The sequence below is a fragment of the Alkalicoccobacillus porphyridii genome (assembly GCF_007293315.1).
Lineage (GTDB): Bacteria > Bacillota > Bacilli > Bacillales > Bacillaceae_D > Alkalicoccobacillus > Alkalicoccobacillus porphyridii.
This window is the reverse complement of the sequence record NZ_VLXZ01000007.1, coordinates 173015-227892: the sequence shown is the minus strand read 5'-3', so window position 1 is coordinate 227892 and position 54878 is coordinate 173015. Positions and strand designations below refer to the sequence as shown.

Here is a 54878-nt window from a genome sequence, read left to right as displayed (position 1 = left end):
AGGATACTAAGAAAGAAACCCCGCATACCAAGGAGAACGAGTGACTTACCAAGAGCTGGAGCAGGATACCAAGAAAGAAGCCCCGCATACCAAGGAGAACGAGTGACTTACCAAGAGCTGGAGCAGGATACTAAGAAAGAAACCCCGCATACCAAGGAGAACGAGTGACTTACCAAGAGCTGGAGCAGGATACCAAGAAAGGAGCCCCGCATACCAAGAAAGGAGCCCCGCATACCAAGGAGAACGAGCACTTAACCAAGCCCAGAGCAGGATACCAAGAAAGAAGCCCCGCATACCAAGGAGAACGAGCTCATTACCAAGCCCCGACGCACGATACCAAGAAAGAAACCCTGCTCATCAAGAAGAACGAGCTCATTACCAAGAGCCAGAGCACGATACCAAGAAAGAAACCCCGCACACCAAGAAGAGCGAGCTCATTACCAAGAGCCAGGGCACGATACCAAGAAAGAAGCCCCGCACACCAAGAAGAACGAGCTCATTACCAAGCCCCCGCGCACGATACCAAGAAAGAAGCCCTGCATACCAAGAAGAACGAGCTCATTACCAAGAGCCAGAGCACGATAGCAAGAAAGAAGCCCTGCATACCAAGAAGAACGAGCTCACTACCAAGCCCCGACGCACGATACCAAGAAAGAAACCCCGCACACCAAGAAGAACGAGCGTCTTACCAAGAGCCAGAGCACGATACCCAGAAAGAAACCCTGCACACCAAGAAGAGCGAGCGTCTTACCAAGAGCCAGAGCACGATACCAAGAAAGAAGCCCTGCACACCAAGAAAACCGAGCCCCACACCAAGCCCCAGCGCACTACACCCAGAAAGAACCCCCCCACACCAAACCAAAACTACCACACAAAAAACGCCTACCTACAGTTCATGTCTGTAAATAGGCGTTTTTTGTATGTGCTGAATGTGTTGTAATGTTTTTTAGCCAAGAAGCATCTCCATCACTTACACTCTCAGAGGTGTAAAAGTAGACGGACCATCCTTTCTTTTGCAATGTTCGTTTGATCCGTTCTTGTTTTTGAGGGGAACATGCTTTTACAAAAGCAAGCTTGTACGGAATCAAAGCTACGTTTGTAGGAATGCCGTAGATGACTTTGTTTGTACTTGGATAAAAGTTGCGTTGATGTAATATTTCGCATAACTTTTTATCCATTGAATCAGGGCAGTCTTTCCAATGGTCTGTGACAAGAACTAAATGATTTAGTTCTTGTGGTCTAAATGCAAGTGAAAATGGTTTCATAAGAAAGATTCGTTGAAAAAAAGTTTTTACTCGTATCATTTTCATCACCTACATGTACTATGCCCGATTTTACAAAAAAGTATGACAATAATTTTGAAAATGGCCAAAACTTTTTAATGGATGGTATGTAAACGCATACAAAAAATCAAATCTATCTAAATTATCTAATTATTTTCATTAAAGTGGTTGACCAGTGAATATAGAAGGCGTAATATAAGTCTCAATAAAGAAATACATGTGATCAACTACGTTAGATATGTTAACAATGTGTACTTCTATCGCGAAGGTTCGTGATACTCACTATCATTGTAAATAGAAAACACAAAATTGTTTGACTTTATCGTCTGTTGATCAGTGTTCATAATGATATGTAATGAACATAGATTCTAGTCACTTAGGAGCGGGTAGCAATGAGAAGTAACATGATCAAAAAAGGGATAGACAGAGCGCCACATCGTAGCTTGTTAAGAGCTACTGGTGTTAGTGAAGAGGATATGGATAAACCTTTCATCGGGGTTTGTAATTCATATATTGATATTATTCCTGGTCACATGCATCTTAATAAATTTGCTGAAGTTGCTAAGGAAGCGATTTATGAAGCGGGTGGTATACCGTTTGAGTTTAATACAATTGGTGTAGATGATGGTATCGCAATGGGGCATATCGGAATGAGATATTCTCTTCCTAGCCGAGAGATCATCTGTGATGCTGCAGAAACGGTCATTAATGCTCACTGGTTTGATGGGGTGTTTTACATTCCAAACTGTGACAAAATTACGCCGGGGATGTTGATGGCATCAGTAAGAACAAATGTCCCATCCGTCTTTGTATCAGGTGGACCGATGGAAGCAGGACGCACGAAAGATGGGGAAAGCTTATCGCTCGTGTCAGTCTTTGAAGGAGTTGGCGCCTTCTCTTCTGGAAAAATGACAAGAGAAGAATTGCTGGAGATAGAACAGCAAGCCTGTCCAACCTGTGGTTCCTGTTCAGGAATGTTTACTGCAAACTCAATGAATTCACTGATGGAGATGCTTGGTTTAGCACTTCCGGGTAATGGAACCATTGTTGCAACGTCTGAAAAAAGACATCAGTTAATTAAGGATGCAGCGAAGCATTTAATGAATTTAATTGATAAAGATATCAAACCAAGAGATATAGTTACGCAAGAAACAATAGATGATGCCTTTGCTTTAGATATGGCAATGGGTGGTTCTACTAATACAGTGCTTCATACTTTAGCTATTGCGCATGAAGCAGAAGTTGAATACGACCTGAATCGCATTAATGAAGTGGCTGAAAGAGTACCTTATCTTAGTAAGATTAGCCCAGCGTCTGATTATTCTATGGATGATGTTCATCAGGCCGGTGGGGTGAGTGCTATTATTAAACAGCTTTGTGAGATGGAAGGTGCGGTGCATCCCGACCGTATTACGATTACAGGCAAAAGCCTCTATGAAAATGTGAAAGATGCGGAAGTCACAAACACAGATGTCATAAGAAATAAAGAAACGGCATATAGTCCAGTGGGTGGTTTATCAATCCTCTTTGGAAATCTTGCCCCTGATGGAGCAGTCATTAAAGTAGGAGCGGTGGATCCGTCCATTCAAGTGTTTGAAGGAGAAGCGATTGTTTTTGAATCTCAGGAAGAGGCGCAAGAAAAGATTAATAAAGGCGAAGTAAAAGAAGGGCATGTGGTGGTCATTCGTTCAGAAGGGCCAAAAGGTGGTCCGGGAATGCCGGAAATGCTTGCTCCAACCTCAGCCATTCAAGGGAGAGGACTTGGAACAAAAGTCGCGTTAATCACAGATGGTCGCTTCTCGGGAGCGTCCCGAGGCATTTCAATTGGTCATATTTCACCAGAAGCAGCAGAAGGCGGTCCAATTGCTTTCGTTGAAAATGGAGATAAAATCAAGATTGACCTGCCAAATCGAGGCCTTCACTTATTAGTGGATGAGGAAGAGCTGGCTCGCCGTAAAGTTGGCTGGACAGAGCCAGAGCCTAAGGTGAAAAAGGGCTATCTTGCTCGCTATTCAAAGCTTGTCACTTCAGCTAACACAGGTGGAGTTATGAAAATATAATTTTTAAATCGTTGAAGAGGAAAGTAGGAATACTTTATCTGCTAAAGAGAGCCGTGTTGCTGAGAAACGGTGCAGAGAATATTCTGAAACTCACCTCTGAGTGTCTTACTGAACAAGCAGTGAATGGTACTGTTTTAATAAGGAGACCGAGTGTACCAGCACTCGTTATCAAAACGGACAGGTTGGTTGTCCATGAGACCGAGATTCTTTCGGTGAACTAGGGTGGTACCGTGAAAAGCTAAATCTTTTCGCCCCTTCAGCTGCAATATGCGGCCTGTTGGGCGCGGAAAGATTTTTTTGTTTTTACCATACGCTTACACTTAAAAAGGAGGAGTTATGATGTCAACAAAAACGGAGAAACAGGAGCTAATAAAAAAAGTTGAGAAAAAAGAAGAACTAACTGAATTGTCAGGTTCCGGTATGCTCATTCAAGCTTTGGCAAAGGAGAATGTTGATGTCATTTTCGGTTACCCAGGAGGAGCAATCCTACCAACCTATGATGAAATCTACAAAACGGGCATTCGCCATATTCTTGCCCGCCATGAGCAGGGAGCTGTTCATGCGGCGGAAGGGTATGCAAGAGTCTCAGGCAAGCCTGGTGTTTGTGTTGTTACCTCAGGCCCAGGTGCCACAAACGTTGTAACAGGTATTGCGGATGCGATGATTGATTCATTACCACTTGTTGTGATTACTGGTCAGGTAGCTAAAAAGGTCATCGGCACAGATGCTTTCCAAGAAGCGGATATGCTAGGCATTACAATGCCAATCACCAAGCATAATTACCAGGTACGTAATGTTGAGGAATTGCCAAGAATTATCAAAGAGGCCTTCCACATTGCAACTACTGGACGTCCTGGACCAGTTTTAATTGATTTACCAAAGGATGTTTCACAGGATACGGGATTCTTTGACTACGATAAAGCGGTTAATCTTCCAGGCTATCAACCTACCATTATTCCTAATAGACAGCAGATTCGTAAATTAGCAGAAGCTGTAGCTAAGGCGAGAAAACCAGTTATTTTAGCTGGAGCTGGTGTTTTACACGCTCAAGCGAGTGATGCATTATTCGAATATGTTGAACAACAGCAAATTCCAGTCGTAAATACGCTGCTAGGACTTGGTAATTTCCCTGGGAATCATGAACTTCATTTAGGGATGGCAGGTATGCATGGAACATATGCCGCAAATATGGCCTTACATGAGGCGGATCTTCTCATAAATATAGGGGCAAGATTTGATGATCGTTTAACCGGTAATCTTGAGTACTTTGCACCTTATGCAACGGTTGCCCATATTGATGTTGATCCTGCAGAGATCGGAAAGAACATTGAAACCCATATCCCAGTAGTTGGTGATGCGGGTGAGGCATTAAAAATGCTAGTTGCTGAAGACGGACAACAGGCAGACCAAGCCGTTTGGAAAGCAGACTTACAGAAGCTGAAGGGTGACTATCCGCTTTGGTATAAGCAGGAAAGCGAGATTATTAAACCCCAGCATTTAATCGAAAAAATTTATGAGAAAACAAAGGGTGAGGCCATCGTTACTACGGATGTGGGGCAGCATCAGATGTGGTCGGCTCAGTTCTATAAGTTTGATAAACCTAACCGTTGGGTGACATCTGGTGGACTCGGTACGATGGGATTTGGTTTTCCAGCTGCAATTGGTGCACAAATTGCCGAACCTGAATCTACAGTGGTCTCCATTATTGGTGATGCAGGATTCCAGATGACGTTACAGGAGATGTCGATCTTACAAGAGCTTAATCTACCTGTGAAAATCGTGATTGTTAATAATGCATCCCTTGGAATGGTTAGACAATGGCAGCAGCTGTTCCACGGAGAGCGTTATTCTAATTCATTGTTTCCAATACAGCCAGACTTCGTAAAGCTGGCAGAGGCATACTCAATTAAGGCGTTGCGGGTAGATGAACTGAAAGACATGGAAGCCGCCATTGATGAAATGCTGGCTCATGATGGCCCAGTTTTAATGGACTTCCGGGTAGCAAAGGAAGAAAACGTCTACCCAATGATTTGTCCAGGTAAAGGACATCATCAAATGGAGGGGGTCAAACCATGAAGCGCACAATCTCAACACTTGTGAACAATAATTCGGGTGTACTTAATCGAATCACAGGGCTCTTTGCACGAAGGCATTTTAACATTGAAAGTATCACTGTAGGCATTACAGAGAATCCAAATGTTTCTCGCATGACCTTTGTGGTGATTGCTGACACGATGAATAACATTGAACAGGTCCTTAAACAGCTTCATAAACAAGTCGATGTCCTGAAAGTCAAGGACATTACGGATGAATCCATTATTGCAAGGGAGCTTGCTTTAATAAAAATTGTAGCATTCCCTGAACAGCGGGGAGAAATCTCGGCGTTAGTGAATACATTCAGAGCATCTACGATTGATATTGGGCGTGAGAGTATGACTCTTCAGGTAGTGGGTGACCACAATAAAGTAGAAGCTTTAATTGACCTTCTTCGTCCATATGGAATTAAAGAACTGGCACGAACAGGCGAAACGGCATTGAGTAGAAGCTCTAAAAAGGCTCTTGCCGAACCGAATAGGCTAAGCCTCATTAATTAAGTATAGGAAACCGTGATTTTCCACTATAAATAAACTTACACAAACAGAGGAGAGATTCTAAAATGGCAAAAGTATACTATAACGGTGATGTTAACGAATCAGTACTACAAGGTAAAACAGTCGCAATCATTGGATATGGCTCTCAAGGACACGCACACGCTTTAAATCTTCGCGAAAGTGGTGTTCAAGTAGTTGTTGGTTTACGTAAAGGAAAGTCATGGGACAAGGCTGCAGAAGATGGATTTGATGTCCAAACGGTTAGGGATGCCTCAGCACAAGCAGATGTTATCATGATTCTTTTACCAGATGAGCATCAGCCGACAACCTACAAAAATGAGATCGAGCCAGAGCTAACGAAAGGAAAATCGCTTGTTTTTGCTCACGGCTTTAACATTCACTTTAATCAAATTGTACCTCCTTCAGATGTAGATGTTTTCTTAGTTGCTCCTAAGGGGCCAGGACATTTAGTTCGTCGTACATTTGAAGACGGAGCTGGTGTACCAGGACTGATTGCCATCTTCCAGGATGCGACAGGTCAAGCAAAGGACACAGCACTCGCCTATGCAAAACAAATCGGTGCCGCTCGTGCTGGCGTATTGGAAACAACATTTAAAGAAGAAACAGAAACAGATCTTTTCGGAGAGCAAGCTGTACTGTGTGGTGGAACAGCTGCCCTCGTTAAAGCTGGATTTGAGACACTAACTGAAGCGGGTTATCAGCCAGAAGTAGCGTACTTTGAGTGTTTACATGAGTTAAAGCTTATTGTAGATCTAATGTATGAGGGTGGACTTGAAACGATGCGTTATTCAATCTCTGACACCGCTCAATGGGGAGATTTCCAAGCGGGTCCACGTATCGTAACCGATGAAACCAAAAAAGCGATGAAGGAAATCCTTTCTGATATTCAAACGGGTAAATTCGCAAAAGGATGGATCCTTGAAAACCAAGCCAACCGTCCGGAATACACAGCCATTAATGAGGCTGAAAAGAATCATCCAATTGAAGTAGTTGGACGAGAGCTTCGTGAGATGATGCCATTTGTGAAAGGTAAATCAAAAGGAGTGGTAGGCAGTGCGAAAAATTAATGTCTTTGATACAACCTTGAGAGATGGAGAGCAATCGGCTGGAGTTAATTTAAATGCTAGCGAAAAGCTTGAAATTGCGAAACAGCTTGAAAGGCTTGGGGTAGACATTATGGAGGCTGGTTTTCCAGCCTCTTCAAAAGGAGACTTTCAATCTGTCCAGCAAATTGCTCGTACAATTAAAAATAGTTCAGTGACAGGACTCGCTCGTGCCGTTGAATCGGATATTAATACGGCTTGGGAGGCGCTAAAGGATAGTGCAGAACCTCGCATTCATGTCTTTATTGCCACCTCGCCAATTCATATGCAATACAAATTAAATCTGACACCAGATCAGGTTGTAGAGAAGGCTGTGCAAAGTGTAAAGCTAGCGTCCTCTAAATTCTCACAGGTTCAGTGGTCTGCGGAGGATGCTAGTCGCGCAGAGCTTCCGTTTCTGGCTAGAATCATTGAGCAGGTCATTCAGGCCGGGGCAACCGTTATTAATCTACCAGATACAGTAGGTTTTACGACACCACATGAAATAGGTCATATGTTTTCCTATTTAAAAGAACATGTCCCAAGCATTGATAAAGTCATCATGTCGACTCATAACCATAATGATTTAGGAATGGCCGTATCTAACTCGTTAGCCGCTATCCAAAATGGAGCAGGTCAGGTAGAGTGTACCGTGAATGGAATTGGCGAACGAGCTGGTAATGCAGCGCTAGAGGAAATCGCCGTTGCTTTAAATATCCGTAAAGACTATTATCAGGCAGAAACTAGACTCACATTAAAAGAAATAAAGCGTACCAGTTCACTGGTTAGTAAGCTTGCAAACATGCCTGTGCCTGGAAATAAGGCTGTCGTGGGGGCTAACGCCTTTGCGCATGAATCAGGTATTCATCAAGACGGCATGCTTAAAAATAAGGAAACCTATGAAATTATTACACCCGAGCTAGTTGGGGTGAATGAGAGCTCTATGGTTCTTGGTAAGCATTCTGGTCGCCATGCATTTAAGGATAAGCTAGATGAACTAGGCTTTGACGGCGATAAAACGCAATTTCAACAAATCTTTGAGGCGTTTAAAGATCTATGTGACAAGAAAAAAGAAGTCACAGAGGACGACTTATTTTCTTTAATGACTGAGACTATGACGGATGCTGTGCAAGAATCCTATGAGTTACAGACGCTTCAAGTCAATTACGGGACTAATAATATTCCAACCGCTACCATTACGATGAAGCTTCCTTCGGGTGAGATGATCCAAGAGGCTGCTACAGGATCAGGTAGTGTTGAAGCGATTTATAATACGCTGGAACGTATGATTGAAGGGCCGGTATCTTTGCAAGATTATCGAATTCAATCCGTTAGCGGTGGTGGGGACGCTCTGGCAGAAGTCTATGTGCAGATTAACTATGATCATTATGAGTCATCTGGACGAGGCACAGCACACGATGTACTCGAGGCATCAGCTAAAGCCTACATTAATGCGGTCAATCGTACATTAATCCGTAAAGCCTACGGTCATGAACAGAAAAACAAGGTGAATATATAGGAGACTTTAGAATCTATGAAAAAAACGATCACGCTACTGCCTGGAGATGGAATTGGACCAGAGGTAACAACAGAAGCTATTCGAGTTTTAGATAAAGTTGCTGAGTTATTTGGTCATAGCTTTGTGTACCAGTCAGCAGCAATTGGTGGAATTGCAATTGATCAATATGAGAATCCATTGCCTGATGAAACACTTTCTCTTTGTCGAGAAAGCGATGCAATTCTCTTGGGCGCAGTTGGAGGACCAAAATGGGATGCAAATCCATCACACCTTCGCCCGGAAAAAGGATTACTGCGCATACGTAAAGAGCTGGAGCTTTTTTCTAACCTGCGTCCTGTCTCAATCTATAATAGTTTGATTGCAGAATCTACTATTAAAGAAGATATTGTCCGTGGAATTGATCTCATGATTGTTAGAGAGCTGACGGGTGGCCTTTATTTTGGTGAACCGAGCGAGCGCTTGGACATAAATGGGGAGGAAGGGGCCGTGGATACTTTAACCTATTCCCGTAGTGAGATTGAGCGTATCATCCGAATGGCTTTTCAGCTAGCGGAAGTGCGAAGAAAGAAAATTATATCAGTGGATAAAGCTAATGTCCTAGAGTCTAGTAAACTTTGGCGACAAATTGCTAATGAAATAGCTGAAGAATTCCCACACATAGAACTAGAGCACATGCTGGTTGACAACGCGGCAATGCAACTAATCAAACATCCTAAACAATTCGATGTATTGGTTACTGAAAATCTGTTCGGAGATATTTTGAGTGATGAGGCGTCTATGATCTCAGGTTCTCTTGGTTTATTACCTTCAGCGAGCCTAAGTTCTAACGGCCCGGGTATTTATGAACCAATTCATGGATCTGCACCAGATATTGCAGGCAAGGGGTTAGCTAATCCATTAGCAGCTATTGCTTCAGTTGCGATGATGTTAAAGTATGCATTTGGTTTAGAGGATGAGGCGGACTCAGTGATGTCAGCGATTAATCGAGCGCTTGATACGGGCATAAGAACAGCAGACCTTGTTTATGGAAACCAAGAATACGTCTCTACAACGGAGATGACGGATGTAGTTCTTCAACATTTGAGTAACCAGTAAGAAGATGTCAGACGGAGGAGGAAATGCAATGGTACCAAAAACAATTATTGAAAAGATTTGGAACGCACATGAAGTGACAGCTGAGGAAGGAAAGCCGAGCTTATTGTATGTAGATCTTCATCTAGTTCATGAAGTGACCTCGCCCCAAGCTTTTGAAGGATTAAGGCTAGCGGGGAGAAAGGTGAGACGTCCAGAGCTCACATTTGCTACGATGGACCACAATGTACCAACTGTCAATCGCTATGATATTACCGACCAAATTGCCCAGAAGCAAATGGAAACATTGGCTGATAATTGCAATGAGTTTGGAATAGAGATTGCGGATCTCAAAAGCCCTGAAAACGGCATTGTACATGTAATTGGGCCAGAGCTAGGTCTCACTCAGCCTGGAAAAACCATTGTATGTGGTGACAGTCATACCTCAACGCACGGCGCATTTGGTGCCATTGCATTTGGTATTGGCACAAGCGAAGTAGAACATGTTCTTGCTACCCAATGTCTTTGGCAGTCAAAGCCAAAAACACTAGAGGTTCGTATCACAGGTAAGCTAGGGACGGGAATTTCAGCTAAGGACGTCATTCTAGCGATTATCTCTAAATTTGGTGTTGATGTGGGAACGGGTTCAATTATTGAATTTACGGGTGAAGCCATTCGCGGTTTAACAATGGAGGAGCGAATGACGATTTGCAACATGTCCATTGAGGCAGGAGCTAAAGCTGGATTAATTAGCCCGGATCAGGTTACCTTTGATTATTTAGAAGGTAGACAATTTGTACCTAAGGGCGAAGATTTTGCAGAAGCGACTCAAAGATGGAGTGAGCTTGCAACAGACCCAGGTGCTAGCTACGATCGTACAGTAACAATTGATGCTGATGAAATTGAACCGATGGTGACATGGGGTACAGATCCATCCCAGGGTATTAGAATTTCTGAAGCTATCCCATCACCAGATAGTGCCACAACGGATTCAGGCAGACGTGCCATCGAGCAAGCATTAGACTACATGGATTTAAAGCCAGGTACGCCCATTGCATCGGTTGATGTGCAGCATGTCTTTATTGGTTCCTGTACCAACTCCCGCATCAGTGATCTACGCGCAGCAGCTAATATTATTCAAGGTAGAAAAGTAGCAGAGCATGTTCGTGCGTTAGTTGTTCCTGGATCTCAGCGTGTGAAGAAACAAGCTGAAAAGGAAGGACTGGATCTTGTATTTAAAGAAGCGGGCTTTGAATGGAGAGAATCAGGCTGCAGTATGTGCTTAAGTATGAACCCTGATGTTGTTCCTGAAGGAGAGAGGTGTGCTTCTACTTCAAACCGTAATTTTGAAGGTAGGCAAGGCAAAGGATCACGCACCCATTTGGTGAGTCCTGAAATGGCTGCTGCAACGGCGATTGCTGGACACTTTGTTGATGTACGTAATTTTAAGTCGGAAGTTTCGTCTTCTGGAAAGGGGTAAGAAAAAATGGAGCCTTTAACTGTTCACACGGGTCAGACTGCGGCCATGAATCGAGTCAATGTTGATACTGACCAAATCATCCCAAAGCAATTTCTTAAGCGCGTTGAACGGACTGGATTTGGACAATTTCTTTTTTTCGATTGGCGGTTTCTTCAGGATGGCACTGACAACCCCGATTTTTCACTAAATAAACCAGAAGCTGCAGGGGCCTCAATCTTAATTGCTAGCAATAATTTTGGTTGTGGATCCTCACGAGAGCATGCTCCTTGGGCACTTCAGGATTACGGATTTCGTGTCATAATCGCGCCAAGCTTTGCGGACATCTTCTATAATAACTGTGTTAAAAATGGGATGCTGCCTATTCGCCTTGAGGAAGAAAAAGTGAATGTCTTGCTTGAATCTGCTGAAAAAGGCATATATGACTTAACAGTTGATCTGGAAAAGCAATTGATTACGGGACTAGGCTTTAAGGCTCATTTTGATATAGATGAGTATTGGAAAAAGATGCTGTTAAATGGTTGGGATGAAATAGGGTTAACCTTACTGAATGAAAATGAAATTAAGGCGTTTGAAGCGTCCAGATAGAGGGTACAATTGACCTACACGAGGAGATATCTTATGTTGATAAAGATATCTCCTTTTTCTAAAGGCAAGTGTAATATCGGCTGTTTGTAATGAGGAGGACGAACTGGTACACTTTACCTAACTTTTAAAAAACGGACTAGTCTAAAAAGAGCGGAGCAAATCGCATGACCGACAAATCTCATCATTCAAAAGACAACAATATTATCCTTTATCCTGGTCTGGTTCGCAGGTTGCTTGAGCTAGGGATGGAGTCGCTTAAAGTAAAGGAAGGACAGTCTGCTTATGATTACTTTAAACAAGCAGAGAGCATTGAACCGGATAACCCAAAAGTTCGCTTTGGTAAGATGCTTAGTTTAGTTGAGCTTGGTAGGCTTGAAGAAGCGGTACAGCTTACTGATAAGCTTCTTAAAGAAGGCACTGGGGACTACTACGAGAATTTACAGGTGCACATTTCACTTCTGGTTCAGCTTTCTAGGTATGAAGAAGTCATTGAGATACTTGATGTTGTGTTAGCGGAAAGTCAACTTCCTTCTCAGCATGCCGAATCCTTATATAAGCTTCTTCATTTCAGCAGACAGATGACAGAGGATGAGTACTTAACAGATTCCTACCCTATTCATTTAGATTCAGATGAATCAGATATGTTAGAACTGGAAGATCTTCAATCTGATTCACCACAAAAACAGTGGCAGTCGATCCAATTATTAAGCACGTCTAACTTTCAACAGGCAGTCCCAAACCTAATTACGTACATAGAAGATTCTTCAAAGGATTTACTACTTAGAAGCTATGCTCTTCAGTTGTTGATGAAATGGGAAGTCCAACAAGACATTCATATTTCAAAACTTGGTCAATCAAAAACTGTTTCCCCCGCCACACTTGCTAAAAATGAGCAAATGTCAAATTGCTCAACGAAAATGAAAGGTATTCTTTCTCAAGAGTTAGAGCACGAAAACCCAATTCTCTATGAAATGGCTACACAGCTTTTAATTATGCATATGCTGGTTTTGTTTCCTTTTTATCCGAAAGAGGAGGAAATGACCACATGGGCTGCGTCTTTTCACCTTTTAGCCTGTGAACGTCTTGCAATGGATTGCAATGAAGAAACCATCGCAATGCGATATGGCTGTAATGTATCAGCATTACTTGAACATGCGGCTTTAGTTGAAGAAGTTGAAGGAAACGTATTTAAACAAAATCAAGATCATGTTACAAATGAAGATACATAATGTAAGAAAAAAAGCAGAAAACGTCTTAATTGAATTGCTTCCATTGAAAACAGGAGGCTTTATGTTATAATAGTGTGGTTGTCAATCATGTATAACGGAAATGAATCGTTAGAACGAAGATATAGTTGGAGGGAACACGAATGAGTGCAAAATGGGAAAAACAAGAGGGGAACCAAGGGGTTCTAACTGTAGAAGTTGAAGCAGAAAAAGTAACAAACGCTTTAGATGAAGCATTTAAAAAAGTTTCAAAGAAAGTAAATGTACCTGGATTCCGTAAAGGGAAGGTTCCTCGTAGCTTATTTGAAAAGCAGTTCGGAGTAGAATCTCTTTATCAGGATGCGTTGGATATTTTACTACCTGAAGCTTATGCAGGTGCTGTTGAAGAAACAGGTATTACACCAGTTGATCGTCCCGACATCGATATTGAAAAGATGGAAAAGGGTAGCGAGTTAATTTTTAAAGCAACTGTAACAGTTAAACCTGAAGTTGAGCTTGGTGACTACAAAGGTCTTGAAGTAGAAGCTCAAGAAACTGACGTTACTGAAGAAGATGTTGAATCAGAGTTAAAGCAGCTTCAGAGCAGACAAGCTGAGCTTGTAGTTGTTGAAGAAGGAACAGTTGAAGATGGTGACACGGCTGTTATCGACTTCCAAGGCTTTGCAAATGGAGAAGCATTTGAAGGTGGCACAGCAGAAAACTATTCTCTTGAAGTAGGCTCAAACTCTTTCATTCCTGGATTTGAAGAGCAGCTTGTAGGCTTAAAAGCAGGAGAAGAGAAAGATGTTGAAGTGACCTTCCCTGAAGAATATCACGCTGAGGAACTTGCAGGTCAACCTGCTACATTTAAAGTGAAGCTTCACGAAATTAAGCGTAAAGAGCTTCCAGAATTAAATGATGAGTTTGCTAAAGATGTAAATGAAGATGTAGAAACACTTGATGAACTAAAGAAAGAAATACAAGAGAAGCTTGAGAATCAGAAAAAGGATGCTGCTGAGAATGCAACACGCGAAGCTTTAATCCAACAGGCTACTGAAAATGCAACAGTAGATATTCCAGAAGCAATGATCACAACTGAAACGGATCGTATGCTTCAGGAATTTGGTCAGCGTCTACAAAGTCAAGGTATGGATCTAGATACCTACTATCAATTCTCTGGACAAAATGAAGAAGCGATGCGTGAACAGTTTAATGAAGATGCTGGTAAGCGTGTGAAAGCGAATTTAGTGCTTGAAGCTATCTCAATTAAAGAGGAAATTGAAGTAACGGACGCAGACGTGGACAAAGAGCTTGAGAAAATGGCTGAAATGTACCAGCGTTCAGTAGAAGAAATCCGTACGATTTTCAGTGCACAGGGTGGACTTAACAACCTAAAAGAAGATCTGAAAATCCAAAAAGCAGTGGAGCTTCTTCAAGAAGAAAGCAAAACAGCTTAAAGATAAAGGAAAACAAAACAAGGTGCGGAAGTCTCGCACCTTGTTTTTCTTCCTTAACAAATGTATGTTGAAGTCAGCAATGGTGTAAGCTGAGAAGATCAAACTCAAAAATTTTGCCTAGAAAAGAGGTTTTCAGGCAATAATCTTGAATGTATACAGTGTTTGAACATACACTAACATTATTCAATCGTATGAAGCAGTGAGTTTGAGGGATTTTGTACATAGCGTATGATGTGTAGTATGGTTGGAATTGTGCTACAATGTCTGAACACCATGGAACCTTTGTATTGAGGTGAGTGTTTAGATGGTAAATGAATGGATACGGATCGATGGCTGTTGCTTCATGCGAGGCTATCACCAGATCATTCGTTTTATAGCGAGCATACATTAGGTCATATGGCTCACAGGTTTATTAATGGTCAGGATCAATGTATTGATGGTACAATATAATTGCGAGGGGTGATCTCATGTTTAAATTTAACGAAGAAAAAGGGCAACTAAAATGTTCTTTCTGCGGAAAAACTCAGGACCAGGTTCGTAAGCTTGTGGCTGGACCAGGCGTGTATATATGTGATGAATGTATAGAACTATGTACAGAAATTGTGGAAGAGGAGCTTGGAACTGAAGAAGAAGTAGAGTTTCAAGAGATCCCGAAGCCTTATGAAATCTGTGAAGTATTAGATGATTATGTCATTGGGCAGGGAAGTGCCAAGAAATCGCTTTCTGTAGCTGTGTATAACCATTACAAACGTATTAACTCATTAAGTCGTTCGGAGGATGTAGAACTGGCTAAGAGTAATATTTGTATGATTGGACCAACTGGAAGCGGGAAGACGTTACTTGCGCAAACATTAGCACGTATTCTTAATGTTCCTTTTGCTGTAGCAGATGCGACATCACTTACAGAAGCCGGATATGTCGGTGAGGATGTTGAGAACATTCTTCTTAAACTGATCCAAGCTGCTGACTATGATGTTGAAAAAGCTGAAAAAGGAATCATTTACATTGATGAGATTGACAAGGTAGCTCGTAAATCCGAGAACCCTTCGATCACTCGTGATGTTTCTGGTGAAGGGGTTCAACAGGCGCTATTAAAAATTCTTGAAGGAACAACAGCAAGTGTGCCTCCTCAAGGAGGGCGTAAGCATCCTCATCAAGAGTTCATCCAAATTGATACAACAAATGTGTTGTTCATTTGCGGAGGTGCCTTTGACGGCATAGAGCAAATCATCAAGCGTCGTCTTGGTAAAAAGATTATTGGTTTTGGATCAGAGACAAAACAAGAGGAATTGAAGCCAGGAGAATATTTGGCAAAGGTTCTACCGGAAGACTTGTTACGCTTTGGTTTAATCCCGGAGTTTATTGGACGCTTACCTGTTATTTCAAGTTTAGAACCGCTTGATACAGATGCATTAGTAGAAATCCTAACCCAACCAAAAAATGCGCTAGTCAAGCAATATCAGAAGCTGCTTGAGCTTGATGATGTAGAGCTAGAATTTACAGAACAAGCACTTACCGAGATTGCCAATAAAGCAATTGAACGTAAAACAGGAGCACGCGGACTTCGTTCAATCATCGAAGGTATTATGCTTGATGTCATGTTTGACCTTCCATCAAGAGATGATATTGTAAAATGTATCATCCACGATAAGTGTATCACTGAAGGAGCCGTTCCAATTCTCAAAACCGATGATGGTACCGAAATTACTATCTCAAACAAAGAACCAAAAGAAAGTGCATAATTAGTGAAACGATAAATCCGAGCGATGGTGAATATCACCTTCGTTCGGATTTTTTTGTGTGAAAGCTGTCGAAGCAATGAAGTTTAGGATACGGTTTATACAATAAAGACCTTATACATAAGTTTCTTTTCCATTAATTACTATGAGATCCTCGCGCTAGTCGTAATGAGTCAACCGTTGAACGGTCATACTATAGACAGATTCGACAGTGACAGGAGGAAAAATGGTGAACTGGACTACGATCGTATTAATGGTACAGCTATTTTTTGGTGTGGTGATAGGTTTATATTTCTGGAATTTGCTAAAAGGACAGCGCAGCCAGCGGGTAAGTATTGATAAAGAGTCAAAAAAAGAAATGGAACAACTAAGAAAAATGAGATCAATTAAATTATCAGAGCCGCTGTCAGAGAAAGTCAGACCTGCTTCATTTGATGATATTGTGGGTCAACGAGAGGGCATTCGTGCACTTAAGGCAGCTCTGTGCGGCCCTAATCCACAGCATGTAATCATCTATGGACCTCCTGGAGTAGGAAAAACAGCTGCAGCAAGACTTGTGTTACAGGAAGCAAAGCAATACGCAGATTCTCCATTTGCTCAAAATGCCACGTTTGTTGAAATAGATGGAACTACGGCTCGTTTTGATGAAAGAGGCATAGCGGACCCGTTGATTGGATCTGTCCATGACCCTATTTATCAAGGAGCAGGTGCAATGGGGCAGGCTGGGATTCCTCATCCGAAACAGGGTGCCGTAACTAAGGCGCATGGAGGCGTATTATTTATTGATGAGATTGGTGAGCTCCACTCGATTCAACAGAATAAGCTTTTAAAGGTTCTTGAAGATCGAAAGGTTTTGTTAGAAAGCGTATATTATAGCGAGGAAAATCAACACATTCCCAAGCATATTCATGATATTTTTCAAAAAGGGCTGCCGGCAGATTTTCGCTTAATTGCTGCGACAACACGTCGTCCTGAAGAGATTCCCCCAGCGATACGGTCAAGGTGTATGGAGGTTTTCTTCCGAGCTTTAAAGCCTGAGGAGATTTTAGGTATTGCTTTGAATGCGGCAAAAAAAATCAATTTCCAGCTGGATGAAGAAGCTGGAGAGAAGGTTTCAAAGTACGCTACCAATGGCCGCGAAACAGTCAATATTATTCAGATTGCTTCAGGCATTGCTCAGGCTGACGGACGGAAGCAGATCCATGTACGTGATGTAGAGTGGGTGCTGCATGCCAGTCAAATTACACCACGTCCAGAAAAACGCATCCATGAAGAGGCTTCAGTAGGTCTGGTTAATGGCTTAGCCGTTTATGGACCAAACATGGGGGCCTTGTTAGAGATAGAAGTGAACGTCATTCCAAACAAACATAAAGGTACCATTAACATAACGGGAATTGCGGAAGAAGAAAGTACGGGTAATCAATCCCGTTCCATAAGACGAAAAAGTATGGCCAAGGGTTCCGTAGAAAATGTTGTAACGGTATTACGCCGAATGGGTTTACCAACATCGGATTTTGATATTCATGTTAACTTTCCTGGTGGAGGACCAGTGGATGGACCGTCAGCAGGGATTGCTATTGCATGCGGAATCTATTCAGCTATTCATGAGCTGCCGATTAGACATGATCTAGCGATGACAGGTGAGTTAAGTATTCGTGGTCAAGTGAAGCCGATTGGAGGAGTGGTGGCAAAGGTAGAAGCCGCTAAGCTTGCAGGAGCTAAAAAGGTGCTTATTCCAGCTGAAAACGCAGAGAGCATCTTACAAGAGATTAGTGGGGTTGACGTTATTCCTGTTCATACTCTTGATGAAGTGCTTGAATTAGCTATCTTATCTGAGGAGGAGCCTACTAGCGTCCCGGCTCAAGCGATTATAAAGGATTCAGTCGCCACATCTGTATAAATAGACAAAGGTACGTGGATAAGATAGAATTGAGAAAGTGCCTATTATTCGTGGAAGTAAGGCTTTATGCACAAAATAAGCAAAGTCATTTGTGCGCGCAATGCACTTAGAACGCATAGACTACGATAACAGCACAAGGATAGAGGATCCAGGAGAAACTCTATCCTTGTCTGATGTTTGGCACAGGAATTCGGAGGTGTTCGCGGATGGTCGAAACAGAAAAGAAACGGCATATTCCGCTTCTGCCTTTGCGGGGATTATTGGTTTTTCCAAAGATGGTTTTGCATCTAGACGTAGGGAGAACAAAGTCCGTAGAGGCCTTACAGCAAGCAATGGAAGATGACCAAGAAATTTTTCTGTCTACACAGAAAGAAATTAAGCTTGATCAGCCCACTGAGGCAGATATTTATACAGTTGGTACATTAGCTCGTGTAAAGGAAATGATGAAGCTTTCTAATGGTACAGTACGTATTCATGTGGAAGGACTTCAACGAGCAAAAATAGAGAGATATATTACAAATGAAGCGTACTTGCACGTAGAGATTTCAGAAATGGAAGATCTGGATATAGAGGAAACGGCTGAGGTTCAAGCAATGACACGCCATGTGATGTCAATGTTTGAACAGTTCTCCAAGCTGTCAAAGAAGGTGTCAGCTGAGACTCTTGCATCGGTAGCTGATATTACAGATGCAGGACAATTAACAGATGTTGTCGCCGCTAATTTGCCTCTTAAATTAAATAAGAAGCAAGAGCTTTTAGAAACGAATTCAATCCATGCTCGATTAGTGAAACTCATAGATATTCTGAACAATGAGCAAGAAGTTCTAGGGCTTGAAAAAAAGATTAGTCAGCGTGTTAAGAAATCAATGGAGAAAACGCAGAAAGAATATTATTTGCGTGAACAAATGAAAGCCATTCAAAAAGAACTCGGTGATAAGGAAGGCAGAAGTGGTGAGGTCAGCAGTTTAAGAGAGCAGATTGAGTCCACAGAGATGCCGGAACCTGTTAAGGAAAAGGCGCTAAAAGAACTGGATCGTTTTGAGAAAATGCCTGCAAGCTCCGCTGAAAGCTCTGTTCTGCGTACGTATTTAGACTGGTTAATTCAGTTGCCATGGGTCAATGAAACCGAAGACCAGCTCGACGTTATCCGCTCAGAGGAAATACTGGATGAGGATCATTATGGTCTTGAGAAGGTAAAGGAGCGTGTACTTGAATATTTAGCAGTACGACAGCTGACCCAAGAGCTTAAAGGACCAATCCTTTGCTTGGCTGGTCCTCCAGGGGTAGGGAAAACCTCACTTGCGCGTTCGATCGCCCGATCATTAAATCGTGAGTTTGTCCGCATGTCTCTTGGAGGCGTTCGGGATGAGGCAGAGATACGAGGTCACCGGAGAACGTATGTAGGTGCAATGCCTGGACGATTAATTCAAGGAATGAAAAAAGCCGGAACAATTAATCCAGTATTTCTACTAGATGAAATTGATAAAATGGCTCAGGATTTTAGAGGAGACCCATCATCGGCACTTCTTGAAGTTTTAGACCCAGAACAAAACAATACCTTTAGTGATCATTATATTGAGGAAGCCTATGATCTATCGAAGGTTATGTTTGTGACAACAGCCAATAACCTAAGCACGATTCCCGGTCCTTTGCTTGATCGAATGGAGATCATTTCAATAGCTGGATATACAGAGCTTGAGAAAAAGCAAATTGCCAAAAGCTATCTGCTTCCAAAACAAATCAAAGAGCATGGCTTAAATGGGAACAAACTGCGTGTGAATGAAGAGGCATTGGTGAAAGTCATTCGTTACTATACACGTGAAGCGGGAGTACGTAATCTGGAGAGACAGATTGCGACCATTTGCCGAAAAGCTGCTAAAATGCTTGTGACCGGTGAGAAGAAACGAGTAAGTGTTACTCCCGAGCTCGTAGAAACCATGCTTGGTAAACCAAAATTCCGTTATGGTTTAGCTGAAGTGGAGGACCAGATTGGTGCAGCTACTGGCTTAGCTTATACCTCTGCTGGAGGAGACACCCTTTCAATTGAAGTTTCCGTCGTTCCTGGCAAAGGCAAGCTTACATTAACGGGTAAACTTGGCGATGTCATGAAGGAATCAGCACAGGCTGCATTCAGCTACATCCGTTCTCGTTCAAACCAGCTCCATATTGACGGAAGCTTCCATGAAAATATGGACATTCATATTCATGTGCCTGAAGGAGCAACACCTAAGGATGGTCCATCTGCCGGTATTACAATGGCCACCGCTCTCATTTCCGCTTTAACAGGACGTAAGGTCAGACGTGAAGTGGGGATGACGGGGGAAATAACATTACGAGGTAGAGTACTGCCAATTGGTGGCTTAAAGGAAAAATCAATGAGTGCCCATCGAGCAGGGCTAAAGACAATCATTATTCCAAGAGATAATGAAAAAGATCTAGATGATATCCCGACAAGTGTGCGCGATGAGCTTCGTTTTATTCTTGTTTCACACTTAGATGAGGTGTTGGAGCACGCATTAGGAGAGGACAAATGAAAATAACCAAAGTAGACCTTGCGCATATTGCTGTAAAACCAGAGCAATACCCAAAAACCTTTCTGCCTGAGATTGCCCTGGCAGGAAGGTCTAATGTGGGCAAGTCATCATTTATAAACAAAATGATTAATCGAAAAAGCCTAGCCAGAACCTCTGGACAGCCTGGAAAAACCCAAACTCTTAATTTCTATGAAATTAATGAAAAGGTACATTTTGTTGATGTCCCAGGCTATGGTTTCGCTAAAGTAGCTAAATCTGTACGTGATCAATGGGGCAAAATGATCGAGCAATTTCTTACCGAGCGTGAGCAATTAAAAGCCGTTGTTCTATTAATTGATTCCAGGCATAAGCCTTCTGCTGATGATAAGCTTATGTATGATTGGCTCATCCATTTTGAAATGCCCGTGATCATCGTGGCAACAAAATGCGATAAGATTGCAAAATCAAAATGGCAGAAGCATGTCAACGTCATCAAAGAAGAGCTTGGCAAACGCGAAGAGGACGAGCTTATCCTGTTTTCCTCAGAGACAGGCTACGGACGAGAAACCGCGTGGCGAGTCATTCAACGATATATATAAAAAAGCTTGTCGATTTTATCTCATTTACAGAGAAGATCGACAAGCTTTTTTATATAAAAGTGGATAGCGAATTACAGCCGTCTGATGTGTAATAGGCTTCGGTGAACTAATTTATGGGTCTCTGAAAAAGTCATTTAGAAATGAGCTCATACACCGCTACAGGAGAAAACTTCGCTTTCCACGGGAACGGCCTCAGCCCTTGAAGTGGAAATGCGCCACTTCAATGTCTTCAGACTCGTTCTGTTCCGTAGGAGTCTACGTTTTCTCCTTCCGCTCTGTTCCCGATCAGACAAATGACCAACATTCCTATTTAAGGAAATCAAGGTTGTTTTTGATTTGAAATAAGATTCTTTTTAATGAAAAACTTCTTTTTCAGTGGCCTCGATGAAAAGGTTCATTGAGATAAGGTAGCAGAGCCAGATTAACGCGGGTACCTCCCCGAGGTAAGTATGCCCCCTATTTTGGGAGTGACGGAAGAAGAAACGAATCACGAGACTCCTTTCCCCTAAGAAAAGATACTTTTACTAAAAATACAACACTATAAATGTAGCTGAGTTCGAGTCTTAAATGAACCAAATGTACAAGTCTACACTCTCAACCAGTCTAGACAGAAATCTGAGGCCGTGCCCGCGGAAAGCGTAGAATTTCTGGTGGAGCGGAATATGTAGCTCATCCAGAAATTATTAGGCTTTTTTAGCAATGGGACGATAAATAGCTTCAAATCACCTCTTCTTCTGATACAACAACAAACATCCTGCTACAATCATGACAATTGGCCAGAAGTACTCTCCAAATGGCAGAAAAGCAGGGTTCTGCAAAAATGGTTTCCAGGGTGATAGCATATAAAGTGCTAATAAAAATAAGAGAATGCCCGGAAGTAATCCAAATCGTTTTGTACGTGTATATAAAAATAAAAAGGATAAACTAAAGATTAACGAATACATACCTACATGACTCGGCCAAAAATCTAACCAATTCTGTCCGTGAAAATGAATAGATAAACCAATCAGAAGTGCTGCTGGGAAAGATAATAATCCATCAAACTTGCTTTGAAATAACATACCAATGCCGATAATAAACAAAAAAGTTGGCCATGTTAATAGCTGATCCGCATAAGGGAGCTGAAAGGTTTGTAATAAATAGAAAAGACCAAAGCCAATTAAAATAACTCCTGGCATAATATATGTTGATTGTGCCTTACGCAGGGTAGACGCCTCCTAAACAAATCTATACAAATGCAGATCATTTGCACAGAAAATCAAAAAGTCATACCATAGTTATGGTACACTTTACTAATGGTAGCATACGGCGTTAAAAAGTTCACATAATAGTAAGATGGGACAAGCGTTTTACATGTTATACTATGTAGGAATGTAACCGAGTACACATTGTACTGACGTGAGTATTATTTGGGGGTGAGCGACATATGCACATCATACTAGTGGGATTAAATTATAAAACAGCCCCGGTTGAAATGAGAGAGAAGATGGCCTTTCAAGAGACGGAGCTCCCCGCTGCATTAAAACAATTACGAACATCTAAAAGCATACTCGAATGTGCGATTATATCAACCTGTAATCGGACAGAAGTGTATGTCGTAGCTGACCAGCTTCACACTGGAAGGCACTTTACGAAAACATTTCTGTCGGATTGGTTTAATATGAGTAAGGCAGATGTATCTCCTTATCTCAATATAAAAGAAAACGATGCGGCAGTTGAGCATCTGATGCGTGTGGCAGCCGGTCTTGATTCAATGATTCTGGGTGAAACTCAAATTTTGGGGCAGATCAAAAATCAATTCCTCCTTGCTCAAACGGAGCAGGTAACAGGCACCATTTTTAATGAGCTGTTTAAGCAGGCGATTACGTTCGCTAAAAAAGCGCACTCGTTAACAGATATTTCTCAGCAGGCTGTATCAGTGAGTTATGCTGGTGTTGAGCTTGGCAAGCAAATTTTTGGCAGCTTTATAGATAAGCACGTGCTTGTACTTGGTGCAGGCAAGATGAGTGAATTAACGGCAAAACATTTGCATTCAAACGGAGCTTCTTCTATTACCGTGTTAAATCGTACCTTGGAGAAAGCGAAGGAGCTTGCTCAACGATTTGCCGGACAAGCAAGGCCAATGGATGAACTTGGAGATGCGCTTACTTCGGCTGATGTATTTATTAGCTCTACGGGTTCTCGTGATTTTGTTGTAACAAAGCAGGATATTGCTACTGCGTTGAAAAAAAGAAAAGGCCGTCCTTTATTTATAGTGGATATTGCTGTGCCACGTGATATCGACCCGGCCATAGCTGATTATGATGACGTTTATCTCTATGACATTGATGATTTACAAAATATTGTAGAAGCTAATTTAGCAGAAAGACAAAAAGAAGCAGAGAAAATTGAACTGTTAATAGAAGCTGAGCTTGTTCAATTTAATCAATGGGTGAATACGTTAGGTGTTGTACCACTTATAACCGCATTACGTTCTAAAGCATTAGCGGTACAAGCGGATACTATGGAGAGTATAGAACGCAAGCTGCCGCATTTATCTGAGCGTGACCGAAAAGTCTTACGTAAGCATACAAAAAGCATAGTGAATCAATTGCTGCGTGATCCTATCACCCGCATTAAAGAGATGGCAGGAGAAACGGATACCATAGATCCGTTGGATTTAGTAAAAGAAATGTTTGCTCTTGAAGAGGAACTTGCTGAACAAGAGAAGCAGACTTTCTTAAAAGCAGCGGAAGATCAGTGGGAAGAAGCAAAGCAGTTACAGTATGCAGCGGTATCATCAGAAGAGAAAGCGGTTGTGCGCTCCTAAGGAGTAAATTATGAGTTGGATTTATCCTCTTACGGTGATCTTATACAGCTTTAGTGTCCTCGGATACTTTATTGATTTTTTATTTAATAACCGGAAAGTCAATGTTGTGGCTTTCTGGTTGCTTTCTATTGTCTGGAGCTTACAGACAGTATTTTTTGTCTTAAGAGCACTGGAGATGGGGAGAATTCCAATCTTAACCCCATTTGAAGGGCTCTTTTTTTATGCATGGAGCCTCGTGACGATTTCATTAATACTAAATTTGAAGTTTAAAGTAGATTTTTTGATTCTTGTTATTAATTTAGTGGGCTTTTGTATGATGACAATTAGTCTGTTTAAACCACATACAGAGGTCCCTACACATTTGGCAAGCATGCTGCAATCAGAGCTACTCGTGTTGCACATTAGTTTCATCCTTGTGTCCTATACTGCGTTTACACTATCCTTTTCTTTTGCCATTCTTTATGTGGTACAGCATCAAATGCTAAAGAAAAAGAAGTTTAGTAAACGCCTACAGCGCTTTGGAGCATTTCCGCAGCTTGAGCGATTTTCCTTTATAGCCGCCTCTATTGGAGTGCCACTTATGCTTATAGGCGTAATCTTTGGCTTTATATGGGCCTGGGTTGAATACAATACGCTCCCATGGTCGGATATAAAGACGATTAGTTCCATACTGACTCTTATCGTATATGGAGCGTATCTTTACCAGCGTGTGGTAAACTACAAGAGAGGTTACCAAACAATTTTATTAAATGTTGGTGCGTTTTTAGTCTTATTAATTAATTATTTTTTGTCAGGGCAATATTCAAGCTTTCACATATGGACATAACCTATAGATGGATCGTTGAAACGCGAATGGAGGCAGTTATGAGAACGATTATACTTGGAACAAGACGAAGTAATTTGGCTTTAACTCAAACAAAATGGGTGATTCATCAGCTGGAGCAGTTAAATCTGCCGTACGAATTCAAAACGAAAGAAATTGTAACAAAGGGTGATCGTATTCTGGATGTGACACTCTCAAAGGTGGGTGGCAAAGGACTGTTTGTTAAAGAAATTGAGCAAGCCCTTGCAGACGGAGAGATTGACTTAGCTGTGCATAGTATGAAGGATGTACCTTCGTCATTACCAGAGGGTTTTACACTTGCAGCGATTACCACACGAGAAGATCCTAGAGATGTGTTGATTTCAGAGAATCATGTGAAGCTTGAAGATTTGCCTGCTGGATCAATTATTGGAACAAGTAGTTTAAGACGTTCGGCACAAATTCTAGCAAAAAGACCTGATTTGAAGGTTCAATGGATACGAGGTAACGTAGAAACAAGACTGCGTAAGCTGAAGGAAGAGGACTTTAGTGCGATTGTACTGGCGGCCGCTGGTTTAAAAAGACTTGGTTATTCAGAGGATTTTATCACGGAATATTTGGAGCCAGATGTATGCGTACCTGCTGTTGGACAAGGAGCTCTAGGCCTTGAATGCCGCAGTGATGATGAGGAGCTGAAGAAGCTACTTTCCCACATCAATGATCCAGATACATCGCAAACGGTAACTGCTGAACGCACGTTTCTTCATAGGCTCGAAGGAGGTTGCCAGGTACCCATTGCAGGGTATGCAGAGCTTCATCAAGGAGAGCTGCAGCTAACTGGTTTAGTTGGGTCACCAGACGGGAAAATTCTGCTACATCAGACGATTACGGGAACATCACCTGTGGAGCTTGGCGAGAAGGTAGCTTCTGCTTTAATGGATAAGGGCGCGAAGGACATTTTAGATAAGGTGAAAAGCGAACTTGACTCCTAATCGACCACTAGATGGTGCATCGATTGTAGTAACAAGATCCTCGTCACAGGCAGGAGCCCTTATTGAACAGATTCGTGCTTTAGGTGGACAACCAATAGAGCTTCCTCTTATAGATTTTAGGAAAGCATCGATAAGCCATCATTCTCATCTAACGGATTATGATTGGATTGTGTTTTCCAGTGTCAATGGCGTGCGTTTTTTCTTAGATCAGCTTTCTGATCAAGAAATAGATCAATTACGATCAAAGGCAAGAGTCGCTGCAGTCGGTTCAAAGACGAGATCGGAGCTATTGAACTATCAGTTTCAGGTTGAAGTGATGCCTACAAAGTACGAAGCTGAATCCCTGGCAGAGGCTATCTTAAAAAAAGCAAGCACACATGAACGGATTTTACTTGCTCGTGGAAATCTTGCAAGGCCCATCCTGACTGACTTATTAAAAAAAGCGGGTTTATCTGTGTTGGACTTGGCAGTATATGAAACCGTCTTTCCGAAAGAGGCTTTGCTAAAAATAAAAGAGCTACAGCAATTAGGAGTACAACCTGACTATCTCACATTCACAAGTGCGTCGACGGTTTCTCATTATGCTGAACTTAGTCAAAAATTATTATCAGATAAAACCATGTTGTTTCCTGAAGCAGATATTGTGTGTATTGGGGACATAACAGCACAAAAGGCCAGGGCGTTAGGTCTCGTTGTTGCTGCTGTACCAAAACGATTTACAGTTGAAGCCATGGTAGATGAGCTTATCCGCTTGAGAAAGGGTGAATAACATATGACGAAACTAGATTTTGATCGACATCGTAGACTAAGACAATCTGCGACGATGCGTCGAATGGTAAGGGAGACGCAACTAAGTCAGGATGATTTTATTTATCCAATGTTTGTTAAGGAAACAGGAAGTGAGATCACAGAGATTTCTTCTATGCCAGGTGTCTTTCAATGGCCTTTACATAATGTATTAGAAGAGGTAAAGGAGGTTGTGGAGCTTGGAATCCCATCAATTATCCTCTTTGGATTACCTGCTGAAAAAGACGCAGTAGGATCTTCTGCCTTTCATGATCACGGAATTGTTCAAGAAGCGACAAGAGTAATCAAAGAGGCGTATCCCGATTTAACGGTTATAGCGGATACCTGTTTATGTCAGTTTACCGATCACGGACATTGTGGTGTGATTCAAGATAACGACATTGTTAATGACGCTTCCCTCGACATTCTTGCCCAAACGGCGGTGTCTCAGGCAAAGGCTGGAGCAGATATCATTGCCCCATCTAATATGATGGATGGGTTTGTCACAGCGATTCGTCATGGATTAGACGAAGCTGGGTTTGAGCATATTCCAATCATGGCCTATTCAGTGAAATATGCGTCAGCTTTCTACGGGCCATTCCGAGATGCGGCACATGGTGCGCCATCGTTTGGAGATCGTAAAACTTATCAAATGGATCCGGCGAACCGAGAGGAAGCTTTACGAGAGGCACAATCAGATTTAAATGAAGGAGCTGATTTTCTTATTGTGAAGCCTGCTCTTTCTTATTTAGATATCATTCGTGAAGTTAAGGATTATTCAGGAGTTCCTCTTGTCGCATATAATGTTAGTGGTGAATATGCGATGGTGAAAGCAGCTGCATTAAACGGCTGGATAAATGAACGTGAGGCTGTACTGGAGAAGCTGATTAGCATGAAGAGAGCAGGAGCGGATCTTATTTTAACGTATCATGCAAAAGACGCTGTGAAATGGATGAATGAAGCAACTAGGAAAGGGGCCGAATAACGATGAACTTTTCTAAATCAGAGGCGGCATTTGAGCAGGCAAAACCACTTATGCCAGGAGGGGTTAACAGCCCTGTCCGTGCATTTAAGTCGGTTGACATGAACCCGGTATATATGGAGAGCGGTAGTGGCTCTAAAATTGTTGATATTGATGGCAATGAGTATATTGACTATGTTCTGTCATGGGGACCACTTATTCTTGGTCACGCAGATCCTCAGGTTGTAGAGCAAATCAAAAAAACAACCGAAAAAGGGACAAGTTTTGGTGCGCCAAGTGAACTGGAAACTAAACTTGCACAGCTGGTGATTGATCGTGTGCCATCTATTGAAGTGGTTCGAATGGTGAACTCGGGAACAGAAGCAACGATGAGTGCGTTAAGACTGGCAAGGGGTTTTACAGGTCGCTCTAAGATTTTGAAATTTACTGGCTGTTATCATGGGCACGGAGACTCTTTATTAATTAAAGCCGGTTCAGGTGTAGCGACATTAGGTTTACCTGACAGTCCTGGCGTCCCGGAATCCGTCGCAAAAAATACATTGACGGTACCTTATAACGATTTGGAAAGTGTTCGTTATGCGTTTGAGGAGTTTGGTGATGACTTGGCCGCTGTGATCGTTGAACCAGTGGCAGGAAATATGGGGGTTGTTCCACCTGAGCAAGGCTTTCTTGAGACATTACGCAGCCTAACAGAAGAGAACGGAACGTTATTGATTTTTGATGAGGTCATGACGGGATTCCGTGTAGGCTATCACTGTGCACAGGGGGTCTTTGGAGTCACACCGGACTTAACATGCCTTGGTAAGGTCATCGGTGGAGGGCTGCCTGTGGGGGCATTTGGTGGGAAACGCGAGATTATGGAGCAAATAGCACCAAGCGGCCCAATTTATCAAGCAGGAACACTCTCTGGTAATCCACTTGCGATGACAGCTGGCTACGAAACTTTATCCCAGCTATCTGAAGACGACTATGTAACGTTTAATAACAAGGCGGAGAGATTAGAGCAAGGATTGTCAGAAGCAGCGAAAAAACATGGAATTCCGCATCATATTAACCGTGCTGGTTCAATGATTGGACTCTTTTTCACCGATGAGAAGGTAGACTGCTTTGAAAAAGCAAAAACCTCTAATCTAAGCATCTTCTCACAATATTTTAGGTATATGCTTGAAGAGGGAATCTCTCTACCTCCTTCACAATTTGAAGGAATGTTCCTCTCAACTAAACACAGTGATGAAGACATTGAGGCCACTATTGAAGCCGCAGAGCGTGCATTTGCGAAAATAACGAAATAGGGATGTGGCTTCCGCTCCTGAGTGTAGGGATCGCTTACCGCGGGAAGGTATTGAACTAATTAGGCTCCACCAGCTTATTCCAATGAACCTGTTCATCCCGCAGGTGTCGATCCTCCACATTCATCCGCTTGTTAAGTGTAGATTATTTGATTAGTTGTACAGAATGGGATATAAATCTGCGAAGCCGAACCATACATCTATGCGCTCATATCACCAAAAGACTTTCTCTGCTTTCACAAGCGAGAAAGTCTTTTTTTTTAGTTATAAATCTGCAAATCGTAGCATAGGATTTCATGTACGAATGGTCTCGTTCAGTGGATTTGATTTCTAGAAGGAGGAGTTACGATGACGCAGGAGCATCCAAGAAAACTGACATTAACGGTGGAAGAGTCAGTCTGGTTAAATAAAGGACAGGAAATTGATGAGATACTTGGCATGTCATTATCCCCGGAAATTACAATTAAAGAAGATGGCGATCAGGTGAGTATTGTCGGAGGTTTGAGACTTGTGGGTGAATACACCTTATCTGATACAAGTCAGGAGGAAGAACCAGATACAATTGATTCCAGCTATCGAGACCAAGCATCGTTCCGATCTATTGAAGAAGTTCATGTCTCTGAAAATGGAAAAGGGGATTTAAAGCATTTCTTTCCTGTGGATGTAACCATTCCGTTAAGTCGAATTCAAAATTTGCAGGACATTTACGTAGAAGTGGAATCCTTTGATTATGATGTTCCAGATAAAAGCTGCATTCAACTCACTGCCGATATTTCCATTAGTGGTATGTCTGATTCAGAAGAGCAGGACGGTCAAGTTCAGCCCATTGCAGAAGAAGAGGAGATACGAGAAGAACAAGCAATTGATACCTCCTTCTCGTTTGAAGCGTACCAGCTACCAACACCTAGTCAGACTTCACCAGAGGATCGTATCGAGGTGGAACTAGATCGTGAAGGTGAGAAGGCGGATGTGGATGTGGGTTATTCAGATCTTCACCGTATTACATTGGCTCCTCATGCAGATGTCACGACACAAACTAAGGAAACACTTCATCATGAAGAGGCTCAATTTAGCAGTGAAGAATCTGAAGAGGACAGTGATGAAGAGCATCAGCACTCAGAACGAGAAGAAAATGCACTTTATTTAACAAGCATGATGTCTAAAAGTGAGGAACAGTTTACAAAGTGGAGAATGTGTATTATCCAAGAGCATGAATCTCTTGATAGTATTGCGCAACGCTACGATGTATCCACTAGCCAGTTAATTAGAATGAATCGGTTAGACGCAGAGCAGGTAGAGGCAGGACAAATCTTATATATTCCAGTTCAGTCGTGAAGGGTTAAGTTGAGGGAGGGGGTTCATCATGGATCTGCTAGAAGAGCTAAAACAGCAATTTGGTTGGGAGAAGGCCGTAGCTGTTAATGAGCAGATGATTGAAACGGATAGCGGCATAAAGCGATTACGGCGCTGGGAGGATCAAGGGCTGATGGATTGGCACATTCGCTGGAGAGACCACTGCAGCATGGCGCCTCTTGTTCTAACGGACCGAATGATTCGAACCAAGGCAGGCGAAGCCTCTGTTCCGTGGAAATCTACGTGGGTGACAATTCATGATGAAATTCCCGACCCTTTTATGCAGGATGAAAATGGACAGGTTTGGGGAACGTTTATTGGATTACTGATTCAATTTGGTGTTCGTACAGAACAAGAAATGAGAACACAGGAAGTTGAAGAACCAGACTTAAAACAATTAGAAAAGAAATTGTGGATGTTCCCGAAGGCTCTCCAGCCTACCTTGCGTCACGTTTTATATGAAGCAAAAGCGCGGCAAGCAAAAGCGACAGCCATACGTACCCGTCATTCTTCAAGCCGTCTCCCGTTAGTAGATTCAACAGGAATTAATCAAGCGAAAGAAATTCACGGATTGATGTTTTGGACAGGATCAAATGATTATCCACACACGGGATATTATCCAATCTGCACATTATTAAGAGAGTGGATGGCACGACATGATACGATGTCGCTTACACCTGTTTTAGATGCAATTGAGAATATTTATTCTGATTTCTCCAAAGAACAGGGTGGCTTACTGTTAGCTGAATGTTTAATTCCGTATGAGGTAAATCAGTTAAATGCATTGTTACTGGACAAACGAACAGAGGCAGAAATTGAGTCAACCGTAAATGCATGTAACCGTGATTGGGCACTATCAAAACGCATGGTAGATGAAATAGCCGAGTGGCTGGACGGGAGGCATTCTTAATGGCAGTTGACTATGGGCACCATTCATTAGAATCCGTACTCTTTCATTATGATTTGATTCCAGATCAAATAGAAGAAGTGGGCAATGGAAAAGTATTAAAGCTGACCACTCCAAGAGGCATATTTGCGTTGAAGCAAACGCAAATCGCCCATAATCAGGTGGATGAGCTCATTCATGCGATGCACCGGCTGGTTAAGCTTGGATATAAGCAAGCCGTGCCTATTTTGCCAACTAAATATGGGGAATATATTGTGACGATGGGTAAGACCAGTTATTATCTTATGCCATGGATTCAATCACCAGAGTATACGGCCAGAGAATCAAGAGAAGAGAAGCTAATAGATCAAATGGGTGTTATTCATCGAATTACTGTTAAAACACAAGAGTTATCACTGGAACAGCTTGAACAATCGTATAGACAGCTCCTCACGAAATGGGAGAGCAAACAGCTAGAACTTATTCATTTTGCAGATCAGGCTGAACAAAAAATCTATATGTCGCCCTTTGAACTGACATACCTCACGCATATTCATTCACTCGATCAAATGGCAGAGGCAGCAAAAATGTATCTAAATGAGTGGTATGAAGCAGCAAAGGAAAAAGGAAAATATCGAAGTGTTTTAAATCATGGTCGTTTATCAAGAAGTCATGCTCTGTTTACGGCAGATAATGAACCGTTTCTTATTAACTTTGAACGGGTCAGCTTAGATACACCAGCTCGTGATTTGGCAACGTTTTGTCGACAAAGCTTTCCCCACGCACAATGGTCAGAGGACGAAGTAGTAAAATGGTTTTCCAGATACGAGCATCACCTTCCGTTACTTGATGAGGAAAAGCAGCTCTTATCAAGTTATTTAATTTTTCCAGAACCAATTGTCTTTGCCGTTGATTTTTATCGTAAAAAAGAAAATCAATGGAGTGAGCTCGCTCACGTACAAAGGCTAGAGAAACGAATTCTATCAATGAGAAAAGCCCAACGTTTAACAGGAAGGTTACTGCCAGTATCAAATGAATCTATGCAATAACCTTTCTTGCGTAACTCATATGGTTTCCTTATACTGTGTATATCGAATAGAATGGATATAGATGGTTATTAGTTTGAATGGAGGCACCTGAGATGGGCAAGGATTCGTATGAGACTTACGCGAAAGAAGTAGACCTGCTTCACGCTCAGGATCAAATGATGATTGAAAAAGTAAGGAAGTATCTACTGACCAAACAGCTATCTGAAGCCTTATCAAGAAAGCTGCTTAGTACCTTTCAGTCACAGTTGATTAGAGCAAGGCAGGAAAACAAGGATATTCATGAGGTCTTCGGAGATATTAATATGTATTGTGATAGAGAAATCGGCTTTTTGGAATCAACGATCTGGAGAACCAATCTATTATCTATGATACGAACTGGTTTTTTTATCGTTAGCTTCTTTTTTTTACTTCAAGCAGCGGTCTATCTCATCAGCTTGGCCGTTTACGGGAATAGTGGAGCCACCTTAAAGCATGTTTCCATTTTACCACTGTTGATTTTTGCAGTGTTAGGATATGGGGGTCTGGCATTGCTTGTATATGTTCATACGAATAGTCATAAGCTGAGGAGACCTTGGGTATGGAAGGTCTCCGGCTGGTTAAGCTTACTAGCTGGAACAGGATTATTTATGGCGAGCATGTCTTTATGGGATGACCTATTAATGATCCCAATTAACGCAACTACAAGTCTGGCTATTGCTTTAAGTACATTTCTATTGTACAAATGGATGATGTCTCCCTTAAAAAAGATTCAAAGCAACCGAACAGTAGAGCACAATCAAAGCAACTAGCAAAAGGAAATCTAGGGTAGTAGGAAAAAGCAGGGTACGAATGGCTTGGAAACAAATGATGGGAAGTAGACACTGGTAGCAGGCAGCTCTAATGTACAACCACGGTCCACACTTCTTTTGTGAGGGGTAATACGGCGGTCGTTTGTATCTTCTAAACAATCGATTCTCCCCTTTCAGTCGCCCGTTTTTTACATACTATGCATCCTTCAGATTGAATGGGAAACAAACTGGATTAAGCTTTTGAAAAATAGGCTATGCTAATATTGACGAACACTATCTAAACAGGATAAAATAAATAATATTCAAATAGACATGCAAAGATCGGGAAGAGTACACCTAACCCCTTACAGAAAGAGACGTCCATTGGCTGGAAGACGACTCAGGCAGGTTATGTAGAAGGTCGCCCGTGAGCAGCCTTGCTGAACATTCAGTAAGCAGGGACGGGTGCTGGCCGTTAACAGATTGAGTGTGCATGATGTAGAGAAGAATCTGCCTTTTGCAAACAAAGGTGGTACCGCGAAACCCTTCGTCCTTTGAGATGGAGGGTTTTTTTGTATGAAAAAAAGGAGGATACACATATGGATCAGCAGCAAAAGGAAATGCCAACTAAATATAATCCTAAAGACACCGAAGCCAAATGGTATGACTACTGGGTTAAAGGAAAGTTTTTTGAAGCAACTGGAGATGAGAACAAAACGCCATATTCAATTGTTATTCCACCACCAAACGTTACGGGAAAGCTTCACCTTGGTCACGCATGGGACGCAACGCTTCAAGACATTCTAGCGCGGACCAAACGAATGCAGGGCTATGACACCTTATGGCTTCCAGGCATGGACCACGCAGGAATTGCTACTCAAGCAAAGGTTGAAGCGAAGCTTAAAGAAGAGGGTGTCACACGCTACGATTTAGGAAGAGAAGCCTTTGTCGAAAAAACATGGGAGTGGAAGGAAGAGTATGCTCAATTTATTCGCGACCAATGGTCTAAGATTGGCATCTCTGTTGATTATTCACGTGAACGTTTCACCTTAGATAAAGGCTTGTCAAAAGCAGTTAATGAAGTATTTGTGAAGCTCTATAATAAAGGGTTAATCTATCGTGGCGAATACATTATTAACTGGGATCCTGCTACAAAAACGGCCCTTTCTGATATTGAGGTCATTCATGAGGATGTTCAAGGTGCCTTCTATCATATGAATTACCCACTAACAGATGGAAGTGGTGAAATTGAAGTAGCTACAACTCGTCCAGAGACAATGCTTGGTGATACGGCTGTTGCTGTTCACCCTCAAGATGAGCGTTATGCACATCTCATTGGTAAAACGGTCACGCTCCCAATTCTAGGACGCGAAATCAAAATTGTTGCTGATGATTATGTTGATATGGAATTTGGTTCAGGAGCCGTGAAAATCACACCAGCGCATGATCCAAATGACTTTGAGATTGGCAATCGTCATAATCTAGAACGTGTTTTAGTCATGAATGAAGACGGAACGATGAATGAAAATGCTGGCAAATATAATGGGCTTGATCGCTTTGAATGTCGAAAGCAGATAGTCGCGGATCTTCAAGAACAGGGTGTTCTCTTTAAAATTGAGGAGCATACTCATTCAGTAGGACATTCTGAGCGAAGTGGGGCTGTTGTTGAACCGTATCTTTCGACTCAATGGTTTGTCAACATGCAACCCCTTGCGGACGCAGCGATTGAACTACAAAAAACGGAGGATAAAGTAAACTTTGTCCCAGATCGTTTTGAAAAAACGTACCTGCGCTGGATGGAGAACATCCGCGACTGGTGTATTTCCAGGCAGCTTTGGTGGGGCCACCGTATTCCAGCCTGGTATCACAAAGAAACTGGTGAAATCTATGTTGGTCACGAGGCACCAGAAGACGCTGAGAACTGGAAGCAAGATGACGATGTCTTGGATACATGGTTCAGCTCAGCATTATGGCCATTTTCAACGATGGGCTGGCCAGACGAGGAAGCTGTTGACTTTAAGCGTTTTTACCCAACAAGTGCACTTGTAACGGGTTATGATATCATATTTTTCTGGGTCTCTCGTATGATCTTCCAGGGAATTGAGTTTACAGGCGAACGACCATTTAATGATGTTCTTATCCACGGACTCATTCGTGCAGCGGACGGACGTAAGATGAGTAAATCACTTGGTAACGGAGTGGATCCACAAGAAGTTATTGATAAATATGGTACAGATGCCCTGCGTTTCTTCCTGACAACAGGAAGTTCCCCGGGAAATGATCTTCGTTTTTATTGGGAAAAGGTAGAAGCAACATGGAATTTCGGTAATAAGATCTGGAATGCCTCTCGTTTTGCTTTGATGAATATGGAATTTTTGGATTATCATGACATTAATCTGAGCGGCGAAAAGTCAGTTGCAGATAAATGGATCCTGACCCGACTACAGGAAACAATTAAAGATGTGACTCGATTAATTGATAAGTACGAGTTTGGAGAAGTCGGTCGTTTACTTTATACCTTCATTTGGGATGATTTATGTGACTGGTACATTGAAATGGCGAAACTATCACTTTACGGGGAAGACGAAGAAGCGAAAAAAACCACTCGTTCTGTTCTAGCGTACGTGTTAGACCAAACAATGAGAATGCTTCATCCAATCATGCCATTTATCACGGAAGAAATCTGGCAGCATCTCCCGCATGAAGGAGATTCCATTACAGTAGCCGCATGGCCGGTTGTGCATTCAGAATTCATCTTTGAAGAATCCATTGAAGACATGAATCAGCTAAAAGAAGTCATTCGTGCTGTTCGTAATGTTCGCTCTGAACTAAATGTACCAATGAGCAAGCAAATCGAGCTACTAATTCGTCCAGCAAATGATCAATTGCAAGAGCAGCTTACTCGTGGTCAAGCATTTATCGAGAAATTCTGTAACCCAAGTAAACTCGACATCTCAACCACCATTCAAGCTCCAGAAAAATCGATGTCACAGGTTCTGAGTGGAGTAGAGCTATTTTTACCACTAGCTGGCCTGCTTAATATCGAGGAAGAAGTTGCTCGCCTGGAAAAAGAGCTCACGCGCCTAACAAAAGAAGTCGAACGCGTAGACAAAAAGCTTAGCAACCAAGGCTTTGTCGCCAAAGCACCTGCACACGTTATAGAAGAAGAGAAGAAAAAGCAAGCAGATTACTCCGAACAGCGCAAAATCGTTGAAGCAAGAATTGCAGAATTACAAGCATAGGATAGAACGAAGCCGATGTAGTACAGATGATGTATTACTTCGGCTTTTTTTATACGGTGGAAAGGATGGACATGGATCATGATATGCCAATGGAGGGGAGACATGCTGATATGTAAGTGGAAAGCTTTGTAGGCGATGCTTGTGAGGAAAAAGAGTAGGAGGAGCGGAGATATCGGGAAAGAGGAGTGGATATCGGGAAAGAGAGGGGGATATCGGGAAAGAGGATTGGATATCGGGAAAGAGGAACGGATATCGGGAAAGAGAGGCGGATATCGGGAAAGAGGAGCGGATATCGGGAAAGAGGAGCGGATATCGGGAAAGAGGGGCGGATATCGGGAAAGAGGAACGGATATCGGGAAAGGAGAGGCGGATATCGGGAAAGAGAGGCGGATATCGGGAAAGAGAGGTGGATATCGGGAAAGAGGAGTGGATATCGGGAGAGAGGCGGATATCGGGAAAGAGCACTGAATAACGGGAAAGAGGAACGGATATCAAGAAAGAAGTTATCGTTAATGACAGTTCCTCTGCCTGCTTTGATTAGCATAATCATAAATGTTTAAAAAGCTTATTATATTTCATTAATCAACTATTATTGGTGTTAATACGAAAGGGAGATATAACATGAATGTGAAACAAGTGCTTGCTGCTTTTGTTCTCATCCTTATAAGTTCGGTCTTAGTTAGCTATCTTTTTCTCTTTCTTTTAGAGGATTTCTATCTCTCAATCGGAATGGTGCTTCTTACGCAGGGCTCATTCATGCTTGCATTGTTGCTTAAGCGTAAATAAAATCAATTGAATTCTCCTCGCATTTCTCGCTATAATAAGACATAGGTAGACAAGGGAAACGGAGTGGGGGAAAAAGATGATCAGCGCAGAGAGAGCCATTGAATGGATCCACAGCCTGTTACCGTTTGGAATAAAACCAGGACTTAAACGAATGGACTGGATGTTGGAGAAATTGGGGAATCCAGAATCCAAGTTGAATATGATTCACGTTGCCGGAACAAATGGAAAAGGATCCACAGTCAGCTTTATGCGTCATATGCTTGAGGCAAATGGATACAAAGTAGGGACCTTTACATCCCCTTATTTGGAATGCTTTGAAGAGCGCATCTCTCTAAATGGAGTGCCAATTTCAGAAAAGGATCTTGTGGCCGCAGCGAATAAAGTTAGACCTTTAGTGGAAGAATTGGCCCAAACAGAGCTTGAATCACCAACTGAATTTGAAGTGATCACAGTGATAATGTTTGAGCATTTTGCACATGTTGCGAAGCCAGATATCGTGTTAGTAGAGGTAGGTCTTGGAGGAAGACTTGATTCAACCAATGTCATCAAGCCACTTTTATCCGTCATTACTTCAATTGGGCACGATCACATGCATATCCTTGGCTCAACCATTGAAGAAATAGCTAGAGAAAAGGCTGGAATTATTAAGAAACGAATTCCAGTGATCTCAGGAGTTACGAATCTTGATGCATTAACTGTATTAAGAGAAACAGCGATTGAACGCGACACGTCATTTAACCAACTAAATGAAGATTTTTATATAACAGATATTTTAATCAACCAATCAGATCAAAGTTTTACCTTTGATTCACCACTGGGACGCCTAACTCAACTGAAAACAACCATGCAAGGGGAGCATCAGCTAGCAAATGCCAGTCTTGCTCTAATGGCATTACTGCGTTTAAGAGAGCATTCAGGCTTTGAAATCACGGACGCTGCCTGTAAAAAAGGATTAGCGCACACAAATTGGCCTGGACGCTTTGAAAAGCTAATGGATCAGCCACTACTAATCGCAGATGGCGCACATAATGAAGAAGGGATGAAGGCATTAGCCACCACCCTCCAAAACCATTATCCTAATCACAAAGTGACAATGCTTGCAGGACTCACACAAGAAAAAGACGTTGCCACCTTAATGGCACCATTCAAAAATTTAGACATTCATATTACCTGGACAGGCTTTGACTTTTTCAGAGCAGCCGAACCAGAAGACCTACTAGAAGCGACTCCTGATGAAATAGAAGCTGAAATGCAGTTAGATTGGAGAATCGCACTAGAGCATATGTTGGATCACTGGAAAAAAGATGAGCTGATCTTGGTGACAGGATCGTTGTATTTTATTTCTGAAGTGCGCGGTGGGTTGAAGAAGGGTGAAGAGTTGAGGAAGGTTAATATGGTTTGAAATGAAGATTAATAAACAATGCCCCATTACTTTTTGATAAAGTAGTGGGGCACTGTTTTAAGGTTGTGCTGGTTGTTTTGGGAATTCTGGGAAAGCAGGGAAGCTGGGTAGAGTGTTCATCGATGCGACTTTGGTTTCTTTTCCGGCTTTAAAGAGTAAACGATTGTTACTATCTTTTGTTGCTCCCTTAATTGGTCCGGTATAAGTTAATTCACCATCTGTGTAAAAGTAAGCTCCTTTAGTATCATAAGGATTAGTTGGAAATTCAATTGTTCCATTTACAAATGATTTTTTATCTGTTTTAACATGAACACCTTTTCCGACAATCAATCCATTCTGGATATATAGATTATTAATCACTCTAATTTCACCAAGTTCAGTGGTACTAACTTGTCCTCCAACGTGTAAAGAATCACCAGTATAAACTTTCACTTCATATTTGTTTATTAAATCTCCATTTATAGAAATTAATTTATCTGCACGGATATTAGTGTTTTGACCATTCTCCATTTTGCCATGAACATATATTGAATCATTACTAGTAATTTTATTGCCGTAGTTATTTATAAAATTACCTAAAACTGTAATGTGTTTTTTGCTTTCCATTGATGCAGAGTGTTCGTTTACCAAATCTTTATTTATAAAAAGCGATGCGCCAGCTTTAACTTTCCCGCTATCTTTGTTATTAGCATTTCCCATAATTGTTATATTTTTCGTGCTATTTACCTGAGTTTCAGTACCATTATTAATTAAATTTCCATAAATATATAATGACTCTTCACTTTCAATTTTTCCTTTATGCTCATTATTAACATCTCCGTTAATACTTAATTCTTTATTACTTTTAATATGGGTTTCTGTACCTTGATTAGTTAAAGTTCCATTAATAAATATTGATTCTTCACTTTTTATAGTACTCTTATGTTTTAAGTTAACATAACTATTTATTATTAAATCCTTTTTAGAAGAAACGGTTATTTCGCTTCCTTCGTTGTGAAGATGGCCCTCTATTAATATTGCGTCTTCAGATATCAGTTTACTAGCATGTTTAGATATTACGTTACCTTTAATAGTTAGTTTTAACTTACTTGTTACTTCTCCTGAAGATCCAGAGTCAATAAGATTTCCTTCAATTAAAAGGCTATCATTACTTTTTAACTTATTATTGAAAGCAATTTTTACATCGCCAACAATTCTCATCTTTTTATTACTAGTTATTAAGGTGCTTGAATTTGAATCTAATACTTTCCCCTCTATATATAACGCTTCACCGCTATTAATTTTACTATTATACCCCAAATCAACATCACTCATTTGCAAATAGATACTCCCGTTACTCAGTGAGATAGTGACTTCAGACGCAGTTTTTATCTTATTTGTTCTAATATATATATCACCAGCGGTAAGTTCTATTTTCTTGTCCCATTCTACTGTTATTTCACCAGTATTCGTATTACACTTTATATGACCAAGTCTCTCATATTCCTTCATTTCTGCATAACCAGAAAAGTCATTATATTTCTCTCCTTCATTTACTTGACTTTTCTTTAAACAAACAACATCAGGTTCTCGATCTTTCCATTCATCATCATCTTCCTCAGCAGGAACACCGAGGTCAGTCTCAATCTCTAATCCACCCGCACGTCTCGCAAGAACAACAGGCTCTTCCAGATCATTTATCTCAAACGTTATACCTTTGTCATCAATAACAGTCATTTTTCTAATACCTTCAATAGGTATAAATCCGTTTTTATCATTCGTATTTAATTGTCCATCATCGAGCCGGAATCTTGATTCAATTCCATTAGCATCGTATAGCTGAAAGTTGTATTCACCATCCTTTACAACTCTGCTCGCCTCCTGCACCGCCTCTGTCAGCTGCAACAATCCCGTCTGCATATCCTGTCTTTCTTGGGACTCGTTTTTAATCGCATTAGTCACTGTGCTACTTTGGGCGAGTGCAGCCATACCGATCCCGAGCACAATCATGAGAATGACTACGCCAGCCAAGACTTCTATAAGTGTAAGGCCTTTTTCATTATGCAGACTATTTTTTATTCCCATGAATTCACCTCCAGTGTGAGTGGTGCTGTGCTTGTCACGTTGAGCGAGATCGTGGTTGTGTGTGATTGCTTTCCGTTTGCTTTACTTGTGATGGTTAGTTCTTTTTCTGTCAATGTACAACTGGTTTCTATTTTATAGCCATTCACATCATTTTTTTTCGTTAAAGAACTAGTAGAACAACTAAATGGTGTTAAAGTAACAAGATCTCCAGGTTTTTTATGAAGTGCCTGAAGTACCCGTTCTGCCCCAGCCTCAGCAGCATACTTGGCTTGAATCCCTTCAGAAACAGCCTGACTTTTATTTACCTCACTTAATAGAAATCCTAATAAACCTAATGCTACTAAAGTCCCGACTACTATTAAACCTAAAACAAAGGGGAGCGCTGCGCCTTTTTGATTTTTTAATAGACTGTTCATGGCGTTCTCCCTGTTTGTGCGGTATTAAATTCAGTATGTAACGTAATCACTTCATTAGAAAGCTGAGTTCCGCTTACTTCTACCGTTACAATACACATTTCTTCTACAATTGAGGTAATTCGGTTGATTTCAAAGCTATCTTTGGTAGATCTCGAATCTTGACAAAAAAGATCCTCTTGATTCAGTCTCATCTGTTCAATCTCAGATTGCGCCACCAGTGTCGCTTCCATCTCTATTCTATTTACTTCATTAGCTTTAATCCCGTTCATTAGCATTGTTGCGAATCCAATGGCGAAGATTGATAGAATGACGATGGATGCAAGTAATTCTATTAATGTAATCCCTTTTTCATTATGATACATGCAATCTCCTCCTATTGTCCGAAATTATAACTAATCATATGTATCCAAAACTTTTACTTTATTATACAATAAGTCTCAAAGAACTGTATCGAAATATACAGAACATTTTAGAAGAAGTACATTTTATAGTCTAAAAAGGCTGGTGAATAGTAAATGTTCTATACAATCTTACTTTTTATAGGTGTAGCTTTGCTGTTGTTTATACTTCTTATTTTTATGAAACAGCTCCACATTTCATTTAATGTAAGGCTTCTAAGCTTAGTTGCTTCGATTGGTATATCTATTGCTACTGCCTTCATGTACATTCTGTTTCCTATTGGATTAACAATAGCCACTTCGATTGTATTGATCCTTCTAGCAAGCTTGATTCTAGCAGCGCGATTAGAAAGAGAGAGTGACTCGCAATCTATTCAGTTGGATCTGCCGAGTATACATACAAGCTTTAATCAGATAGCTGTGACGGAGGAATCGGTTTTTCCGGAAGAATCAAGTGTGTCCCTGGATATAGAAGAGGATTCTATCATTGTGAGGAAACAGCCTTTAGTTGAGGTCGGTGTGGATGAATCTGAGGAGTTAATGACTGGACGGCGTAGGCGAATTCAAGATAAAGAGGAGTCATGAAGATAATGAAATCTTTTGTACGTATTGGGCTGTTGGTAGCTGTCATGACAGGATTACTAGTGATAGGGTTAGTTGCTGGTCGGGTTTTAGATCAACAGGCACAAGCAAAAGAATATCAGATAGGTACAGTCATAGCGGGGGTAGAGGTAGGTGGCATGACACTCGCTGAAGCACAATCAGAAATAGACATGATAGCTGAGCAGCGGAGGAATCAGCAGGTGGTCTCTATTTATCTCTATGATTCGTTAGTCGAATTACCCGAAGAAGCTCTAAACTTATCTGTTCCAACTGTATCCAGCAATGCTGTGGAGGAATCAGAACAGATAGAAGCAACCATTGATATTACTGCTTTAACGGAGGCGGTAAATCAAATTGAATCGGCTGATTTGTCAGGATTAGTTGATATCTCCACCTTAAAAAATGATATTGAGTTTCAACTGAATGAGGAGCCAACAAAAGCTCCTACTGTACATCTCGCCTCATATATCGAAGGGATAAATGAGGAACGCACGGTTCTTGCTAATGTGTATGCCCCATACATGGAGTCTACCATACTTGGAACGTGGTCTACTGGCTTAGATGGAGTGGTCATTGAGCCAAGAAGTCATTTTTCTTTAAAAACAGCGTTAGAACAAACGAATCAAATGGTTGTTGGTGGAGAAAGCCTTGATCTTTTTTCTTCAGTCATTTACCAGGCTTTAGCTAAATCAAATCTTGAATTAATCGAGCACCATACTCCTGAAAAGCTGCCACAGTCTATTAAAGTTGGCTACGGTGCTTCAGTAAATGAGGATCATCGTGACCTCGTTTTTTATAATCCAAATTATGAGTCGATGGAGTTAAATGTCCAATTTTCAACTGAAGGACTTATTGTTGAATTAGTTGGTACCCCTTATATACAGGAATATGAATTAGTTGTAGAAAACACCGAAACCATTCAACCACGCACGGAGGTTACATATTCTAAGAAGCGACGTGCTGGCAATAGTCAAGTCATTGTTAATGGCAAGAATGGGTATGCGGCAAGCCTGTTTAAGCGGGAGTTAAATGCAAATAAACAGGAAGTAAATAAAGTTCTGATCGCAAGAAATTACATTGCTGCTACATCAACTATTGAGGAACGAAGTGTCTATGCGAAACCTGAGCCGGAACCAGAATTAGAGATTAATGATGCTGATCTTCAGCCAGTGATCGTTGAACTGCCTGAAAGTGTGAAGGAAGAATCACAAGCCGATAGAGCAAGTGAGCCACAGATCCAAGAACAAGAGGAGCAATCAACCTCAGCAGAACAAAATAATCAGAATGGTGAAGCACAGCAGGACTTTATCAAAGGGGTTCATGAACCAGCGGATAAGGAGCAGGATGATGAGAACTAAAAAGAAGTTTGGTGACTTGTTAGTTGAGGCCGGTTATCTGAATTCAGAGCAGATAGAGCTAGTATTAGAGGAAAAACGCTCCGATCAACGCTTAGGTGATGCATTGCTTGAACGTGAGCTAATTACTGAGTATGAACTCATAAAAGCATTAGAAACTCAGCTTGGTTTAGTACATGTTAATTTGTACCGAACAGCTGTCGATACCCAACTTTTAAAGCTCATTCCCGAAGAGTTATCTCGGAAATATATGCTAATCCCCATTCGCAAACAAAACGGAGTGCTTCAAGTGGCGATGGCAGACCCTTTAGACTATTATGCAATTGATGATTTGCAGATGTTTACGGGCTTCCAAATTGAACCTCTTATTGCGATTAAGGCTGAAATTGTTGAAGCCATTGAGCGTTATTATCAAATTAATGATTCTTTAATAGAGCAAGAACCCGTTGAGAATACTGACTTAACCATGGTCGCAGAGCAGCAAGAGCAGGTAACAAGTGATAAGGACGCTCCAATTATTAAGCTGGTTGATCAGCTATTGCAGCATGGGTTAAATCAGCGTGCCAGCGATATTCACATTGATCCATTAGAGACGACGTTTATGGTACGGTACCGAATAGACGGCTTGTTACGAACGGAGCGAACCTTTTCAGCTTCTATTTTAAGTGCGTTAACCGCTCGCATAAAAATTATGGGTGAATTAAATATTACTGAATCACGAATGCCTCAGGATGGACGGATAAAAGTATTAGTTGGTTCGCAGCACGTTGATATGCGTATCTCCACGCTGCCTACAATATTTGGCGAAAAAATTGTAATAAGGCTGTTAGCAGGGTTAAGCGAATTAACAAAACTCAGTGCACTCGGTTTAAACCATGTCCATGAAAAGATGTTTGTAAAAATGCTTGAAAATCCATCTGGATTAATTCTCCTTACAGGTCCAACTGGCTCGGGAAAAACCTCCACTCTTTATGCGGGCATGCATTATTTAAATACCGATCAGGTAAATATCGTCACGGTTGAAGATCCAGTGGAGTATCACATAAACGGAATTAATCAAGTACAGGTTAATACTCAGGTAGGTTTAACCTTCGCAAAGGGTTTACGTGCAATCTTAAGGCAGGATCCTAATATTGTGATGATTGGTGAAATTCGTGACACGGAAACAGCAGAAATTGCTGTGCGAGCGTCTCTGACAGGCCACCTTGTTCTCAGCACATTACACACGAATAGTGCCATTGCAGCCATTCCGAGGTTAACAGAGATGGGCATTGAACCTTATTTAGTAGCATCTGGACTTTCTGGAGTCGTTGGACAACGACTCGTTAGAAAAATCTGCCCTTCCTGTAGAGAAACGTATGAACCAAACGAATTAGAGTTGGAGTTATTTCATAAACGAGGTATGGAGATATCCAATGTCTATCGTGGAAGTGGCTGCAACCAATGTAATGATACGGGTTTTCGTGGACGAATTGCTATTCATGAAATGTTAATCATTGATGAGAAGATTCGTCAGCTGTTAATGGATAAACAAACAATACATGAGATTCAAGAGTATGCAGCTGAAAATGGCATGATTTTTCTATTAGATGACGGATTGTTAAAGGTTAAACAGGGTATAACCACAGTCGGTGAGGTTCTTCACGTTACGTTAGATCATTAATGAAAGGAGGATTCAGAATGAAAGAAAAACTTGAAGCGTTACTTTCTACAGCTTTTACAAAAGGAGCGTCAGACATTCACCTCACTGTAGGTACAGCTCCGATTTTTAGAATTAATGGGGAGCTTGGATCTCATGGTAAAGAGAAGCTAACTCCCGATGACACAAGACAGTTTGCTCGCGCGATAATTCCTGAGGACTTAATGGAGGAGTTTGAGAAAAAGGGAGAACTCGATTTTTCGTTTGGCATTCCTAAAGTATCTCGTTTTCGTATTAATGCGTATTTTCAACGTTCATGTATTGGTATGGCCATTCGAGTCATTCCAACAAAAATTCCGCAATTAAATGAATTAAAGATGCCAGCTATTTTAAAACAAATCGTTCAAGAGCCTCAAGGATTAGTCCTAGTCACCGGACCAACGGGAAGTGGTAAATCAACGACACTTGCGGCGATGATTGATCATATTAATCGTACAGAGAGCAAGCATATTATTACACTTGAGGATCCAATCGAATATTTGCACCGACATCAAATGTCAGTGGTAAATCAGCGCGAGGTAGGCTTTGATACAAAAAACTTCGCGAATGGATTGAAAGGTTGTTTGAGGCAGGATCCGGATATCATTTTAGTAGGTGAAATGCGTGATTTGGAGACAATATCAACGGCTATTACGGCGGCTGAAACGGGGCATTTAGTTCTTGGTACCCTACATACAACCGATGCGCCATCAACGATTGACCGTATTATTGATGTGTTTCCTCCTGCCCAGCAAGCGCAGGTACGAATTCAACTGGCATCCGTATTAAGCGCAGTCATTTCCCAGCGATTGTTCCGCACGGCTGATCATAAAGGGCGTAGAGCGGCGACCGAAATTCTAATCAATAACTCAGCGGTTAAGAACTTAATAAGAAATGAAAAGATCCATCAAATTAATAACGTCATTCAAACAAGCAGAGCAGAGGGGATGATGACGATGGATACCTCTATGGCTGAATTAGTAAAACAAGAGGTACTGAATCCAGAGGTACTTTCCATTTATTCAAAAGGGTTTGTGAGCTAATGGCAACCTATTCTTATACAGGTAGAGATAGCTTTGGAAAACCGGTAAAAGGCAAAACGCAAGCTAGGGATGAATCGACGGCAATTCTTTCCTTAAAAGAAAAGCGAATATCCGTAACAACCATTGAAGAGATGCAGCAAGGGCTGTATCAGGATATTGAGATTTTAAAACCTATCATTAAGTCAAAGGATTTTGTTTTATTTCTTAGGCAATTCTCCACGCTTTTAAAAGCAGGAGTGCCCGTTATTGAGACCATTGATGTGTTGAGCAAACAAACCACAAGTAAACCTTTAAAGAAAGCTTTAGTGATGATTGAAGAGGATGTTCGTTCAGGGAAGTCGTTATCGGCCGCTTCTGCTAAGCAAGGAGATTTGTTTCCGCCTTTGTTTACCAATATGGTTAAAGCAGGGGAGGCAGGGGGACGCTTAGATGATATTCTAGACAGGCTGGCTACCTATTATGAGAAGCAGCATCGTTTGAAACAAAAAGTGATGGCTACTTTAACCTATCCAATGTTTGTAGGTGTTGTTGCCATTGCTATTATTATTTTTCTCCTTGTTTTTGTTGTACCAACATTTGCAAGTATGTTTGCAAGCTTTGGTGGAGAACTTCCCACCATTACAAAGCTCGTCATGGCCGCAGGAGATCTAGCACTTGGGTACTGGTGGACCGTGCCAATTATAGGTCTGGTCATCTTTTTAGGCTGGAAAATGGGGAGAAGACATGCAGAAACCAGATTGTGGATGGATAACATCCTATTACGGATACCAGTCTTTGGCACACTGATTCAAAAATCGGAGCTTGCACGTGTCACCCAAACATTGGGGGCGCTGTTTCAAAGCTCAGTGCCAGTGCTGCAAGCATTAACCATTGTTGAAAGAGTGGCAGATAACCGCGTGATAGCTAATGTTATCCGCAAATCAAGAGCTTCACTTCAGCAGGGGGAGACGTTAGCAGGACCAATGGAATCGCATTGGGCATTTCCTCCTCTTGTCACCCAAATGATTAGTGTCGGAGAGAAGTCAGGGTCACTGGATACGATGCTTGAGAAAGCAGCCGACTTTTATGAAGCAGAAGTCGAAGCGACCACCGATCAAATTAAAGCATTAATAGAACCTGTCATGATTATACTGTTAGCCGGAATAGTCGGGACTATAGTTTTAGCAATTATGGTGCCGATGTTCGAAATATTTACAACTATAGGGTAATAAAGTACTAGACAAATAGAAGTTCTTAAGGTAGTCTGATAGTAATAGATTAACAACAATTATCAGCAAGTACATACATCTCGGAAAGCGTTGAGCATCTACCTGTATCTGGGCACTTGGGTAGATGGGAGCTAGTAGTGCAACCGGCCGGCATCGTCTTATTTGACATGCAAGGTCGGTTTTTTGTTGTTAATAAACAAAAACAAACCATTGGAGGGAAAAGAAATGAAAGCCATGATGAAAAAACATTTGAAGAATCAGAAGGGTTTAACGCTAATTGAGCTTTTGGCTGTAGTTGTTATCCTAGGGATTATTGCAGCAATTGCGATTCCGAGTATTGGGGCGATTATTGATAATACACGTAAGGATGCGCATATTGCGAATGCAGAGCAGATGGTGAATGCTGTTAAGACGGCTAAGGCGACGAATGTAGGGAGTGGAAATTCATATACTTTGGCCACCTTAGTTAGTGAAGGTTTAATTGAAGATCCTGATATTCCAGGAGGTAAAGGAAAGTATGACGGCGGAGCTTCAAATGTAACGATTGCTAATAATGTTTATACTGTAACTTTAAAAGCTGAAGATTCCTCTGGTAATATATTGCAAAAAACGCTTGAAGAACTTCGAGGAGATAACCGCAGAGCCGATATAACTCTTCCATAATTTATTAAAAGCCTACCCCCACCGGTAGGCTTTTCTTAAACCATAAATCGACAGGATCTGCGATTGAATCTATAGTCAAAAACAGCTAGTATTGTAGGTATATAGTTTTATGATAAAAAGACTAATGAAACTGAAGGAGGTGAAGGGATGATTGATGGGATCATTTTGGGTTATTTAGCACTTGTAGGACTGGTTTTTGGCTCTTTTTATAATGTGGTGGGCTTGCGTGTGCCAGTGGGGGAGTCTATAGTGACGCCGCGGTCTCATTGTACAAAGTGTGATCGGACGCTTGAAGCGAGAGAGCTGGTTCCTGTTCTATCCTTTCTTCTGCAGCGTGGGTCTTGTCGGACGTGTGATACGAGGATTTCCTTTTTGTACCCTTTTACTGAAGCTGTGACGGGATTTCTGTTTGCTCTTTCGTTTTATTTAATAGGTTGGTCCGTTGAATTGATTGTAGCTTTATTGTTTGTTTCAATGCTTGCGATCATCTTTGTGAGTGATATGCGTTATATGCTCATCCCTGATAAAATCCTTTTGTTTTTTGCTATACCTTTTGTACTTTTGCGCATGTTTGTTATCCCTCTAACACCTTGGTGGGATGCATGGCTCGGTGCGGTGATTGGGTTTGCCTTCCTTTTATTAATTGCCATTGTTAGCCGCGGTGGAATGGGCGGTGGAGATATTAAGCTCTTTGCCGTTTTAGGTCTTGTTTTAGGCTGGAAGCTGGTATTGCTGACGCTATTTTTAGCTTCTACCTATGGGGCCGTTTTTGGTGTTGGGGCTAGGCTGTTAAAGAAGGTTGAACGCAAGCAGCCGATTCCATTTGGGCCCTTTATTGCTGCTGGTGCTTTAACTGCTTATTTTATGGGGGATAATCTCATTCAATGGTATATAAGCATGGTGTTTTAGATATGACAAATATGTATGGGAGATATGGGTATGGGGATATTGGGTGGTAGAAAACAACAAAGGCATGCATTGGTCTTAAAGGACCATGTGATTCGATATGTAGGCAGCAAACGTGCTGACCTGAGTTCGATTCAATCATTCGGTGAGCTTTATCTTCCTCCTGGACTCATTCATCGTGGAAAGATTGAGGACAAAGAGGAAGTGAAACGCCTTATTGAGCGAGAGCAGGATGCATGGGAACTAAAGAAAAAAAATCCCGTTCAACTCTGTGTGCCTGATAGTCAGATGCTGATTCGCAGACATGAGGTAGCGGCGAATGTGCCCGATGAAGAGCTTAAAGGTCAATTGTACATAGATGCAGGTGATTCACTCGTTTTGCCATTTGAGGATCCTATATTTGATTATCAAAAGCTGCGTGAGGATGAAGAGAAAAAGGAGCTACTGCTTTATATTACAAAGGAATCCGTCATGAACGATTATGTGAAGCTGATTGATCAGTTAGGCTTTCAGGCAAATGCGGCTGATCTTACCTCGGCATGTGCCTACAGACTTTTTCACGAACAGCATTTACTTGAGGAACATCCTTTCACTGTACTTGTTCAATATGATGTGTCCTTGGTCATCATTACTATTTTGGCAGCAGGTCAACCGTTATTTTCTCGGACTTGGCCACTGGCTTATGATGAAGAACGATGGGACATAAGAGACGGTCAGCTGGAATGGAAATTAGATGTGGAGACAGTAACAGCAGAGATTCAAATGATTTCCGCTGAGGTTGAAAAAGTGATCAGCTTTTATCAATATTCCGTGTTAAGGGGAGAAATGGATATAGCCCGCATGTTAATTTGTGGGGATACCATTGCGATGGATCTTGTTGTTAGCGAGTTTAAAGACTTCTTTTCTATGAACATTGTCTCTCAGCTAGAGTTCACTGATTCGTATGTTCCGGCCAGATATTACGATGCTTTAGGTCTGATGCTGCGAAAAGAGGTGCGCTGATGCTACCAGAAATTAATCTATTACCGGAGCGATATAAGCGAGACGTGACACCTTTATTAATAGCCGCTTTGACCCTGATACTGATTCTTATTTCATTCATTGTTTTGCTACTGGTTTACGCTAATATTGAAAGGGAACGTACGGCGGCTGTTAATGAAGCAGCTGAGCTCCAACTGCAAAAGATTGAGCTTGAAGCTGAGGCTGGTGTGATTGTCTCAGATCTCACACCTGAGCAACAATTGCAGGATGCGGTTAATCAGTTAGATGAATATCGTGTGCCAACGTCTGAGTTTACAGCAGAGCTCATTCGTCTTTTACCTGACAGAGGATATTTTATCCGCTATTTTTATCAACGTGATGGCTTACTGGAGGTTACTGTAAGCTTTGATCAAATGCAAGAGGCGGCTCACTATTATGATGAGTTATTTCAGCACCCGTATGTAGAAGCCGTACGAATGAATGATATTGGTACAGAGGCCGTTGCTGAAATAGAAGGAGATGAGGATTCACCCGTCGTGAGTCAGGAGCAAATGATGATAAAACCTCGTTATGAAGCAACGTACGAGATTGCGTTGGATTTAGAGCAAACGAAGCTTATGGAAGAAGGGGAGTCACCATGAGAATCTACATGACAAAACAAAGATGGCTAATGATGATAGCTGTCATTGGGTTCATCATTGCTGGCTGTGTCCTAAGCTATTGGCAATTTATTAAGCCAGCTCAATCCAGACTCGTATCAGCGCAGGACGATGTGGCCATTGCTCAATTAGAATTAGAAGCTGCCTCAAATCAAGATGAAGTCGAAGTGACGGACCCGTCGCCTCTATCAAGTACAGCCTTGCAGCAACGTCTTCCGGTTGTACCATTAGAGGATGAAGTAATCCTTGCCTTTGCTCAGGCAGAGGCGGTTGCTGATGTAGAAATCATACAGGTAAATTATCAAGGCAATCAGAACTTTCCTACCTCCAATCGAGTCATGACATTTAACGAAGAAGAGGATGAGTTGATAGAGGAAGCGAACGTAGATTTAGAGGAAGATGAACCAACTGTAGAAGTGGAAACGGAACCTATAATTGATTCCACGCTCATTGCAGATTGGACCATTCCACACGTTGAACCAATCCAGGCTCTTGTCCAATTACGTACATCTAACTATAGAGGCATTGCTCAATTTATTCAGGAGCTTGAACAGTTTCCGCGAATGCTGTCCATAGATTCCATATCGTATGATAGTTTTAAAGAACAACAAGATGCGGGAGTGGAGGACGAAGTAGTTACAGAGTATTTTGATTTCTATGTAATGGTTTCCTCTTTTTATTATCCGAGCTTAGCAGAAACGCTTAGTGAGACAGCACCATTCCGTTCCTATCCTGATTCATCAGAAAAAGAAGACCCGCTTTATCCTAGATAGAGTCAAACCGTACTAGCAAATCTAGTACGGCTTTTTTTGTCTAGCGTTCTATTCTCTAGCATTCAAACATATAGTTAGCATCAAGGAATCGTGCAGAGAGGAGCCGTGCTATGGAGAGGGACAAGCGAACCATGTCATTCCAATTCGCAAAGGATGGTAGACGTCAAGAGAAGTCGGACAAGCATCAGTCTGTTAAAAAAGTAGCAGAAACCGAATGGGTTTTTCCGGAGCCTGATTGTGCTGTGACAGAAACGAACACTGAAGAATTGGAGATTAAAGAAGATCCTGATGAGCAGAAGCGAGAGATCTTTATATGGGATGAAAATAAACTGGGTTATGCGTATCAAGCACCACCGGCAACCAAAAAGCACAAAGCTCTGTGGACGCAAAAATGGCTTTCAATGCCATGGATGTTAATGGCGGCCGCGGTGTCAGCGGTATGTATTGGAGTTAGCTTAGGTGTGGTTATGCTTTCCTTTTTCACTGGAGGAGTGGATGAGCCGGTCTTGCAGCCAGCTGTTGAGGTAGGTACAACTGTAGTACCAGAAGATGAACCTGTTTCTGAGTTTCAGATATTTGTTCTTCAAGCAGGGGCTTTTTCCACTCAGGAGGCAGGTTTACAAGTAAGTGAAACCATTAAGCAGGAAGGCTATGCGGTCATTATGGATGACGATAATGAAACACATTATCTGTACGTAGGTGTAGCATCCTCGAAGAACCAAGCAGAGCAACTAGCCGCTGAATTTAAAGAAGACGGACTAGATGTCTACGTAAAAGAATACGTCGTTACTAAAGCGGACGAAGAGGATTCTACTGCATTTGAATGGCTAAACTCAGCGGAAAATAGTTTAATGAGTGTTATTCATGCTACGACTCTGGCTTCACTCGATTCTTCTGGAGAAGAAAATCTCGAAGTAATAACGGATGAACTGACAGAGCTTGAAAGTAAACGAGAAGCCTCCATGGAGGGCGAGTCGGATGAGCTTAAAGCTATAGCTCAAACTCTTATTGCAAAAATGGCTGAATCCAACCAGCTACTCTCTGAAACTGATGAAGTGAACCGTACAAATCAGCAAATGAATTTAGATGCGCTAATTGCTTATAAAAAAGGATTGGAGCAAATAAAACAATAAAGTGTTTCAATTTTGTTCATATGATCAGAAACTGTTATTCTATTTATGTGAACATTTTGAGAAAAGGGATGTGCTGTAAATGAGTAAACGATTGATCACTCCGGAGGATCTGCTTCAGTTGCGCAGTGTAACCTCACCTGCTTTATCTAATGATGGCGAACATGTTGTTTATGTCGAAACGACCTTACACGAGGAAAAAGATACGTATGCCGCTGAATTAGTTATGACTTCACCTCATAACCCGGATCAAAACCAGTATCTAACACATGGAGGCTACATTAATAAGCTTCCCCGCTGGTCACCTGTTGGGGAGGCTCTTGCCTTTATTTCTAATCGTACAGGTACGAATCAGCTTTATACTTTAAGCAGCTGGGGAGAGCCGAAGCAGTTAACAGAGGAGAAAAAAGGTGTAAATGACTTCCGCTGGTCACCAGATGGAAAAACGATCGCCTATTCTAGTACTCAATATCCTGAGGAAGAAAAAGAAAATGATAAACCAGAGCCACTTGTTGTCAATAAAATGAAATATAAATCCGATGCTAGTGGATTTTGGCAAGGTGAATATGTACATATTTTTACGGTTGAGATTGAATCAGGTAAACATACGCAGTTAACAGATGGGGCGATATCTTATACTCTTTTAGATTGGACAGCGGATAGTGAGCAGCTTGTCATTTCGTCTGTGAACGAAGAGAATACAGACTTTATCTTTTCAAATGATTTGCTCTTGCTAAGTGTTGAAAAGAAGGAATTTATCCAGTTAACGAATCAAACACATGTTATTAGTGACGCAAGTGCCTCTCCTGATGGACGATATTTGGCTGTGCGAGCTCATGAGAGAGACTATGAAAATGCGACTCATTTTGAGATTTATTTACTTGAAATAGCTACAAATGAATGGACAAAGCTGACAGGAGATTGGGATGTGCAGCTTGGGCCAGTGGTTGCAGCAGATTTTCTTCAAAATACAGTAGATCCAGGGTTAGTTTGGTCCGGAGATAGTCGATCTATGACATTTCTTGTATCGGAGCAAGGCACAGTTGGACTTTACAAACTAACTACGGATGGGAAAAAAGAAGCGATTTTGACAGGACATGCTCATGTTTATGGATTTTCTATCCTTGCTGATGGAAGCTCACTTGTAGCCGGTATTAATCATGTAGCTCATCCTGGTGACCTATACCTTATCCAGTCTGGAGAAGAACGCAAACGATTAACAACTAGTAATGATGATGTATTAGATGAACTAGAAGTCGTACAAGCTGAAGAGATCCGGTTTCAACAAGAAGAAGGACATGAGCTTCAAGGGTGGCTTATGAAGCCTGCTGGGTTTAATGAAAAAGAAACCTATCCACTTATTGTAGAAATCCATGGTGGTCCGCATGCGATGTATGCAAACAGCTATATGCACGAGTTCCAAACATTAACCGCACGGGGCTTCGCAGTGCTCTTCATTAATCCTCGTGGTAGCTTAGGTTACGGGCAGGAGTTTGTGAATGCCGTCCGTGGGGACTACGGTGGCGGAGACTATCGTGACATTATGGCTGCACTAGATTATGTACTAAAGCAGTACTCTTGGATTGATGAGAGTCGTTTAGGAGTAACAGGTGGGAGCTATGGTGGATTTATGACGAACTGGATCGTTGGCCATACGAACCGCTTTAAAGCAGCTGTAACACAACGCTCGATCTCAAACTGGACTAGCTTTTATGGGGTAAGTGACATCGGCTACTACTTTACAGAGTGGCAGATTCAAGCAGACTTAAACGATACCGACAAGCTTTGGAAGCATTCTCCGCTTGCGTACGTGAATCAAATCGAAACACCACTTTTGATTTTACACGGAGAAAAGGATTATCGCTGCCCAATCGAACAAGCAGAGCAGCTGTATATTGCCTTGAAACGCCGTGAAAAAACAACAACCTTTATTCGCTTCCCAGAAGCCAACCACGAGCTCTCCCGAAGTGGAAAACCAAGCCTACGATTAAAAAGACTTGATGCAATTGGAAAATGGTTTGAGCAGTATTTATAAAAATTAGTAGTAAAAATAAAGCTTGTCGACAACGTCTCAGCAGAGGCAGTCGGCAAGTTTTTTTCATTATTTAACTGATAACTAAATCCAAGCGGACGAAATGAGAGGGCCGACACGTGTGGGAAGAACAGGAGGTCACTGAAAAAGGCATCTAGAAATGAGCTCATACACCGCTACAGGAGAAACCTACGCTTTCCACGGGAACGGCCTCAGCCCTTGAAGTGGAAGTGCGTCACTTCAATGTCTTCAGACGCGTTCTGTTCCGTAGGAGTCTACGTTTTCTCCTTCCGCTCATATTCCCGATCAGAAAAATGACTAACATTCCTACCTAAGTAATGAGAGCCGTTTTTTCTTTGAAAGAAGATTTACTATCATATAAAGCTTCTTATTCAGTGGCCTAGATGAAAAGGTTCAATGAGATAAAAGGGTGTAGCCCGTTAGCTCAGGTAACTTCTTACGGTAAGCGTACCCCAATTTCGGGAGCGAAGCAGAAGCACCACATCAAGGTCGCCCTCTAAGAATTAAAACTATTCAGATAAAAGATTGTTCGCTCACGTATAGTTTGGTATTCTTAAAATAAGCCTGTACAATAGATAAAAAAGATTGTAGAGGTGTCCCTTCATGAAACCACTTATTTTAGCCTCAAGCTCCCCCAGGAGAAAGGAATTACTTCAACAGCTTCGTTATCAATTCACGATTCGTACAAGTGAAGCCGA

At 41.6% G+C, this 54878-nt stretch carries 48 protein-coding genes, 1 riboswitch and 2 other annotated features (1 of these 51 cut by a window edge); of the genes, 42 read left to right on the top strand and 6 right to left on the bottom strand.

The annotated features are described in order from the left end of the window. Positions 1-893: 893 nt before the first annotated feature. Positions 894-1304: a hypothetical protein gene (locus tag FN960_RS13035; protein WP_143849170.1), complete on the bottom strand. Its 411-nt coding sequence runs from the start codon at positions 1302-1304 to the stop codon at positions 894-896. A gap of 371 nt (positions 1305-1675) precedes the next feature. On the opposite strand from FN960_RS13035, the gene ilvD reads away from it, so the two are divergent. The 15 genes from ilvD (at position 1676) to yihA (ending at position 21105) form a co-directional block, all read left to right on the top strand. Then, positions 1676-3343 carry a dihydroxy-acid dehydratase gene (ilvD, locus tag FN960_RS13030; protein ID WP_143849169.1) on the top strand — a complete coding sequence of 556 codons (1668 nt, stop codon included), beginning with the start codon at positions 1676-1678 and terminating at the stop codon, positions 3341-3343. 2 nt (positions 3344-3345) lie between these two features. Further along, positions 3346-3602 (top strand) — a binding site (T-box leader). Positions 3603-3682: 80 nt separating this feature from the next. After that, positions 3683-5419 (top strand): acetolactate synthase large subunit, encoded by a 1737-nt coding sequence (gene ilvB, locus FN960_RS13025; RefSeq protein ID WP_143849184.1) that lies wholly within the window; start codon positions 3683-3685, stop codon positions 5417-5419. Next, complete coding sequence (gene ilvN / locus FN960_RS13020) at positions 5416-5937, top strand: acetolactate synthase small subunit (protein ID WP_143849168.1); 522 nt, start codon at positions 5416-5418, stop codon at positions 5935-5937. Before ilvB ends, ilvN begins: the two co-directional genes overlap by 4 nt. A 62-nt stretch (positions 5938-5999) precedes the next feature. Then, the gene (ilvC, locus tag FN960_RS13015; protein ID WP_143849167.1) at positions 6000-7022 is read left to right on the top strand and encodes a ketol-acid reductoisomerase; all 1023 of its coding nucleotides are present in this window, start codon (positions 6000-6002) and stop codon (positions 7020-7022) included. Beyond that, positions 7009-8556, top strand: coding sequence for a 2-isopropylmalate synthase (locus FN960_RS13010; RefSeq protein WP_143849166.1), 1548 nt, complete (start codon positions 7009-7011; stop codon positions 8554-8556). Before ilvC ends, FN960_RS13010 begins: the two co-directional genes overlap by 14 nt. Before the next feature lie 15 nt (positions 8557-8571). Further along, a complete protein-coding gene (leuB, locus tag FN960_RS13005; RefSeq protein WP_143849165.1) occupies positions 8572-9651 on the top strand; it encodes a 3-isopropylmalate dehydrogenase in 1080 nt (359 codons plus the stop codon). 28 nt (positions 9652-9679) lie between these two features. Beyond that, complete coding sequence (leuC, locus tag FN960_RS13000; protein ID WP_143849164.1) at positions 9680-11107, top strand: 3-isopropylmalate dehydratase large subunit; 1428 nt, start codon at positions 9680-9682, stop codon at positions 11105-11107. A 6-nt stretch (positions 11108-11113) separates the two neighbouring features. After that, complete coding sequence (gene leuD / locus FN960_RS12995; protein WP_143849163.1) at positions 11114-11692, top strand: 3-isopropylmalate dehydratase small subunit; 579 nt, start codon at positions 11114-11116, stop codon at positions 11690-11692. Between the two features lie 164 nt (positions 11693-11856). Further along, positions 11857-12921 carry a tetratricopeptide repeat protein gene (locus FN960_RS12990; RefSeq protein ID WP_143849162.1) on the top strand — a complete coding sequence of 355 codons (1065 nt, stop codon included), beginning with the start codon at positions 11857-11859 and terminating at the stop codon, positions 12919-12921. A gap of 140 nt (positions 12922-13061) precedes the next feature. Further along, on the top strand, positions 13062-14354 hold the full coding sequence (tig, locus tag FN960_RS12985; protein WP_143849161.1) for a trigger factor: 1293 nt from the start codon (positions 13062-13064) through the stop codon (positions 14352-14354). 315 nt (positions 14355-14669) lie between these two features. Further along, positions 14670-14804 carry a hypothetical protein gene (locus tag FN960_RS23195; RefSeq protein WP_260681997.1) on the top strand — a complete coding sequence of 45 codons (135 nt, stop codon included), beginning with the start codon at positions 14670-14672 and terminating at the stop codon, positions 14802-14804. A gap of 17 nt (positions 14805-14821) precedes the next feature. Continuing rightward, complete coding sequence (gene clpX, locus FN960_RS12980) at positions 14822-16096, top strand: ATP-dependent protease ATP-binding subunit ClpX (protein WP_143849160.1); 1275 nt, start codon at positions 14822-14824, stop codon at positions 16094-16096. A 226-nt stretch (positions 16097-16322) separates the two neighbouring features. Next, entirely contained in the window at positions 16323-17993 is a 1671-nt protein-coding gene (lonB, locus tag FN960_RS12975) for an ATP-dependent protease LonB (RefSeq protein ID WP_143849183.1), read from the top strand. A 206-nt stretch (positions 17994-18199) separates the two neighbouring features. Next, positions 18200-20527, top strand: a complete 2328-nt coding sequence (gene lon, locus FN960_RS12970; RefSeq protein WP_143849159.1) for an endopeptidase La — start codon at positions 18200-18202, stop codon at positions 20525-20527. Then, on the top strand, positions 20524-21105 hold the full coding sequence (gene yihA / locus FN960_RS12965) for a ribosome biogenesis GTP-binding protein YihA/YsxC (protein WP_143849158.1): 582 nt from the start codon (positions 20524-20526) through the stop codon (positions 21103-21105). Before lon ends, yihA begins: the two co-directional genes overlap by 4 nt. Positions 21106-21827: 722 nt before the next feature. Here yihA and FN960_RS12960 read toward each other — a convergent pair. Then, entirely contained in the window at positions 21828-22283 is a 456-nt protein-coding gene (locus FN960_RS12960) for a LiaI-LiaF-like domain-containing protein (protein WP_143849157.1), read from the bottom strand. 248 nt (positions 22284-22531) lie between these two features. Between FN960_RS12960 and hemA the strand changes: the two genes are divergently transcribed. The 10 genes from hemA to FN960_RS12910 all read left to right on the top strand — a co-directional run bounded on the left by hemA (position 22532) and on the right by FN960_RS12910 (position 32841). Further along, positions 22532-23914, top strand: a complete 1383-nt coding sequence (gene hemA, locus FN960_RS12955; RefSeq protein ID WP_143849156.1) for a glutamyl-tRNA reductase — start codon at positions 22532-22534, stop codon at positions 23912-23914. A 10-nt stretch (positions 23915-23924) separates the two neighbouring features. Then, on the top strand, positions 23925-24740 hold the full coding sequence (locus tag FN960_RS12950) for a cytochrome C assembly family protein (protein ID WP_143849155.1): 816 nt from the start codon (positions 23925-23927) through the stop codon (positions 24738-24740). A 38-nt stretch (positions 24741-24778) separates the two neighbouring features. Continuing rightward, positions 24779-25708: a hydroxymethylbilane synthase gene (gene hemC / locus FN960_RS12945; protein ID WP_143849154.1), complete on the top strand. Its 930-nt coding sequence runs from the start codon at positions 24779-24781 to the stop codon at positions 25706-25708. Next, the gene (locus FN960_RS12940; RefSeq protein WP_143849153.1) at positions 25698-26477 is read left to right on the top strand and encodes a uroporphyrinogen-III synthase; all 780 of its coding nucleotides are present in this window, start codon (positions 25698-25700) and stop codon (positions 26475-26477) included. Before hemC ends, FN960_RS12940 begins: the two co-directional genes overlap by 11 nt. A 3-nt stretch (positions 26478-26480) precedes the next feature. Beyond that, a complete protein-coding gene (hemB, locus tag FN960_RS12935) occupies positions 26481-27479 on the top strand; it encodes a porphobilinogen synthase (protein ID WP_143849152.1) in 999 nt (332 codons plus the stop codon). A 2-nt stretch (positions 27480-27481) separates the two neighbouring features. Further along, entirely contained in the window at positions 27482-28768 is a 1287-nt protein-coding gene (hemL, locus tag FN960_RS12930) for a glutamate-1-semialdehyde 2,1-aminomutase (RefSeq protein ID WP_143849151.1), read from the top strand. Between the two features lie 345 nt (positions 28769-29113). Next, positions 29114-30100 (top strand): stage VI sporulation protein D, encoded by a 987-nt coding sequence (gene spoVID / locus FN960_RS12925; RefSeq protein ID WP_143849150.1) that lies wholly within the window; start codon positions 29114-29116, stop codon positions 30098-30100. A gap of 28 nt (positions 30101-30128) precedes the next feature. Beyond that, positions 30129-31028, top strand: coding sequence for a hypothetical protein (locus FN960_RS12920; RefSeq protein WP_143849149.1), 900 nt, complete (start codon positions 30129-30131; stop codon positions 31026-31028). After that, complete coding sequence (ysxE, locus tag FN960_RS12915) at positions 31028-32053, top strand: spore coat protein YsxE (RefSeq protein ID WP_143849148.1); 1026 nt, start codon at positions 31028-31030, stop codon at positions 32051-32053. Before FN960_RS12920 ends, ysxE begins: the two co-directional genes overlap by 1 nt. A gap of 92 nt (positions 32054-32145) precedes the next feature. Beyond that, the gene (locus FN960_RS12910) at positions 32146-32841 is read left to right on the top strand and encodes a hypothetical protein (protein WP_143849147.1); all 696 of its coding nucleotides are present in this window, start codon (positions 32146-32148) and stop codon (positions 32839-32841) included. On the opposite strand, the gene FN960_RS24915 is transcribed toward FN960_RS12910, so the two are convergent. Then, entirely contained in the window at positions 32791-32940 is a 150-nt protein-coding gene (locus FN960_RS24915) for a YszA family small membrane protein (protein ID WP_498034075.1), read from the bottom strand. The genes FN960_RS12910 and FN960_RS24915 overlap by 51 nt on opposite strands. Before the next feature lie 209 nt (positions 32941-33149). Then, positions 33150-33378, top strand: a binding site (T-box leader). A gap of 41 nt (positions 33379-33419) precedes the next feature. Between FN960_RS24915 and FN960_RS12900 the strand changes: the two genes are divergently transcribed. The 4 genes from FN960_RS12900 to FN960_RS12890 all read left to right on the top strand — a co-directional run bounded on the left by FN960_RS12900 (position 33420) and on the right by FN960_RS12890 (position 38250). Continuing rightward, positions 33420-36062, top strand: a complete 2643-nt coding sequence (locus FN960_RS12900) for a valine--tRNA ligase (RefSeq protein ID WP_143849145.1) — start codon at positions 33420-33422, stop codon at positions 36060-36062. Between the two features lie 141 nt (positions 36063-36203). Next, a complete protein-coding gene (locus FN960_RS12895; RefSeq protein WP_143849144.1) occupies positions 36204-36530 on the top strand; it encodes a hypothetical protein in 327 nt (108 codons plus the stop codon). 153 nt (positions 36531-36683) lie between these two features. After that, a complete protein-coding gene (locus FN960_RS22845; protein ID WP_185971025.1) occupies positions 36684-36848 on the top strand; it encodes a hypothetical protein in 165 nt (54 codons plus the stop codon). 76 nt (positions 36849-36924) lie between these two features. Next, positions 36925-38250, top strand: coding sequence for a bifunctional folylpolyglutamate synthase/dihydrofolate synthase (locus FN960_RS12890; protein ID WP_143849143.1), 1326 nt, complete (start codon positions 36925-36927; stop codon positions 38248-38250). A gap of 57 nt (positions 38251-38307) precedes the next feature. Here FN960_RS12890 and FN960_RS12885 read toward each other — a convergent pair whose 3' ends face one another. From FN960_RS12885 to FN960_RS12875, 3 genes are read right to left on the bottom strand one after another with little or no spacing between them, the layout of a single operon-like run. Next, complete coding sequence (locus tag FN960_RS12885; protein ID WP_143849142.1) at positions 38308-40314, bottom strand: prepilin-type N-terminal cleavage/methylation domain-containing protein; 2007 nt, start codon at positions 40312-40314, stop codon at positions 38308-38310. Beyond that, complete coding sequence (locus FN960_RS12880; protein ID WP_143849141.1) at positions 40305-40730, bottom strand: hypothetical protein; 426 nt, start codon at positions 40728-40730, stop codon at positions 40305-40307. The genes FN960_RS12885 and FN960_RS12880 overlap by 10 nt, the downstream gene beginning before the upstream one ends. Further along, positions 40727-41092 (bottom strand): type IV pilus modification PilV family protein, encoded by a 366-nt coding sequence (locus FN960_RS12875; RefSeq protein WP_143849140.1) that lies wholly within the window; start codon positions 41090-41092, stop codon positions 40727-40729. The genes FN960_RS12880 and FN960_RS12875 overlap by 4 nt, the downstream gene beginning before the upstream one ends. Positions 41093-41245: 153 nt before the next feature. On the opposite strand from FN960_RS12875, the gene FN960_RS12870 reads away from it, so the two are divergent. The 13 genes from FN960_RS12870 to FN960_RS12810 form a co-directional block, all read left to right on the top strand. Next, on the top strand, positions 41246-41713 hold the full coding sequence (locus FN960_RS12870) for a hypothetical protein (protein ID WP_143849139.1): 468 nt from the start codon (positions 41246-41248) through the stop codon (positions 41711-41713). 5 nt (positions 41714-41718) lie between these two features. Beyond that, positions 41719-43089 (top strand): VanW family protein, encoded by a 1371-nt coding sequence (locus tag FN960_RS12865; protein ID WP_185971024.1) that lies wholly within the window; start codon positions 41719-41721, stop codon positions 43087-43089. After that, positions 43076-44749 (top strand): GspE/PulE family protein, encoded by a 1674-nt coding sequence (locus FN960_RS12860; protein WP_143849137.1) that lies wholly within the window; start codon positions 43076-43078, stop codon positions 44747-44749. The genes FN960_RS12865 and FN960_RS12860 overlap by 14 nt, the downstream gene beginning before the upstream one ends. 17 nt (positions 44750-44766) lie before the next feature. Beyond that, the gene (locus FN960_RS12855) at positions 44767-45807 is read left to right on the top strand and encodes a type IV pilus twitching motility protein PilT (protein WP_143849136.1); all 1041 of its coding nucleotides are present in this window, start codon (positions 44767-44769) and stop codon (positions 45805-45807) included. Continuing rightward, entirely contained in the window at positions 45807-47015 is a 1209-nt protein-coding gene (locus tag FN960_RS12850; RefSeq protein WP_143849135.1) for a type II secretion system F family protein, read from the top strand. The genes FN960_RS12855 and FN960_RS12850 overlap by 1 nt, the downstream gene beginning before the upstream one ends. 74 nt (positions 47016-47089) lie before the next feature. Beyond that, a riboswitch (cyclic di-GMP riboswitch) is annotated at positions 47090-47173 on the top strand. 67 nt (positions 47174-47240) lie between these two features. Next, positions 47241-47678 carry a prepilin-type N-terminal cleavage/methylation domain-containing protein gene (locus tag FN960_RS12845; protein ID WP_438799882.1) on the top strand — a complete coding sequence of 146 codons (438 nt, stop codon included), beginning with the start codon at positions 47241-47243 and terminating at the stop codon, positions 47676-47678. Positions 47679-47825: 147 nt separating this feature from the next. Next, on the top strand, positions 47826-48587 hold the full coding sequence (locus FN960_RS12840) for a prepilin peptidase (protein WP_143849134.1): 762 nt from the start codon (positions 47826-47828) through the stop codon (positions 48585-48587). A gap of 30 nt (positions 48588-48617) precedes the next feature. After that, positions 48618-49586, top strand: a complete 969-nt coding sequence (gene pilM, locus FN960_RS12835; RefSeq protein WP_185971023.1) for a type IV pilus biogenesis protein PilM — start codon at positions 48618-48620, stop codon at positions 49584-49586. Continuing rightward, positions 49586-50206 carry a hypothetical protein gene (locus FN960_RS12830; protein ID WP_143849132.1) on the top strand — a complete coding sequence of 207 codons (621 nt, stop codon included), beginning with the start codon at positions 49586-49588 and terminating at the stop codon, positions 50204-50206. Before pilM ends, FN960_RS12830 begins: the two co-directional genes overlap by 1 nt. Further along, positions 50203-50997, top strand: coding sequence for a hypothetical protein (locus tag FN960_RS12825; protein ID WP_143849131.1), 795 nt, complete (start codon positions 50203-50205; stop codon positions 50995-50997). The genes FN960_RS12830 and FN960_RS12825 overlap by 4 nt, the downstream gene beginning before the upstream one ends. Before the next feature lie 110 nt (positions 50998-51107). Beyond that, positions 51108-52130, top strand: a complete 1023-nt coding sequence (locus FN960_RS12820; protein ID WP_143849130.1) for an SPOR domain-containing protein — start codon at positions 51108-51110, stop codon at positions 52128-52130. Positions 52131-52209: 79 nt separating this feature from the next. Further along, entirely contained in the window at positions 52210-54162 is a 1953-nt protein-coding gene (locus FN960_RS12815; protein ID WP_143849129.1) for a S9 family peptidase, read from the top strand. 621 nt (positions 54163-54783) lie between these two features. Then, a protein-coding gene (locus FN960_RS12810; RefSeq protein ID WP_143849128.1) for a Maf family protein crosses the window boundary here: on the top strand, positions 54784-54878 show its 5' end (the start). 481 nt of this gene lie beyond the right edge of the window; the window shows 95 of its 576 coding nt (coding positions 1-95); its start codon is at positions 54784-54786; the stop codon falls past the right edge of the window.

Excerpts from the sequence above, each read along its gene's own strand:
- FN960_RS12870 (WP_143849139.1), top strand. The coding sequence starts at position 41,246 with ATGTTCTATACAATCTTACTTTTTATAGGTGTAGCTTTGCTGTTGTTT.
- FN960_RS12850 (WP_143849135.1), top strand. The coding sequence starts at position 45,807 with ATGGCAACCTATTCTTATACAGGTAGAGATAGCTTTGGAAAACCGGTA.
- tig (WP_143849161.1), top strand. The coding sequence starts at position 13,062 with ATGAGTGCAAAATGGGAAAAACAAGAGGGGAACCAAGGGGTTCTAACT.
- leuB (WP_143849165.1), top strand. The coding sequence starts at position 8,572 with ATGAAAAAAACGATCACGCTACTGCCTGGAGATGGAATTGGACCAGAG.
- leuC (WP_143849164.1), top strand. The coding sequence starts at position 9,680 with ATGGTACCAAAAACAATTATTGAAAAGATTTGGAACGCACATGAAGTG.
- hemA (WP_143849156.1), top strand. The coding sequence starts at position 22,532 with ATGCACATCATACTAGTGGGATTAAATTATAAAACAGCCCCGGTTGAA.
- FN960_RS12885 (WP_143849142.1), bottom strand. The coding sequence starts at position 40,314 with ATGGGAATAAAAAATAGTCTGCATAATGAAAAAGGCCTTACACTTATA.
- ilvB (WP_143849184.1), top strand. The coding sequence starts at position 3,683 with ATGTCAACAAAAACGGAGAAACAGGAGCTAATAAAAAAAGTTGAGAAA.
- FN960_RS12910 (WP_143849147.1), top strand. The coding sequence starts at position 32,146 with ATGGGCAAGGATTCGTATGAGACTTACGCGAAAGAAGTAGACCTGCTT.
- hemB (WP_143849152.1), top strand. The coding sequence starts at position 26,481 with ATGACGAAACTAGATTTTGATCGACATCGTAGACTAAGACAATCTGCG.
- yihA (WP_143849158.1), top strand. The coding sequence starts at position 20,524 with ATGAAAATAACCAAAGTAGACCTTGCGCATATTGCTGTAAAACCAGAG.
- clpX (WP_143849160.1), top strand. The coding sequence starts at position 14,822 with ATGTTTAAATTTAACGAAGAAAAAGGGCAACTAAAATGTTCTTTCTGC.
- FN960_RS12875 (WP_143849140.1), bottom strand. The coding sequence starts at position 41,092 with ATGTATCATAATGAAAAAGGGATTACATTAATAGAATTACTTGCATCC.
- FN960_RS12880 (WP_143849141.1), bottom strand. The coding sequence starts at position 40,730 with ATGAACAGTCTATTAAAAAATCAAAAAGGCGCAGCGCTCCCCTTTGTT.
- FN960_RS12865 (WP_185971024.1), top strand. The coding sequence starts at position 41,719 with ATGAAATCTTTTGTACGTATTGGGCTGTTGGTAGCTGTCATGACAGGA.
- FN960_RS12845 (WP_438799882.1), top strand. The coding sequence starts at position 47,241 with ATGAAAGCCATGATGAAAAAACATTTGAAGAATCAGAAGGGTTTAACG.
- FN960_RS12960 (WP_143849157.1), bottom strand. The coding sequence starts at position 22,283 with ATGCCAGGAGTTATTTTAATTGGCTTTGGTCTTTTCTATTTATTACAA.
- FN960_RS12920 (WP_143849149.1), top strand. The coding sequence starts at position 30,129 with ATGGATCTGCTAGAAGAGCTAAAACAGCAATTTGGTTGGGAGAAGGCC.
- FN960_RS12840 (WP_143849134.1), top strand. The coding sequence starts at position 47,826 with ATGATTGATGGGATCATTTTGGGTTATTTAGCACTTGTAGGACTGGTT.
- FN960_RS12830 (WP_143849132.1), top strand. The coding sequence starts at position 49,586 with ATGCTACCAGAAATTAATCTATTACCGGAGCGATATAAGCGAGACGTG.
- FN960_RS12855 (WP_143849136.1), top strand. The coding sequence starts at position 44,767 with ATGAAAGAAAAACTTGAAGCGTTACTTTCTACAGCTTTTACAAAAGGA.
- FN960_RS12990 (WP_143849162.1), top strand. The coding sequence starts at position 11,857 with ATGACCGACAAATCTCATCATTCAAAAGACAACAATATTATCCTTTAT.
- ilvD (WP_143849169.1), top strand. The coding sequence starts at position 1,676 with ATGAGAAGTAACATGATCAAAAAAGGGATAGACAGAGCGCCACATCGT.
- hemL (WP_143849151.1), top strand. The coding sequence starts at position 27,482 with ATGAACTTTTCTAAATCAGAGGCGGCATTTGAGCAGGCAAAACCACTT.
- FN960_RS12900 (WP_143849145.1), top strand. The coding sequence starts at position 33,420 with ATGGATCAGCAGCAAAAGGAAATGCCAACTAAATATAATCCTAAAGAC.
- FN960_RS12820 (WP_143849130.1), top strand. The coding sequence starts at position 51,108 with ATGGAGAGGGACAAGCGAACCATGTCATTCCAATTCGCAAAGGATGGT.
- FN960_RS12950 (WP_143849155.1), top strand. The coding sequence starts at position 23,925 with ATGAGTTGGATTTATCCTCTTACGGTGATCTTATACAGCTTTAGTGTC.
- FN960_RS22845 (WP_185971025.1), top strand. The coding sequence starts at position 36,684 with ATGAATGTGAAACAAGTGCTTGCTGCTTTTGTTCTCATCCTTATAAGT.
- FN960_RS12890 (WP_143849143.1), top strand. The coding sequence starts at position 36,925 with ATGATCAGCGCAGAGAGAGCCATTGAATGGATCCACAGCCTGTTACCG.
- ilvN (WP_143849168.1), top strand. The coding sequence starts at position 5,416 with ATGAAGCGCACAATCTCAACACTTGTGAACAATAATTCGGGTGTACTT.
- ysxE (WP_143849148.1), top strand. The coding sequence starts at position 31,028 with ATGGCAGTTGACTATGGGCACCATTCATTAGAATCCGTACTCTTTCAT.
- spoVID (WP_143849150.1), top strand. The coding sequence starts at position 29,114 with ATGACGCAGGAGCATCCAAGAAAACTGACATTAACGGTGGAAGAGTCA.
- ilvC (WP_143849167.1), top strand. The coding sequence starts at position 6,000 with ATGGCAAAAGTATACTATAACGGTGATGTTAACGAATCAGTACTACAA.
- FN960_RS13035 (WP_143849170.1), bottom strand. The coding sequence starts at position 1,304 with ATGATACGAGTAAAAACTTTTTTTCAACGAATCTTTCTTATGAAACCA.
- leuD (WP_143849163.1), top strand. The coding sequence starts at position 11,114 with ATGGAGCCTTTAACTGTTCACACGGGTCAGACTGCGGCCATGAATCGA.
- FN960_RS12825 (WP_143849131.1), top strand. The coding sequence starts at position 50,203 with ATGAGAATCTACATGACAAAACAAAGATGGCTAATGATGATAGCTGTC.
- hemC (WP_143849154.1), top strand. The coding sequence starts at position 24,779 with ATGAGAACGATTATACTTGGAACAAGACGAAGTAATTTGGCTTTAACT.
- FN960_RS12860 (WP_143849137.1), top strand. The coding sequence starts at position 43,076 with ATGATGAGAACTAAAAAGAAGTTTGGTGACTTGTTAGTTGAGGCCGGT.
- pilM (WP_185971023.1), top strand. The coding sequence starts at position 48,618 with ATGGGGATATTGGGTGGTAGAAAACAACAAAGGCATGCATTGGTCTTA.
- FN960_RS12815 (WP_143849129.1), top strand. The coding sequence starts at position 52,210 with ATGAGTAAACGATTGATCACTCCGGAGGATCTGCTTCAGTTGCGCAGT.
- lon (WP_143849159.1), top strand. The coding sequence starts at position 18,200 with ATGGTCGAAACAGAAAAGAAACGGCATATTCCGCTTCTGCCTTTGCGG.
- FN960_RS23195 (WP_260681997.1), top strand. The coding sequence starts at position 14,670 with ATGGATACGGATCGATGGCTGTTGCTTCATGCGAGGCTATCACCAGAT.